We start from the raw sequence: 45,090 nt of genomic DNA, 5'->3' as shown, positions 1-45,090 counted from the left end.
CCATGGAACCTCTGAGGGCGACCATGGAACGTCTAAGGGCGACCATGGAACCTCTGAGGGCGACCATGGAACGTCTAAGGGCGACCATGGAACCTCTGAGGGCGACCATGGAACGTCTAAGGGCGACCATGGAACCTCTGAGGGCGACCATGGAACGTCTGAGGGCGACCATGGAACGTCTAAGGGCGACCATGGAACCTCTGAGGGCGAATGCCATTCGCCCCTACTAATGAAAAGCGCTGTAAATCTGCTTATTTTGAAGTATTGGCAAAAACTCCTAGTTTGGTAGGGGGTTTGGTGACCAAACCCCTACAAGATTTCAGCTACATTAAGTATGGCAACGAAAACGGTTCTAGAACAAAATAACCCTATCTATTCCAAATAAATCATCAATTGTTTGAATATTCTGAGTTAAGTTTAAATTAGCTCCATCCTCAATTATAGCAATAGTATCTCTCTCAATAGTATTATTCTCTATTGATATTGATTGGTGCTCAATCACTAAATTATTACCTAATGGGAAAAACTCAATGTTATCTCTGGAACTCTTAAATATCTCAATAGAATCACCCTCAAATTGGTTAAAGTCTACTATTGTTGCTTCACCTTCACCTAAATAGAAAGGTACCGCTCTTGGTATTAGAGCAGGAACTATAACTGTAGTAGTTCCTAATATAAACTCATTTACTCCAGGAGTACCAATAAGGCGATCAAACTCACCTATACCATCACTACGGAAATCTCTTTCAAAAAAATAATCTACTGCAACTCCTGTTATTTCCACAAAATTATTTTCTGCTCCCACAGGACTAACAATATCGCTGCCACTTGTTCCACTAAAAATAGCAGCACGATTTTCATTGATACCAAAGTTGAGATAATGTTCTAAACCAGAACCAATGAATCCGTTATTGACTGCTTCAGCAACACCAGGATTATTTGCTAAATATTCGCCTTCGACAAAAGATACTTCTAGAGGTAGAGGTTCATCAGTTGGAGGTTGTTGGGAACCAAAGCGGAAGTTACTACTATCCAAAAGTAGCTCGTTAGTAACAGGATCGACAGCATTCTCCACCACAGCTAATGTTGTTCCTGTAGTGCTACGAGCAATAATGGATGCTTCGGTTTGTCCTGGTACAAAACCAATGGAGTAATTTCTAATAAATGAATTATTCTCTTTACCCAATTGGATAATGTCAACATTGGGGTCAAAGTTGCTAATGCGAACCCTACTATCTATACCATTGTAGAAATCCTGACCAGATTCACCTAAGATAAAAATATCAGTAGTATTTCCTCCAAATAAGGTGTCAAAACCTCCGCCTCCATCACCTGTAGTACCTGTTTGATAAATACGATCGCCTTGAGCGTCTAAACTAACAGGTACTCCGATCAAGTCTATTTCTCCTCCTGCTACACCCACAGGAAATTCTGGGAGAAAGTCATTGCTAGTGCTACCAGTAAAAGTAGCAGAGCGCAGTTCAAACTGCCCAAACTGGAGATAATGATCAAAACCAGATGGGATAATACCACTATTAACTGCTGCTGCAACACCAGGGTTTTCTAGCAAGTATTCACTTTCAAAGAATGGCATGATTTTTTTTTAGTTAAACTAAGTTTCTCATCCTTGACCAAAAAATCAGGTCTTATATCAAATTAGTGATTGGTAGGGGTTTGGTTACCAAACCCCTACAGTATTGAATTGTACCGATACTACTAGATTTTGTAGTGGTCTACAAGTGATGATATCCTAAAAAAAGTCAAGTAGTCAACAGAATACTCTTTCTGGGAAACAAGGAATTTAAGTTACTTTCTATTCCCTATTCCCTATTCCCTGTTCCCTATTCCCTAATTTTAAATAAAACCGTTTTCTACCAAAAATTCTGGTGTAATATCTTTTAAATTATTAACAGTGGAATTTGCTGCTAAAGCAGGTGGCAAAACAGAATAATTATTAGATCCATGACGCAGAAATTTAGCTACATATTTACCCAGAATATCTGCTTCAATATTTACTAAACTACCTACTTTTAAATGGCTCAGGTTTGTTTCATTAAAACTATGGGGAATAACTGCTACTTGAAACCAGTTGCCATCCACATCACAATCAGCCACAGTTAAACTAATACCATTAACTGCTATACTCCCTTTTGGTACAATATAGGGTGCTATCTGACGTTCCCACTTTTCATCTGTTGTGTGTGGCGCTATAAATTTCATTTCCCAGGCATTAATAGTTTCAACAGAGCTTTGCAAGCGTCCAACCCCATCAATATGACCTGTTACAAAATGGCCTCCCAGCTTACTACCTGCTCTTAATGAAGTTTCAAGATTTACATATCTATCCGATAGTTGGCCTAGGGTACTACGTTGTAAGGTCTCAGGTGATACGATCGCTACAAATCCTTGAGTTAAAATATCTATTACTGTTAGACAAACACCGTCTACAGCTACACTATCACCAATGGCCAAATCTTTTAAGATGATTTGGCTATTAGTAGATGATTCCAGAGAGACTAAAATTTGGCTTTCTGCTAAAAGCTTAATTTTTCCTAAAGCTTGAATTAATCCTGTAAACACTGTTTTTCCTCTGATTAATAATTAAAATTTAGTTAAATTTTCTGAACATTTACAGCAATACTGGGCTTAAGATTAGGTTATCTATATCATCTGGTGAGCTATGAGTTAACGTAGACACCATACATGGGAAAAGATAGAACATAATCAATAAATGTAAAAATAATTAATATAGGTAAATATCAAGCCAGATTAAAATCCAGTTGTTCCTTACCTATAATCATTTATATCGTATACAGACTGTAAAAATAATTATAAAATGAGGCCGAGTCGATGATTGAAATGAAAGTCGCTGGAATAGCATTGGATGCAGCAACACGCAATCCGATTGTATTGTTAAGAGATAGTACAGAGCGACGTGCCTTGCCTATCTATATAGGTCAAGATCAGGCCAAGGCAATTATTAGCGCTTTGGAAAACCATCAACCACCACGTCCATTGACTCACGACCTTACGGTCAGTATTCTAGAATCACTTAATGGGGTTCTGGAAAAAGTGGTAATTCACTCATTGCAAGATAATACTTTCTATGCAGTGCTAATCGTGAAACAAGGGGAAGCTAAAAAAGAAATTGATGCCCGCCCTAGTGATGCTATCTCTATTGCCCTTCGCACAAATAGCCCTATATGGGTGATGGAAGAGGTAGTAGCAGATGCTTCTATCCCTGTAGATCGAGATGCAGATGAGGCTGAAAGGCAAGCATTTCGGGATTTTGTGTCAAAACTTCGCCCTGAAGATTTAATTAAACGTGGTGGAACTAGCACTGGTGAACTATCTTGATACTGTTTCGCACAAATAAAAATTCAAAAATAAAAATCCAAAAAAAAATTTATTTAGGTAAAAGGTTAAGCACCCTATTGGAAATACTTAGCCAAAGTTAGTATGCTCGTTGGCTATTAGTTTTCCTATTATCCCTTTCTATATTAGCCAGATTCTAGGTGGTTTTATGTACTAAAATTACGGGCAAACCACTATTATATTTGTTAATTATAGGTTTTCAGAGCGATCGCTATAGTGTTACCCGCAAGTCAGAAGGCGCAAAGTTCAGAAGTCAGAAGTATTTCCGTACATTGATGGTTCTCTAGAGGATGCTTTGCGCCGACAAAAACACAAATAGCATTTAGTCATATCCGCGCCCTTTGTTTTGATCGCTAATTAACTAAAAGTAAAAACTAAAAAGTAAAAAGTAAAAACTAAAATATACAAGTGCATTACCGCAGGTTTGGCAAAACCAACTTAAACCTCTCAGTTTTTTCCTTGGGTACTATGCGATACTTGGTATCTGAGGAAAATGCTGTGCAAACAATACGACAAGCTGTAGATATGGGTATTAACCATATTGAAACAGCTAGAGGTTATGGTAAAAGTGAAAAGTACCTGGGTTCAGCTTTGGTATCTGGGTTGGAGCGTGCCAAACTTTATATAACAACAAAAATTACACCGACAAAAGATGTTAATGCTATAGAAAGTTGTATAGATGAATCATTGGAAAATCTAAATATTGACTATTTAGACTGTCTAGCTATTCATGGCATTAATACTTGGGAACATTTAGAAATTACCCATCATAGCATTAGGGCGTTTCAGAAGCTGATAGATGATGGGCGAGTCAAAAATATTGGTTTCTCAACTCATGCTCCTTTAGAAGTAATCTTAGCAGCTATTAATACAGACTTTTTTCAATTTATTAATTTACATTACTACTACTTTTTCCAACGTCATGCTCCCGCAGTGGAGTTAGCCCACCAAAAAGATATGGGCATTTTTATTATTTCTCCAGCAGATAAAGGTGGACAGCTATACACACCACCTCCTACTCTTCAGGAGTTGTGTCAGCCTTTTTCTCCACTGGAATTAAATTATCGATTTTTATTAAGCGATCCTAGAATTACAACTTTGAGTGTGGGTGCCGCTAGGCCACAAGAATTAGAATGGCCTTTGACTATGAGCGATCGCACACAACCTCTAACTTCTCAGGAAACAGAAATATTTCAGCGTTTGGAAACTGAAGCTTTACAAAGGTTAGGAACGGATAAATGTAGCCAATGTTATGCTTGTTTACCTTGTCCAGAGGATATTAATATTCCAGAAGTCCTGAGATTAAGGAATTTGGGTATAGCTTATGATATGACAAGTTTCGGTAAATATAGATACGGAATGTTTGAAAATGCTGGTCATTGGTTTCCTGGTAAGAAAGGCAACCGATGTACTGAATGTGGGGAGTGTTTACCCAGATGTCCGGAAAAATTGGATATACCAAGTTTATTGAAAGATACCCATCAGAGATTTAAGGGTACATCTGGTCGTCGGTTGTGGGACTAAATTTTTGAGATATTGTGTTAGATTATAAAGATATATAGAGAATATCAGGTGTATCGCTACAATAATTTACGAAAATCAACAAGATAATTCATTAATTGATAATTGATAATTGATAATTGATAATTGATAATTGATAATTACCTCTCCCTTTTAGGGAGAGGATTGACGAATAAGGAAAAGATTTATTTTTTTCCCCTTGAAAGGGGAGGCTTCAAGGCGTGAATGATCTAATTATTTAATTGTTTAATTATTAATTATTTCGGTAAATTTAATGAATTTTTTTAATCAGATACTTTTGTAAATTTACTAATTATTCACCCAAATCTAAGATTAATTGTTTGTGAATCTATTAAGAAGTAAAAATTATCCTATATTGTAGGAAAAATTTTGCATCTAAAATGGATACACTTTCAGTTGATTTTTCTAGATTTAGATGATTAAGTATCGTAGTAGTAAAGACTGCTATAGCAATTTTTATCTGGTGAGGTACAAAGTTTTAGGCTTTAGGGAATAGTGAATAGGGAATAGGGAACAGTGAATAGGGAATAGGGAACAGTTAACAGAAAAAAAGAAAAACAACTGTACCTCACCAATGGATAATGGATAATTGATAATTAGAGAGAGTTTTCATTATCCATTGTTGGGGAGGTAATTATCCATCATCAATTAATGAAAAAGGGTGAGAAAAGTTATATAAGAAATCAGGAACTTATCAAATTAAGAGTGAAGAAATGTTTTGAATAGTATTTTTAACGTAGTTTTGAAAATTTTCTACCTTGCTTGAATTGATAGCAGCTTCTATCTCTATCACTTATTCCCTAACTTGCAGTGAATTTTAAACTAAGATTGATAATCACAATGTTGTTTCTATTAATCATTATATCAATTATATTTTTCCTACTAATAAATCATTTTCTCAGGAATTTTTTTTTGAGATTTATAAATCTGGAAAGAAAAATTAAAAAACTTAAAAAAAACAACCAAGAATTACAAGAAGAACTTAAAATTTACCAAGAGGAAAAGCTAGAATTAGAAAAAAAACAAGGAATCTTAGAAGCAATTATAGATAACTCTACAGCAATTATTCATATTCAAGATATAGAAGGAAAATATATTTTAATAAATCGTCATTTTCAAGAAACTTTTAATCTAGCAAAAGACCAAGTTATTGGCAAAACTAACTATGATTTTTTTTCCAGAGAAATTGCAGAAAATTCTAGTCACATAAATCAAATAGTTACAGAATCAAAAAAATGTTTAACAGTCGAAGAAATTTTACCTGATAAAAATGGATATAACTCTTATATTTCCACCAAATTTCCACTTTATAATTTAGATGGTTGTCTCTATGCAATTGGTAGTATATCTACAAATATCAATTACCGTAAAGAACTTCAAATATTGTTAGCTAACCTGAATGAAGAGCTGGAAAATAGAGTAGCAGAACGTACTATTTGTTTAAAACAACTAAATGAACAGCTCAAAATGGAAATGAGTGCCAAAACTCAGGCTAATAAAATGGCAGAGAAAATGGCTAATGAACTATCACAACACGCGAGAACAGTTGATAGTATTCTCAATGCTTCTGTAGATCCAATTTATCTTTTTGATTCCTCCGGAAAATATACTTATGTAAGTCTAACTGGAGCAGAATCTCTAGGCATGAAGCCTAATGATATGATTGGTAAAACAGCAACAGAACTAGGTTTTTCAAAAGAAATTATTCAAGAGTTCGATGAACAAATAAAAAAAGTTTTCACTACTGGTAAATCTGTCAAATCAGAAGGATGTTTTTCCACAAGAAAAGGGGAAATAGATTATGAATATATTATTAGTCCCGTAGTGGATAGAGAAGAAAATATAGAAGCAGTAGTTTCCACATTTCATGATATTACCGAACGCCGACATATACAATTAGAACTAGAGTTAGCAAAAGAAGCTGCAGAAGCTGCCAACCAAGCAAAAAGTAGATTTTTAGCTAATATTAGTCACGAATTAAAAACACCTTTAAATGCGATTATTGGCTATGGGGATTTATTGCATGAAGAAATTAATGATTTGGGCTACCAAGATTTAACTAATGACTTAAACAAAATTCGTTTTGAAAGTCAAAAGTTATTAAAAATGATTCAAGAAATTATTGATATTTCCAAAATAGAAGCTAATAAAATGAAGTTATATTTGGAAGATTTTAATTTATCATCTTTAATCAAAAATGTAGTCAAATCAGTGGAACCTTTAGTAGTTAAAAATGGCAATATTTTGAAAGTAGAAGGAGTAGAAGATATTGGTATTATGTATGCAGACCCAATTAAAGTGCAACAAATTATATCTAATCTACTCAGTAATTCTGCTAAGTTTACACATCAAGGTGAAATTAACTTAAGAGTAAGTCGTCAAAGAGATAAAATTGTAATTTGTGTGACTGATAATGGTGTCGGTATGAGTTTAGATCAGATTAAGTATTTGTTTAAACCCTTTACCCAATCTGATGAATCAACTACCCGTCAATATGAGGGAACTGGTTTAGGATTAGCAATTAGTCAACGTTTTTGTCAAATGATGGGTGGGAATATTACTGTTGATAGTAAAGTTTCTTTGGGTTCTACTTTTACTGTTTGTTTGCCTACAGAAGTTGCAGATAGTAAAAGTTAAGATTTATTACTAACGAAAATATTTCAATATTATTTGAGCGAAGCTTAAAAGATGTAATTTTTTTAGGCATAGCTTGCCTTATAATGTTCCAGTTAAATATTTCTGGAATTAAAGATATACTAACTCAAATTCCCCAGTCAAAAATTAAGATGAACAAGTTAATTTCTAAAGAGAAAAAGTTTTACTATTTTGCTTATGGTTCCTGTATGTGTCCTGTTGATTTAAAACGAACTTTAGGTGAAAATACTCATCCCTATGTTATTGGTCCAGCGAAACTTAAAGGATACAAACTTGGATTTTATCGTTATTCAGAAAAGCGTAATTGTGGAGCATTAGATGTGGTAAAAAGCCCAAATTCTACTGTGGAAGGAGTGCTTTATAATTTACCTTTGAGGTTGCGCGATCGCCTAGATGAAAGAGAGACTGTAAAGTTCGATTTTATTAAACAAATTCACTGCGGTGGTTATCGACCAGAAAAAATTGAAGTATCTTGTCAAGGTAAATTATATAGTGAAGTTAATACCTATGTAGTTGTAGATAAATTACCCCAGGAACTAGCTCCTAATGATTGGTATTTTAATGTTGTACTTCGAGGTGCAATAACTTGTGGACTTTCTGAAGAATACTGTTGGAAATTGTTTGAACATATGTACAGTTTACAGCATCAGAAAAGACCCAAAAAATTATTAGCTGCGGCGTAGATATACTATTATTTATTGGAGTTTGCTGAAAAAGTCTATTTGTTTATAGCGATAGTCCTTGACTACAACCGTTGTAGAGGCAATTTCCTAAGTCATGCTGCTCTTATACCATGGTGGTTACATACCGATACTTTCGAGATACTCTGCAATTACAGCCACTCCTTTATAGCGCTACGCGCAAGTCAAAATTCAAAATTCAAAATTCAAAAGTAATCCCTGACGCTCGTTTGAGCATTTATAAACGTCCTAACCTATTTGCGTAGTGCTATATTAGTATTTCCTTGTTGACCGCCTTCGGGACAATGGGCAATTACGGAAAAATAAGGGTTTAAAGCCTCTCCTTTCAAGGAGAAAAAAGAAAAAAATTTCCCTTTTAACCAATCCTCTTATTTTCAATAATTAATTATTAATTATTAATTATTGAAGATAGCTGTTTTGGATGCCTGAAGCGTAATTGCACCTTCGTATTTCTTTTTCCCAAACACTACTTTCCCATCTTCTTCTCTGAGAAATTGGTATTCCACACCTTCAGCAACAATACCACTAGCCATAAATTCAGAAAAATCTTTGGATTTAAAGCACCCAGCAATATTTACAGTTTCCCCAGTCGAAAGTTTCAGAGCATGAGGATGAGCATCTGTAGTCCACTTAGCACCGCCATCAAGACCAATAATACAAGCTTTGTCAGCATGAGTATTTCCTGAAGCATCTTTAGTTTGGCCAATTAAATTGTCGATATAGCTATCCCAGGACATAAAAACCCCCTTTTTCTTTTAGCGTGTAATTTTATGTAACTCAGGGCAAATTTTTTATTCATACTACCAATAAAGTTCTATATTTATTCAGTAAACCCTAATTAGTTATACAGTACAAAATTGATTACGGCCTCCTCTTTTAGCTTGATACAACGCCTTGTCGGCATAACTAATCATGTCCTCTAAATTTATTATTTCTTCACTGTAACTTGCTACGCCAATACTTGTGTAAACTTTAATTATCTCTGCTTCAAATGTAATTTCTATCTCTCTCATACCCAAGCATATCCTTTCTGCTACTTCTACTGCTTGCTTCTGATTAGTTTCTGGTAGGATAGCCATAAATTCATCTCCTCCCAAACGCCCCAAAATATCTACTTTACGGATATTTTTTAATACCGCTTTAACCATTTCAATAATCACTCGATCGCCTATTTGATGTCCGTAAGTATCATTAATTATTTTGAATTTATCAATATCCATCATTAATATAGAAAAAGGATGTTGATAACGAATAGATCGGTCAAACTCTTGTGCAGCTAATTTCATAATTTGACGACGGTTATAAATGTTTGTTAACCCATCTGTTGTCGCCTGTTTTTCTAATTCTTCAGATAATTCTTTTTGTTTAGTTAAAGCTACTTCTAATTCTTCCATAACTTTTTGGCGATCGCTAACATCTCTTAAGCAGATAATATCAACAGTTTCTCCCTGCCATTCTGTTTTTCCTACAGTTATTTCTGCTACCCCTAATTTACCATTGGGATGAATAAAGTCTAATAGTGCTTTGTCAGAAGTTAATATTGGTATGCCCAAACTATGGTTTAAAAGTGCTTCTAAAGGTTGACCAAATATTCTTGCTGCTGCTGGATTAGCAAATTTCACTACTCCATGTCGATCGATAATTAAAATACCATCATACAGATGAGTAATTATTGTATTTAATTTAGCTTCACTTTCCTTTAACTCATCAGATTTTTGTTTGATAATTAAATGAGTTTTTACCTTAGCTAAAACTTCTTCATAGTCAAACGGTTTTTGTAGATAATCAATTACTCCTAACTCAAAATTATAATTCAAATATTTTCGTTCTTTATTGACAGTCATAAAAATCATTGGGATATGTTGATGTTTTAAATCCTCTTGAAGTTGATGACATACCCCACATCCATTATCTTCTGCTACTTTCAAATCAAACAGAATTAGGTTTGGGTGTAAATGACTAATTTTCTGTCTAGCTTCTTGACAATTTGTAGCAAAATTTAGGTTATAGCCTGCCTTGACTAAAACATTTCCTAATAGTTTAAGATTTTCTGGATGATAGTCAACTATTAAAATTGAAAAATCACTGGCAACAAAGTTTTTCATATAGCTATACTTCCACGCCAGTTAAACAAGAAACAGATCTGATTTATACATTAGACATCTCCGGAAATTAAGTTTTTACCCAAGTCTTACAAAGGTTTGAAATTAATTATCGGAAAGGTCTATTATAAATTTAGGAATTTCATACCGTGTTTCAGCAACGCCTTTTTTGACGCCACCCGACCTTTTCAGGTTTTATTGAAAACTTGTATATACCTTTGTATACCTTATATATCTGCAATTTTCTGTAGCAAATTTTGCATAATATATTACCAATATAGCTTACGAGGACTGATGCAGTACAACGTATTTTACTCATTACGACCAACAGGTTTTGTGGAGCAGGATGTCAATGATGAAAGAACATACTAATTAAAGGTAAAAAATTCAACAATATCCAACTCCAAAACCAGTAATTATTTCGCTGTATAGAAAAATCTGGTTCTGCTAATAAGTAATCTATTCTTTCTGTCAAACGGTTCGGGGGAGTTGTACAACTAAATGCTGCATAAAAGTTATTTGTTTCAGTGAAGCGATCGCTCACCATTAATAACAAAGTCTCCGCCAACAATAACCCATCTACTTGTTTTTTTGCCCACTGGTCTGCACGAATTTCTCGTAGAGTCAAAAGTTCCTGCCATAGAACTTCCGTATTTGGTAAAAAAGGAACTATTTTTCCCAACCAACCTAACCAGAAAAACCAAAAAGTATCTCGATAATAATAGTGAGCTTGTTCGTGATTTAAAACTGCATAAAGTTGCTCGGAGTTTAATCTTTCTACAAGACCTTTACTAACAACTAACTTAGAATTCCAAAACCCTATTTGCGCACTAAATAAAATTGGATTATCAAGTAAAAATACAGACTTACCTTTAATATTTATTTGAGGATAATCATCAACCTTTTGTACAGACCGCCAGCCTTGATAACCTAAAATCAAACCCCAAATAACTGTCCATCCGCAAAAACCCCAGGCCAATACATAACTAACCCATCCAGTTGAGAATCCCAACATTTCTCCTTGAGGCCCCATACAAATCACTGCAATGGCCGTTGCGATTAAAAGTAAGGGCGGAGAAATAAATAATAGTAAAGAGCGCTGCCAACGGACTAACCAATGAGGAGAAATGAAAAAATCCACACATCTCAGACCATAAGCTAAACCTAGAGCCAAAAATATAATAATTAAGTGCATTATTTTTCCTCCTCCCTAGCTTTGCGTATAGCTTTTAGCTTCTCGGCGATCGCCTCTATTTGTTCTATACTAGCAGAGTCCAAACTATCGGCAAAAGCGGCCACCACATCAGGATTTCCTACTTCCAGAAATTGATTTAATTGTTTGTGCGCTCTCAACATTTGAGCTTCTCGACGAGAAATTAAAGGTCGCCACACAAAAGCACGGCCACTTTCATCACAAACCAACCAGCCTTTTTGAGTTAGGCGACGTAAAACAGTTGTGACTGAAGTATAAGCTAATTCCCGGTCAGGGTCAGCCAGAATATGTTCATGTACCTGTTTAACTGTGGCACAACCTAATTTCCAAACAATATTCAAAATTTCTGTTTCCAGAGGACCAAGGGACATTTGTTGGGGACGGTAATTTGGTAGAGGACTCATATTTTTTTAGTTTTTCAATTTTTTCTTTCCTTAGTTAGAGCTAAAGTTTGGAAGTCAGAAGTTAAATTCTCTTTGAGAGTTTGAGGACTTGCTAACCCAAGCAATTGCTATAAAAATTTCTTGTTCTTCTGGCAAATTATTTAAGTATAATAAAGGTTGTACATAAATATAGTCATATGGTCTCCAGAAATTTGGGTGACTGTTGAGATAATTTAATAATATCTGTGATTATAGAAAATCAAATAGCCTCAAGAGTCAATGATCTGACTTCAATAGGGTGAAATTCCTGGACTGACACGCTACCTCTAGATACATAAGAACCTATGTCCAAGCCTCTGTTTTATGACCAAGCAGAAATTGAATCAGGGAGATAATCACCCAAAGAGGTAAAAGAAAAGCAGTCTCAAATGTCTTTGACTATGAGATAGAGAAGCCAGTGCGTTGGGCGGGTCTCCCGACTTGAAGCAACTGGCGTGGTGTTGTAGTTCACCCAGTCAGGGTAACGCCTGCATACATAGAGATATGTCATATTTGACTATATTTTTATGAACTATGACAATCTGTCTTATTCATGTATAATTACTTCGTAGATAAAGAATAATCTAAAAAAAACAGGAGTTAAGGATGCGTTTTATCTCTTCACTTTCCAAGTCTGTAGCAGTGCTAGCTTGCGTAGTTAGTCTAGTTATCGGTAGTCTAGTATTCTCTAATCCAGCAGAAGCAGCAAACTACGAAGTAACAATGGGTGCTGGTGGACTACAATTTAGTCCCAAACAAGTAAATGTTAAACCAGGTGATACAGTTACATTTAAGAATGGTATGCTTGCACCTCATAATGTAATGTTCAATCCTGCTAATTCACCAGATTCAAATCTGTCAAAATCACTTTCCCACAACAAGTTGGCATATAAAGCTGGAGAGAGCTTTGATGTAAATATCCCAGCAGATGCTAAGGCTGGTGATTATGAGTTCTTCTGTACTCCTCACCGTGGTGCAGGTATGGTTGGCCATCTAATTGTTAAATAATAGCAAAACTTAACTAACACATCACACACTGAAACTAAGTTAGGTTGATCTTGGTTTATTGTTATTAGGGATGACAACAATATCTCTGTCTTCGCCTAATCATAAATATTTATTTGGAAAAAAACTTTAGGGACGTTCTATAGAACGTCCTTATAATTTTTGGAGATATTTCATAGTTAATGGAAACTGTAAAACCCTTAACTAATTAAAGTTGAAATTGAAGACTATTAAATATTCCTCTCTCTAAAAGTTAAGTATTTTAGGGGGAGGATAGTCATTTTAATTAAGTAACCTTAAAATCTTAGTACAAATAATATCAAATTCCGTAGTATTAGTATCAACACAGAAACCGGGTTTGTGCGGGTAAATGTTAGTTTTGTTGAATATCTAATATAAACCCGGTTTCTTATCAGTCTCCAAAAAAACTTTTTGATAATCATTAATTTAATTTTTATAATTTAATTTTTATGTTTGACAGCCTGTCGTTTGACGTAATGCCCGACTTAATTCAGAATAGGAAACGCAGATTTAATCATTATCTGTATTTGTGTTGAGAGAGGAGAACAAATGAAAAAATTACTATCCATTGTGCTATTAGCCATAGCGTTTGTTGTTGTTGCAGTACAACCTCCAGCTTTAGCTGCCGATCTAGCTCATGGAAAGCAGATATTTCAAGGTAATTGTAACGCTTGCCATTTAGGAGGCAAGAATACCATTAACCCAACAAAGACTCTAAGTAAAGCAGATTTAGAAAAATATGGTATGTATAGTGCAGATAAAATTATCTACCAGGTAACAAATGGTAAGAATGCTATGCCAAACTTCAAAAGGCTCGGAACAGCTTCTATTGAAGATGTTGCAGCTTATGTTCTAGCTCAAGCTGACAAAGGCTGGAAATAATTAATATCAAATTAGGAAAAGATAGGAGAGAAAAGTTTTCTACTTTACAAATGAAACCTTTCTCATCTTGATAATATATTCCTTGATAGTTGGGGTGAAAATTAGAGCTAGATACAATAAATCTATAGCTCTATGTATTCACCCCAATATTAGTATTTGAAGTAAATATATACGGTGACAAATGAATAGCTTTTATCGATTTCTACTCAGTATTAGTATAGTCGTTACAGTATTATTTTTCTCATTTTTGCCACCGATGAAAATTGCAACTGCTAACTCAGATATCGGCAATGCTAAAAAAGTCTTTACCAAAGGTATAGCTAATACTAAAAATCAAAACTATAAGCAAGCAGTTGAGAATTTTACCAAAGCAATAGAATTTAATTCTAACTTTGCCAGTGCTTATAGTAATAGATGTTTAGTTTATCTTCAATTGGGAAAATATGAGCAAGCGATCGCTGACTGCACCGAAGCAATAAAAATTAATCCAGAAAATATAGAAGCAAATCTCAATATAGGTTTAGCTTACTACGAAATCGGTAATTACCAACAGGCAATTGTAGAATATACTCAAGTGCTTAACCAAAACGATAATGATTTTCGTGCTTTATACAACCGAGGATTAGCTAATTTTGAACTGAATAATTATCAGGAAGCAATAGCAGACTATAACTTAATTTTAGCAAATACTCAACAAGATGCTAATTTTAATCAAGCAGATATTTATAATGAAAGAGGTCTAGCATATTTAATGTCAAAAAATATGCACAAAGCAAAAGCAGATTTTAGTTATGCTATTTCTATAGATGCTGGTAACTCCAGAGCTTATTATAACAGAGCTTGTGTTTGTAGCAAGATGGGAAACATTGAAGCAGCAATGGCAGATTTTAGTAAAACTCTAAAACTTAATCCCCATGAAGCTCAAGCATATTTAAACCGAGGGTTATTGCGTCAAGAGTCCGGACTTTATCAAGCAGCAATTCAAGATTTACAAGCTGCTGCCAAATGTTTTGGCGATCGAGGCAATATGGCAGCTTATCATCACACTCAAGCGTTGATTAATGGATTACAAAAATGGCTGTTATCATCTAATCAAATTGCTATTGGTTAAAAAGCTAAAGTCTTTGTTTGTAGTTGCGCTTTAGCGCTCCAAAAAATCTATCAGCATCAAAAAGCATAAAAACCGGGTTTGTACTAAATACCTCACCATACTAACATCTACCTCCCATAAACCCGGTTTCTTATAACACTCCACGCGCAAGGGGATTTGATTTGTGAAAAAAACTGTAGGGGTTTGGTCTCCAAACCCTATTTTTACTATTTTTACTTGGGGTTTGCTGAAAACAGCAGAGTGTGGGAAGTGTGGGGAGGTTTGGGAGATTGAATCTTGTCTGATCAAAGTGCTAACTTTTTACAGCTCTAAAGACCGAAAAGCTGGCAGTTTTTTCGTTCTAAAAAGGCTAAAAGCTTTATTTATAAATGCTTTGAGAGTTAATCAGCAACCCTAGGTGGGTTTGGAGACCAAACCCCTACAATCAAATATTATATCATGTCCGGTAGCATCGGTCTTGTATAGGGAAGGTAAGGAAGAAGGAAGAAGGAAGAAGGAAGAAGGAAGAAGGAAGAAGGAAGAAAGAAGAAGGAAAAACTTTACTAATGGTAGCTCTTTCCCCAACTTTTACACGCTCCGATACCAGCGGACATTATATTACAACCTATTTAGGATTGCTATATGTGAAAACTGCTATAAATAAAAAAGTTGGGGAATAATAATATTCCCCAACCCAAAAGGAGATGAACTGATATGCAAACAAAACAATTTTTTACAGATGCAATACGATCATGCTGTTGTCATCTCAACAGCGATCGCTACAAAAATTAGTAACAAGATTTCCAATTTTGAGATTTAGAGAAATCTTTTACAGTAAAATTTTTTCTTACCGAATAATTAAGGTTTAAAGCCTCTCCTTTAAAGGAGAAACAAGAAAAAATTTTCCTTTTATTCAATCCTCTTCCTTTGAGGAAGAGGTAATTATCAATTATCCATTATCAATTATCAATTATTGAACGTTGCTTTTTAGGTGCTACAAAACTTTCGCCATCTAAGCAGATACTAATACAGGAGCTTCTTCACCCAGAAAAATGGGGCGTAGCGTTTCCAACCACTGTGTAATTCTCTCTTCAGTTAGATCGCTCTGATTAACTTCATCCAGTGGTAATCCTACAAATTTACCATTACGCACTGCTGAAGAATGCTCAAAAGTGTAACCTTCAGTAGGAAATTCTCCCACTATAGTTGCACCAAGCTTCTCGAATTGGTCGCACATAAGTTGCAATGCACCAGCAAAGTGCTTTCCATGACCAACTTGATCTGCTGCACCAAACAAAGCAATAATCTTTCCAGTAAAATCAGGCTTTTCGATATCCATGTCAAAAAGTGGTTCGCGCCAAGCATTCTGCACTTCCCCAGCTCCCCAGGTCGAACAACCCAATAACAAATAATCGTATTCAAGAAGTTGACTGAATTCGTCGTAATCTTCTTCCATATCTATGATATCACAAAGTTCCTCGCCTAATTTTTCGTGGATTGTTTCAGCGATTTCTGCTGTTACGCCAGATGTGCTGCCATAAAATATGCCAATTTTTGCCATTATCGACACTCCTGATTATTTTGATGTCTAAATTAAAGTTGATTGAATCTACTGGGGAAAGCAAATCGCACTAGCTTGACCAAGATGTTTGAGCATATCTCAGTTATTTCTACAAATTAATTGTAGAATTTCTTAGTTACTTAATGCTATAAATTATTGATTTAGCTTACTTCAGATGCCAGACTTAAAATTCATGTATGGGTTAGCCTGGTTTTGATTTAATAAGAAGCAATATCAATAAGTTGTCAATTGTATCCCCAAACCCAAAAATAATAAAGGCCAATAGAGACAAGTCCTTCAGATGACCTTGGAATAGACATGGCTTTTTGTATCAACCCTATCTATATTTTGAATATATCGGGTAAATTAATAGAAATCTGTATCAATTGTAGTTGACAATTCTTTTGAAGAAATTTATAATTATTAGGGGATTTTTTACACCTTTCTTCATAGATACAGTTTTGGTGTTAATCCTAATTAATTAAAAAGAATGTCAATAAATTGAATTGGATGAGCAACAAGCTATTCCTGTGGGAGCGATCGTGTAATTGGTGCGGAAAACTATCGTAGTAGACTGACATAACTAATGGATGTGTATTACAGCGCTACATGATTAATAAACCACATCGTCACAACCAAAACCTTGTAGGGACTAACCATGGTTAGTCCCTACTGTGGTCTACTGAAATGAAAACCGCTGTAGGGCGGGTTTATGTAAATCTTAGAGTAAGCACGAAAATTCTAGCTAAAACCCGCCCCTACTATTGCAGCATTTTAGAGGTTTACAAACAAACCTCTACCGGACAAACTTCGGCATAACTTCAGCAGCAGTAAATAAACCATAAATACCTCTACGATATAAATCTACTCCCGCTTTCAAATAACCAAACGCCGGACCACAAACATTAGCTGCCATACTTGTTTCATCCCCTAATGTAAAAGTATGGGTAGAAATTTTCCCTTCAAAAGTACGACCAGTTACCTGAACATTTGTACTTAAAGGTTTTTTCGGGTTGCGAGTATCCACAATACCGCCTACTGTTACTCGATCGCGATCGCAAATTCCCGCCAACTCCAACATAATATCGTCAGCGTGTTCCATATTCTCCAACTTCAACAGACCATTTGTCTCTTCCAACAAAGCTTCCACTTCAGCATCAGTCATTGCCTTAGCTTTTTCCACATCATATCCGGGCAAATGGCCAATATCCTCACGAATTGTGGCGCGGTAAGCTTCCCAATTAGCAATACCCACTCCAAAAGTAATTTTCACACTATGAATTTCCGCATAACTCTGAGCTGCTACAGTAGCTGCTGCAGTTAATAAACCAGGAGTTGCACCACAACCTGTCATATAAGTAATACCCGCAGCTTGTAGTTCATCTTTGAGGGCCAATAATTGTTCGACGGCACTGGTACGCTTAATGGCATCTACTAATACCCCCCGCCAACCAGCAGCAATAAATTGTTTGGCAACATCTGCCATAAAAGTATTAGGCAAATTAGGAAGGGCCAGAAAATAACCATCCACAGTATCAGCTACTTTGATTAATTCCTCAATGCTCTGGTTACTTAAAACGCCACCAGGTTCTAAATAACCCAAAGACCCTTGGTTATTGTAAATGGCCATACATTGGTCAGGATTTAATCCTTGACGGTTGTAGGCATAACCTTTTTGGTCAGCAGCAGCAACTAAGGCCATTTCTTGTTTTGGTGTAAGTACCCTAGCTGCGGCTTGTCCTAGACCACCGAAGCCTAAAACACCTACATGGATTTGATTGTTGGAAGTATTGATTTGCATAGCACTCATAACACTTAATTTAACTGGACAGACTTTTGTCGAACTTGTACTTTTAGCTAAAGTTAAAAGTCAAAAGTCTTCAAGGATTTCAAAGGGAATAGGGACGAGGGAATTTAACCTAAAGTTCGTAGTTGGTAAATTTCCAAGTAGCGATTATATCCCTCGTTAGTATTTCCAATCAATTAATCTTATAAAAAATCTCTTTTCAATTATTATAAATTAACGGAAATTAAATAATTCAAAACCTAATTTTTACTAAGAAAACATAAAAATTATTTCAGATAAGATATTGAGCCTTTATTCTAAAGGAAGAGAGAAGAACAAAGAAGGCTTTAGTTATCTGGGAGATAAGATTAATTACTGATATTTTATTGGTTCTCCTAGGTTGTTCTACGCAAACAGCTATTCGATAAGTTCTAACAGTCATGGCAACTGCGATATATCAGCTTAACGTAGAAAATCATTTGTATTTTCAACGGATACTTGAGCGACCAATCCCAAAAACTCTATTGGATCAGAAATATTTTCTATAACAGCCTAAGTGATATTTGTCAAGAACTTTTAGTTTGAAGTTTTGTTACATGACTCACTAGGCTATCTTCTTGATCCCATATTTCCTCGTATCTTGGTCCATTATCTTGACGGTTAGAAAAATATACGCCAAACTTAACAAATAACTGATTTAATGTTTCGGATTATAATAACTTTTGTTAAGAAATGATTCTTTGTCTATCGATTAGTAAAAATTGATTTAGATTAAAAGCAAGTCATTTAAACAATCAAGAAGCAACTTCAGCAGATATCACTTTGAAAAAATTGGTATCTTTGTATATTTCGATAACTGTTCATTATTGATCTATGAACATGGAAACTTTAGAGTTCATCATTCATCCAGATGGTCGGGTACAGGAAAAAGTTACTGGTATTGTCGGTGCATCCTGTACAGAAGTAACTGCTGCAATTGAATCTGAGTTAGGTATTGTCTTAACTCAAGAGTCAACTTCTGAATACTTTGCCCAACAGCAGCATCAGTCTGATACTGCTACAACGCAGGTTTCTTCTTTTAGCAGTTACTAAAATTTTTTTTCTTGTTGAGTTCAGTTTATTTCTCTTAGAATTACTATGTCACACTTTAGTCAAATCAAAACTCAAATTCGTAATCTGAAGTCTTTGCAGTCTGCTCTCACAGATTTAGGTATTGACTGGAAATCAGGTCCAACAGAAGTCCGGGGTTATCGCGGACAAACTAGCACTGCTGAAGTGGTCATAGAACAAAATAATGGGTATGACTTAGGGTTTGCCTGGAATGGTAATCAATATGAGCTGGTTGCCGATCTACAATTCTGGCAACAAGCATCATCTGTAGATCGCTTTATTAATATGGTGACTCAGCGCTATGCTTTCCATACAGTAGTTAATGAAACTGCTAAACAAGGATTTCAGGTTACCGAACAGCAAAAAAATAAGGATGGATCTGTTCGTCTAGTTGTTCAACGTTGGAGTGCTTAAACAGCAGTCAGCAATTAGTCCAGTAGGGTGCGTTAGACAGCTAAAATTACTTACTGTCAGAGACATTAAACAAGATGTCGTAACGCACCATGTTAGATTTGTCAACTCCAGTAGGTTGGGTTTAGCGCCAGCGTAACCCAACATATCTAGATATTTGGGTAATTCTGCATAGTCATGGTAGAGGAGAAACTATACCGTTACCAAAATATTTACAAACACCACTAGCAGTGTTTGTTGGTTTTTCTCCTTGGGAGGCGCTCCGCAAATGTTCCTGAACCCAACTTACAAATTATAGATAATATTTACTACTTTTTAACAAAATGTTAGATTTTCCTCCATCCTCCCCTGAAGATAACACAGAACGTTCTGGTTTTGAACCCGAACTTGGTGGGATATTACGGGATGCTCCTGAACGTTCTGGTTTTGAACCCGAACTTGGTGGAGTGTTGCGACAAAAAGGGGTTTACGTTGATGAAATTACCTGTATCGGTTGTAAACACTGTGGTCATGTTGCTCATAATACTTTTTATATAGAACCAGACTATGGGCGAGCGCGTGTTTTTCAACAAGATGGTGACTCTGAAGAATTAATCCAAGAAGCGATCGACACTTGTCCTGTTAATTGTATTCACTGGGTTGATTATACAAAACTGAAAACTCTGGAAGAAGAGCGTAAGTATCAGGTTATTCCTATTGCTGGGGGTCCCATAGAGGGTGCAGCGCGTATTGCTAGTCACAGACGCAAGCAGAAAGCAAATAAAAAGAAGATGTGATAATAAATTCGGTTTATAGAGTATCCTTTTGGGGAGATGGGGAGATGGGGAGATGGTTATAGAGGATGAGTGAAAAAGGTACTTTTACAGCAATTTCGGAGTTAGTGAGGTACAAAATTTTTGGTAACACAAGCATCCTGCTTGTTACAGGCACCGAAGCCTGTGTTACAAATAGACATCTGGTGATAATCAAAAATAAAATCAATTATCGTACATAAATCATCAATTATTCTCCCCTACTCCCTACTCCCCTACTCCCTACTCCCCTACTCCCTACTCCCTACTCCCTACTCCCTACCACTATATCAATACTATTTAATACTTCTTGAAACTCTTCAACTAAGGTCATAGCTTTGGTAGATAACATTTCTAAATCAGGAGTTTTACCTCGTAGCTCCTTCTCTAGGGAGGCAGCAGATTTGTAGAGGGTTTCTGCCCCAATAGTACCTGCCAACCCTTTCAGGGAGTGAACAAGATGTAACCCCTTAGACAAATCTCCCTGATTTATGGCTGCCGGGATTTCATGTTTATAGTCTTCTTCACAGGTTTGAACAAGTCTCAGAATCTCCAGATAACTATTCCAGTCACCACCTATAAACTCTAAACCTAAATCGACATTCAAAACAGGTAGAGCTGCCAAAGTAGTCTCTGCAAGTTCAGCGTTTTCTGGAGAAACTGTGGGGAGATTATTTGTAGCTACAGAAGAACTACTAGCAGGAACAATCCATTTGCAGAGAGTTTCATATAACTTTTGGGGATTAACAGGTTTAGAGAGATGATCGTTCATCCCAACTTCCAAACTTTTGTTTCTATCTATATCCATAGCATTAGCTGTCATGGCAATAATTGGGACTGTGGCAAACCGTTTCATTTCACTGTTGTTCTCCCCTGCCAGACCACGGATCAGGCTGGTTGCCTCTAGGCCATCCATTTCTGGCATCCTAATATCCATCAAGATTAGGTCATAACTACGCTCATAAATTTTAGCGATCGCCTCTTTTCCATTGGTTGCAGAATCTACATTCAACCCCACCCTTTCCAATAATTCTATGGCAACTTGTTGGTTGATTAGATTGTCTTCTACCAGTAATATATTAGCTCCCTGAATTTCCTCCAGTGTTACCAAGTTAGACAATTCAGTTTCTCTGAGAACGGTGGATACAGGAATACCAGAAGTATCACTATGTTCCCTGGAATAGCCAAACTCTAGTTCAAAATGAAATGTACTACCTTTACCCAGCTCACTCTCAACCCCAATGCTGCCTCCCATAATCTCAACAAGACCTTTGCAAATTGCTAATCCAAGCCCTGTGCCACCGTATTTGCGAGTGGTAGAAGCATCAGCTTGTGTAAAGGATTCAAATAATGTTTCGATTTCAGAGTGATTAATACCTATCCCTGTATCTTTAATCTGATACTTCAGACGTACAGTTTCATCAGTAAAACTAAGCACTTCCACTGCAATAGTAACAAAACCAGTTTCAGTAAACTTTACAGCATTGCTTGCCAGATTCATCAACACCTCAGTTAAGCGCAGAGAGTCTCCAATTAAATATTGAGGAACATCATCCCCAACTTCAAAGACTAATTCTATTCCTTTTTCAGCAGCTTTGAGATTGAGAATATTGTCGATCTGATTTAAGACGCGATCTAATTCAAATGGAATAAATTCTAATTCCACTTTCCCAGCTTCGATTTTGGAAAAGTCAAGGATATCATTAATTATTTGCAGCAATGATTGGGCAGAACTTTGAATTTTGTTGAGGTAGTCTTCCTGATTAGGTTGAAGAGGGGTTTGTTGCGCTAAGTGGGTAAGCCCTAGAATACCATTCATTGGAGTCCGAATTTCGTGACTCATCAGGGCTAAAAATTCGCTCTTGGCAAGGTTTGCATATTCGGCAGTTTCTTTTGCCTCTCGCATTTTTTGATATGCTTTTGCTTGTTGGATAGCAATGGCAATGTGAACAGATAACCGTTGCACTAAATCAATCCCATCCCTTGTCCAGGTGTAGGTATGCCGATGACTCGCAATCATTAAACCCCATAGTTGCTTTTCTACAATAATAGGTACAACCAGGGCTGCACGAATATTAGAAAGCTTTTCTAGACTTAGCTGTGATTTATTTAGGTCATCTACTACCCGAATCTTACCCTGCCGATAATGCTCTATCCATTCTGGAGTAACCCAGACAGGATCGAGTTCTAAATCCAACAGCGATCGCTCACCTTCAGCAATTGACTCAGCAACCACAGCGTCAGAAGAATCAGGACAAAATTGGTAAATAATCGCCCGATGGCAGTGCAACAGTAAACGAAACTCTTGCACAGTTGTATCAAGAATGTTCTGCAAATCCCAGGATGAGCGGATCTGCTCCGTTACAGTCATCAATGATTTTTCCTGTTCTACTTTAGCCCTAAGCACAGCAGTCCGATCTTCCAGCAGACTCTCTAGCTCGGTAGTGCGATCTTCCAGCAATTTTATTCGCTCTGCCTCTAGCTGCATTACCCGTTGTTCCAAAACTTCCATTAACCGATCGACTTCCGGGCGATTTATAGCTTGCAATACATTGGTTTGAGTAACGATGCCTAGAAGCTCTCCTTGTTCACCTGTCACCACTAACCGACGGATATTTTGCTCCTCCATGAGCTGTTGAACAGCCCAAAGTGATTCATCTGACTTAATTGCTAGAATTGGCTTACTCATTAATGTCTCTGCGGTGCAATTTTCTAGATTTAAGCCCAATGCCTGAAATCTTACTAGGTCTTGCTCCGTTAGTATCCCTACTGGAATTTGCAGAGGTTGTGTGGTTTTGCCACCAGGTTCTACAATTACGACGGAACTAATACTGTGTTCTACCATAAGTTGGGCAATTACCAACACAGAAGTCTCCGATGTTGCACAAACTACCTCAGAGTTCATTACGTCCCTCACCAGAGGTAGTTTTAGCAAGTCATTTGGTTGGCATACTTGTCGCAAACTATCATAAGTCAATAACCCAACTAGCTGCTCCTGGTCATCTAAGATTGGTAAGTGACGAATTTGATGCTCCTGAAACAGGTTAATCATAGAAAACAAATCAGTAAAATCTGACTCACGCATGGTCATAACAAAACCTGTCATTATCTGATTCATTACCAACCGCTCTAGGGGTTGCCCCTCAGCACTAAGGCGCACCACGTCGCGCTCAGTCAGAATACCTATGACTTGATTTTCTTCAACTACTAACACGGAACTCGATCTTGCTCTTTGATGAGTATCTTTCTCTTGCCTTGCTTTTATTTTGCCAGAACTGCCTAGCGATCGCTCTTGACTCATCAGGGTCACAACTTCTTTTACTGTTGTATCTGAATTGACAACCAGGGGATTCGGAATTATTGCTGACTTCAGGTTTAGCTGAGTCACCTTGCTGCGAACAGACAGTTGACTAATACAGGCGCAGAGTAAGTTAGCCGTAATATCTCCCTTAACCAGATAGTCTGCTGCTCCTAGTTTCATTGCCCGTACTGCAACCCGCTCATCCCCCACACCAGTCAGCACAATTACAGGTAATTTATCTTGAGGGTAGTTAGTGGCAATTGCTTCTAAAAATTCCAATCCATCTCCATCGGGTAGGTTGACATCCACCATAGCTATATTTGCTTGCTCTGACTCCCACATTTCTATTCCTTCTTCTAAAGTTTCGGCTTCTATAATATGGTAGGTGTGGTGCGGATCTGATTTCAGATAGCGAATGTAGCTAAGGCGATCTACCTCAGAATCATCCAGGAGCAAAATAGTTATCCGAGGCAATAAAATTTCAGGTGTGCTAGCATTGCCTTTAGTATGGGAGTTTTGATTATGGGTTGGATTGGACATTTTTCTGCACTAGTAGTCGATACTCAGGAGTTAGAGAAAATATTTCAGGACTTACGCAAAAAATGAAATTACACACCATCTGTAGGAGAGAATGGTATTTATAGAGGGCTAATGCCATTCGCCCCTACGAGATATGGCGTTTCTGCGTAAGTCCTGTATTTGAGAAAGTATAACATAATCAGGATTACACATTTTTGAGTGCTAAACACTACATATAGCGCTACTTGAATCGGGAAAAGGGAACAGGGAACAGTAGACTGTTAAGGGGTTTTATAATTTATAAATTTCCTAACCTGAATGCGTAGTGCTATATATTGTAAATTATAGTTATGATTACCTATATACTCTATATATAGTTTTTTTTCTATACAGCGGTTTTCATTTCAGTAGACCACAGTAGGGACTAAACATGGTTAGTCCCTACTAGGTTTTGGTTGTGAAGATGTGGTTCATCAACTTGAAAAGCGCTGTATAATAATCAGGACTTACGCAAACTTGTAGATAATACCCTATCTGTAGAGGGCGAATGCCATTTATAGAAGGCGAATGCCATTTATAGAAGGCGAATGCCATTTATAGAGGGCGAATGCCATTTATAGAGGGCTAATGCCATTTATAGAGGGCGAATGCCATTTATAGAGGGCTAATGCCATTTATAGAGGGCTAATGCCATTTATAGAGGGCTAATGCCATTCGCCCCTACGAGATATGGCGTTTCTGCGTAAGTCCTGTTTATAAACTATCAGGCAAAATAACTGTTTTAAACCAATAGGATAAAAAACTTTCTATATACCTCTTTAAGTCTTGAATATTAACTGGTTTTTGCATATAACTGTTTGCTCCTTTTTCGTAACAAATATGAATATCTTGTGGACTTGATGAAGTTGAAAACACAACTACAGGAATTTTTTTAAGTTGTTGATTATTTTTAATCACTTCAATTACTTCTCGCCCATCGGTTCCCGGCAGGTTTAAATCTATTAAAATTATTGTAGGACGGGGAGCTATTTCAGGATTAGAATATTCTCCTGTCTGAAACAGAAAGTCTAGTGCTTCATCTCCGTCTAAACAGTGATATATAGGATATTGAAAATCTAGCTTCCTCATTATTCTGGTTAATGCAACATAATCTTCCTCATTATCTTCAACTACTAGCAAAGATAAGTTTTTTTTTGATTATTTTGTGATTCATTCATTATCATTTATCTTTTGGTTGTGAAAAAATATCTTTAAATTAGGGAATAGGATAATAATTTCATATCTTATTATCTATTATTGGATTTTTGACAAAATACTTATGATTCCTATAACAATCCTAAATAGGTTGTAATATTATCTATCTCCGGATAATCACTAATAAAAAAGTTTTTGTTTGTAGTTTTGCTCTAGTCCGAACTACAGATAGGGCTAGAGCAAAACTACGAACTTGATATAAGATTTTATCGTAGGGGTTTGGTCTCCAAACCCAAGCGAAAAATGGATTTGGTTTCCAAACCCCTACAATTTTTTTCACTAATCATTTAGGATTGCAATATTTATTCTTGCTTCCATAATTTTATATAAAATGTTGTTCCTTCTCCATATTTAGATTCCAGCCAAATTTTACCACCATGACGTTCAATAATTTTTTTAACTATTGTTAAGCCTACTCCTGTACCACCCCCAAATTTATTTTGACCATGTAATCGTTTAAAAATTTTAAATATTGTCTCTTGATGCTTTTCTCGAATACCTATACCATTATCTTTTACATATATGATACTAGCAGCTTCTTCAGTTTCTTCATAACCTATTTCTACAATCTTATCGTCTTTTTTATTATACTTAACTGCATTATTAATTAAATTGCTAAATACTTGTTCTAGAAGTATTTTGTCTCCATAAATCACTGGCAAATTATCCATCTTTCTGATTTCAAAAGATATATCGGGTTTACTAACTTTAACAACCTCAGACACATTTTCAATTAATTCATTCAGATTAATAGGAGATTTATGAAGTTCTTGACGACCTAAACGAGAGAAATATAACAAAGCATTAATTAAATCCTCCATCCGTTGAGTTAAACGCACCAAAGTCTCTAATTTTTCTCGACCATCTTGGTTAAGAATTTCCCCATAATCTTCCATCAAAAATGTAGAATAATTATGAATACCTCGCAATGGTTCTTTTAAATCATGGGAAGCAATATAAGTAAAAGAATCTAACTCACTATTACTTTGTTCTAGTTCCAGATTTATTTTTGCTAATTCAGAAATTCTGCGCATCACAATTCCCACAATTGCGGTTTTAAAATCTTGCGCTCCTTCTATTTCATAAGGTTGCCAAGGTAAGGAATGAAATTTAACTATTTCTTGCCATTGTTCAAAAGATGTTCGAGGACAAAGTGTCATTTTACCATCAGATTCAATCTCTATAGGATATTCTGGATTTCCAGCCCAATTAACTGTTTGACTTACTTCTGGTCGAAACCACAAAACATAAACTTCTTGTAACTTGGCAATTTCTAACACTAATAATCCACCAGAAATATCTTTAAATTCTTGAGCAGGTGGGTAAATTATTGGTAAAGAATCAGTTGAATAGATGTCAGTCTTCATCTGATTTTTTACCCAATTTAGTAGTTCTGTAATTTCTGCATCGTTTGGTGTTTTTCCTACTTTGTGATATTCTCCTTCTAAAAAAATTACAGACCCCGTTGCTCCAACTATTGTTAATAATTTATTGCCGATATTTTTGATAACATTTAATAAATCTTCTGACTCAGAAATAATCTTTATTACTTCAGCTTGGACGGACTTCAGAGCAACTTTATTATCTAAATTATCATTTTGTTCTCTCATGGGAATATGAATCGACATTATTTGACCTAAAAATTCACAAACCACTCGTTTATGGTAGGGAATATATTTAGTTGATTCGTGATGACAAGCAATTAAACCCCATAATTTTCCTTCTTTCACCAGAGAAACTGACATTGAACCCATAACACCCATATTATCAAGATATTTTACATGACAGCGAGAAACACCCCGCAGCACAGAAAAAGTTAAATCTAGAGGTTCGTTAGTTAAAGGATTAAATTGAGGTACTAACTCAACAATTTGAGAGTTGATATTTGGAATAGTTCGTACAAACTTAACAGAGAAAACAGCTCTTGCTACTTGAGGAACATCATAAGCAGGATAATATAAACCTAAAAATGCTTCTTGATCTTCTTGTTTATCTTCGGCAATTACTTCTCCAGAGTCATCAGCATGAAACTTGTAGATCATCACCCTGTCAAATCCAGTGATTTTGCGGATTTCTTTAACTACAATCTCACAAAGTTCATATAAATTGGCAGATTTCTGAATTTTATTAATTATGGGAAAAGTCAGTTGATAAAATTGGGAAAAGTCTGTAGCTGATTCATTTTCACAAGGTTCAAGTTCTAGAATTACAACTCCATTATTACGATGAATAATACCGTTAAATAATCTAACTTCATTTCCACATTTAATAGATAATTTGAGTGGGTTGATATATACAAAATTTCCTGCTAAATTCTGACGAATATTATCTATTTGTTCAGAATCTAAGAGACATTCGATGTTCTGTTCGAGTAGATTTTCTGGAGGAATATTGAGCCATTTTTCTGTATTACTACCAACTTGAATAATATCAAAGTCTGGCTCTTGCAAAACCAATAATAATCCATGATCTTGAATGAAGTTAGGAATATGAATTTGTTCGTTATAGTCAATATTTGAATTGACTCTTTGTTTGATGATTATTTTATCTTTATTATCCATTTTATCTGATTATAATGTTTGATTATAGATTCCGTATATTTACCGAAATGATTAATAATTAAACCATTAAATAATTAGATAATTCACGCCTTGAAGCCTCCCCTTTCAAGGAAAAAAAGCGGTCGTTTGCGAAACGCCATATCTAATCGACCAAGAGAAATAAATCTTTTCCTTATTCATCAATCCTCTCCCTAAAAGGGAGAGGTAATTATCAATTATCAATTAATGAACAATCCTAAATGATTTGTGAAAAAACTGTAGGGGTTTGGTCGTATCAGTCTAATTTTTGCTTGGGTTTGGAGACCAAACCCCTACGATAAAATGTTAAAACCTAATACCGTTTTGCCTAGAGGATCTCTGGGTATAATTGGGATTTAAAAATCTCCAAAATGGGAAAAACACAGTCAAGATTAGCTATCTATGATTTTGGGAAAAAAGTTTATTATGGCTCCTGGGTTTGGAGACCAAACCCCTACAATAAAATGTTAAAACCTATTTTAGGATTGCTATAAAATTCCTATCAAAATTTAACTTTCTAATTCCTCAACTGACTTAGGAACTCCCGCAGTTAATACCTCACATCCTTCCTCCGTAACCAAAACATCATCCTCAATTCTTACTCCAATTCCCCGCCAACGATCGTATACTTCTGGTTGACCTTTTACTGGTTTAATATTAGGACCAATATAAATACCAGGTTCCACAGTTAATACTTGTCCTGGTTGTAAATTTTGCGGTTCTTCTCCCCATTGATAAACACCTACATCATGCACATCTAAACCTAACCAATGTCCAGTTCTGTGCATATAAAAAGGCTTATATTTTTCCTTTTCAATTATTTCATCAATATTACCTTTTAACATTCCTAAATCTATCAATCCTTCTACTAAAACTCGGACTGCCGTATCGTGAATTTGCTTATAAGGATTTCCTGGTTTTACTTGTTCAATTGCTGCTAACTGCGACCTTAAAACTAACTCATAAATAACCTTTTGTTCTGGTGTAAATTTCCCACTAATTGGAAAAGTTCGAGTAATATCAGAATTATAATAATTGTAAGCAGCTCCAGCATCAATTAATAACAAATCATTTTCTCGCATTTTCCGATTATTTTCTATGTAATGAAGAATGCAAGAATTAGCACCAGAAGCAACAATAGAAGGATAAGCAGGAGTAGCTCCATGACGAGAAAATATATACTCCATTTCCGCTTGAATTTGATATTCAAACTTCCCCTCTTCAGCAAACTTCATCGCATGGTTATGAGCATCAACAGCAATATCAGCAGCTGTCTGCATTTGTGCTAATTCCACATCACTTTTAATCAGACGCATCGGATGTAAAATTGTACTTGAATCTTGAATAGCTGTTGGTCCAATGCCATGTCTGGGATAGACTCGCATCAAATTTTGCCAATGTTTAAACACTGTTTCATTGAAGTGGCGATCGCGTCCTAAACGATAATAAATTTTATCTGCCTTTTTCAAATATTCAGGCAATTTTTGATTTAATTCATTAATAGAAAAAGCTGCGTCCGCACCATACCTTTCCTTAGCAACTTCCACACCAGCACGATAACCAGTCCAAGTTTCTTTTTCTTGGTCTTTTGGTTGCACAAACAAAACAAACTTATGCTTTTCATGGTGAGGTGCAATAACCGCCACAGCTTCCGGTTCATTAAAACCTGTTAAATAAAAAAAGTCGCTATCTTGACGATAGGAATATTCTACATCATTGTGCATGACAGCCATTGGCGCACTTCTAAAAATAGCCGTACCATCGCCAATTTTTGCCATTAAATTTTCCCGTCGTTGTTTATATTCTGAGTAAGTTGTCATATTTTTAGAACTAAGAAGTAAGGAATAAGGAACAAAGGAAAATCATATCAAATTTTTTAGTATCTGTTCGGTTATCCTTTGGGAAGCAAGTTATATCATGTCCACTGGTATCGTTTGTGTAAACCGAAGCGTGAATATATACAATAAATTTAAGTTTTTTCAGGTTTTTAAGCCTTATTCCTTATTCCCTATTCCCTATTCCTTCTTCCTTATCTTTAACTTACAATACCAATGCTACCGGACTTGATACTAAATCTGGTTGAGAAAGAATCTTTATTATGAAGATAATGCAGAAGTCCAGTAGTGGACTGTTTCAACTACAACTGTGCAATAGATTTTTGTTTCTAGGTGTCTTTCTCTCCCCACCCTCCCCACACTCGCCATTTTAGCTGTGTCAGTCCAGTAGGGTGCGTTTCCGCTAAGAGCGGACATGAAAATACGGCTAAAATTCAGACGATGAAAGAGATTCAGCCGTCGTAACGCACCATTTTAGATATGGGGAAAAAAAGAAAATTTTTTCCTTGAGCGTCCATCCTCTCCCTAAAAGTGAGAGGTCATTTCAGTTATCAGTTATCAGTTATCAGTTATCAGTTATCAGTCAACCTCCGACTTTAGTCGGAGGCTTGAAATACTGAGTTAAATATTTTTTCATCCCCTTAAAAGGGGAGGCTTTGGACCTCATTTTTTGGTAATTATTAATTGTTAATTATTTAAAATAAGTCTAAATACTTACTCAAATTTTCCCACTTTCATGTACTACATTTTGTCGTGATGAATGTGGGTTAATTGTTTTTTTAGTCAGTAATTTGTTACAGTTCTTTGAAAGATCCAAAAACTTGAATTGCCTTGATTATTTACTAGATCTTATAATATTAAAACTGTTTATTTTTGTTCATTTGTTTAACTGTTGCCATCATTTCTCCTAAAAAGGGTAAACCAATAATCGCAGGAAGAAAATAACGAGAAGTGCATAATAAACCTAAAGCTGCTCCTGTAGCTTCTCCAAAATAAGGTTGATAAAATAAAATCAAAGCAGCATCACGAGTACCCACTCCAGCAAAAGTAAGTGGTAATAAACCAGCTAAAATTGCCAGAGGAGATAAGGCTAAATTAGTCAAGAAAGGAACATCTGCTTTAAGAGCTAAAATAAATAACCAGATTTGAAATAAATGTAAAAACCAAATAAAAATAGAAGTAGTAGAAACTTTAATTAATTGTCTTTTATCCTCCCAAAAATAATCGTGCATTTCTAACCATGATTCTTTTAAACTCTCTAACTTTTTACCTATTTTTTTAGGTAAAATCTTAATCCCAATGTCAAAAAAAACAATAGCAAATTTTCTAGAACCTAAGAGAATTAAACCTAATATTAAACCTACTCCTACTCCTATAGTCATCAACCAGAAAAGAGAATTTTTGTCAGGATAAACTATCAAGCCAAATACACACCATAAAAGTAGTGATAACATATCACAGGCTTTTTCAAAGACTACTAAAGAGAGAGATAGAGTACCACTTAAATGTCCTCTATCTTTCATAAAATAAGCCTTAGCAATATCACCCATTTTTGATGGTAAAACCATATTCAAAACACTAGCACCTAAAATCAAACGATTTGCTTCCAGAAAATCTAAACTGCTTCCTTTAGGCATTAATTGTTGTAATCGCCATGAGGTAAATAAAGTAATAGGAATTACCATTGCTAAGGATAAAAACATTATTAAACCATCACAATTAGCAAAAACTTTTGCTAAATTCTGTAGGTCAATTTTAGAGTAAATAATTAATAGGATAGCAACGCTTACGGCAATAGAAATATATTTTTTCATTGAATTTATTAGATGATTAATTCTTGCTATGTAAGCATTCAGCTATTAGCGGTCAGATCTCAGCAATAAAAATGAATGAAGCAAGCACTTGCTTAACTTCTACTACATTTTTAAACAAAGAATTGAAGCACAAGAACAACAAGCTTAAATTGTCCACTAAAGGTAATAAAGCTGATAGCTGATAGCTGAATGCTTATCTTATAATTTTCTTTCTAATGTTAAATTTTGCTTGGGTTCAAGTTGTTTTATTTGTGGAGTAAGATCGAACCAACGTTGTAGTTGTCCTTCTTGAAAAGTTCGACTCATAACTACATATATAGAAGTTTGATCGCAACCTATTCCCCCAGCAATAACAGAATCCCATGATTCTGCTGTTAATTGATCGTAAACAACCCAATTACCATTATCCCACTGTAAAGAACGATAGAAGCCAAAAGGAGCATTTTTCTTACCAGTAATCAGTATTTTTTGCAGAGTTTTACGGATTAAATTTGGGAAAAAACGTCCTAATGTAAACATAACTATTCTTAAAACAATTAAATTAAAGCTAGTCATTTGTTTTTGTTTTGCCCAACCTAAAGAACCTTGAATAATAATTTCATTTTCCCCTAGTTCAATTTTGTAACGAGAGCTAACTAAATGAGCTACTGCATTTTTGACTTTATTTCCTTCCTTGATTAAAACAGAAAATTGAGTATCAGAAACAATTAATTTATTGTCACGAAATAGTTTAAAAACTCCTCCTTTATTAAGAGCAATATAAAGTTCAGTATTTTCCCTCCTATCTATTAAAATACCTCCTTCTTTTAAATGAAATCTTCCCTGAGGGCGAGGGGATAAATCAGGTCTAACTTCAACAAAATCACGCCAAGCTAAGAGGTAATTCCAAGTATGATGTCCCACTATATGATCGTCCGCATAACAAGGATTTAATCCTTTTTCTAAACCCTGTAAAAAGCGGTCGTTAATATTCAATGCTTCTGGCATCCATTTGCCAACTAATTCAAATCCATAAGGAAAGAAATTATAAGTATTACGACTGGTATATTCTCCACCATAAGAGCCATCTGGATGAACAAAATGACTAGCAAGAGCCACAGCTTTCGCTAAAGCACCTTTTAGATCTATATTAGGATTAAGTTCATAAATCCATGCTAAACAAGAAATAGTTAAAGTATGATAACCTGGGTCACATCCTTCATACTCTTGAAACCAACCTTCATGGTTTTGCCATGATAAAACTTGTTCTAAACGCTCTTGTTTACTTTGATTCCATTTATCAGTTTTTAATAAATCAGAAAGCAACTCTAAACATAAAACAATTAATGCTTGATGATTTGTCAGTCTCCCACTTTCTTGATGATGTGCTAACCAATCAGCTCTTTTTTCAAAAAATCTTAAAGCATTTGGATTATCTAATTCCATTAACTTATAACTTTCAATACAAGCTAATAAAGAAAATGCTGCTGCTCCTCCTGCTCTTTCAAAAGGAAAATAATCATCACAAGAACCATCTTTATGAGCGCTTTTGGCAGCAAATAAAATTCCTGCTTCTACCCAATCTCTAATAATTTCTTGACCATAAAAATGATTTTCAGGAATGTTGGTTTTATAAGCCAATGCTAGAGGAAAAACAAATTCTTGGCTCATTCCACTGGGAAAATCTATAATTTTATACTGCCAAAAATTTCGATCAAAACAGCCATAATTATAGCTATGAACATTTCGATCCATTAAAGTTAATATTTTAGGTATTTGGGCGATCGCCTCTTGAGCAAATAAGTTACGATTCATAAATTTTTCTTCCTTTAAATTAGCTTATAAATCTAAATTTTTAACTTGATTATTAAATCTCTCAAGATTAGATCTACGCTTTTCTTCTGTTTCTTTAATCAATTGTTTTATCCCAGCAATTTCTTCTGGAAAATTTTTCTGATAATTTTTTGAATCATTACGGATTTTTGTTAAATGAGTCTCAATATTATCTTGATTAATTAAGACACCGAAATCTTGAGGATATTCATCTTCATCATCTTTTGGTAAATTTAAAATTTTTACCAAAACCTTGTCACCAACTATTTTCTTATAATGAGATGACTCTATGAAATATTTCATTTGATTTTCACTATCCAGAGGTGGAACAGTTTCCATGGTTATAGCATTATAGCCACTGAAATCCCATAAATTAATTGGTGGTTTATCCTGATTTTTTCTTGACTGTTCAGCAATAATTCTAACTAAGTCTCGCTTCCAGTCCTCAAATTGAGGATTTAATCCCATCAACCGAATTGTTTCTAGCTGTTTTGCATGAACAGGAGATATAAATAGATATAATTCAATATTATGTTTGTAGCAATACTCAATTAAATTATTAAAATCTTTTAATCTTTCATCACTTAATTCAAAACCAGCATATAATGATTGATAAATCATATACTGAGATAAAGTTCTCCTAAATAATTCTCGATGCTTGAGATTTGGTAATTCCTTATTTCTTGTTCCTAAGTTGTCATAATAATTAGCTTTATTTCCTCTATAATTAAATTTTAGAGTATCAATAGATGATTGTAAAGTTTCCAGATAAAGTAAGTCAGGAATACTGGCAATAAAAACATTTTTATTAGCGAATCTTGATTCCTTAAAGTCACCACTAACACTTATTTGATTATTAAAAGAGAAAAAATCTAACCCTAATATTACCATTTTCAAGCGGGAGTTTTTTCTGGTTTGAGCAAAATCTATAATTTGATGAAGTTCATAGATTCCTGCTAAAGGTAATCCTACATTATATGTTTTCTGAGAATCAAAAACTTGAGAACGAGGATTTAATCCATTCTGTACCCTTGATGTTCCTAATAAGAGAATTTCATAGTTACCTTGTTCAATATCAATACTCTTAACTTTACGCATTCCTTGTTTTTCAATCAAAGGTTTTTCTCGATTAAAATACTCAATGTTGATAATCCGATAAATTTTATAAGGATCTACTAATAGATTGATAGTAAATACGATTGTTAATTGAGAAATAACAACTACACCAAATATTTTTAGAAAACGAGCATAATCTTTCATCGGACTATCACCTTAAAACTATTAAGAAAACAATAATTTTTGGTAGTTCCTCTTCATTATTAATTATCTCAATTTTTTAATTGACTTCTATCTATATTAATAATACAATCATTACTTAAGTTTTGAAAATTAGAGTTAGAATCTTTCTTAACTAAGATTTGAGATTCATTTTCCACATTTATATGTTGAATTTGCTTAGGGTCATTTTCATTTAATAAAACTAATAAAGGATACTCAAAAGAAGAATTTTTAAAAGTCAACCCTATATTTTTACATTGATTTGATTCTACTCTCACAACTTCATCTAAATAAAATTGTTGATATTTTGGTTGAGTTTGAAAATACTGTTCTACTCTTGAACTTTGAAAAATATTGTTCTCCCCAATTAATGGTCTTACCGAATTAAATAGAACCCATTTGTAAGAAAGAAATAAAACAAGTATTGCCAAGAAATAGCTTACTTGTTTGGGGAAAGATTTAGAAAATACAATAGCTACCAAAGGAGAAAATAATATAAATAGAGGTAAATGTAATCGACAACGATAAGGAGACCATGTTAAAAGACTTGCGAATAAAATAAAACCTAAAACTAGAACTATCCCATATTTAATTAAAAGTTTATTTGTCCATATTTTTTTATTAAAAGTTAATACAAAAAATGACCCTATTATTAATAATAAATGCAAAGGATTACCTGCAACATCTTCATTAGTAGATAAGCCAGGAACATAAAATCTCCTTGCCTTAGGGCTAGTTAAAGCTGGATCTGATAAGTCTATTCCTAAGACGCCGTGAATAATTTCTAATACTTTACTTGTTAAACCTGTAGTAGGAGAAATTATTTTTTCTAATTGTAGATTTCTGACAATATCAGCATGCAATGATAAATGTTTTAATATTCCTGAAATAGAAATCAATACACCCAACTCTTTATTTGTTTCTCCCGTACCTGCCATTCCTAATACAGAGTCAAAAAGAGCATAATTCCTTAAATAATGTCCTAAATTAATGGCTAATACTATTAATAAAATAATAACTATAGGTTTAATAGCTTGCCATTTTAAATTCTTAATTCCCCACAACAATAACCAAATACAAAATGGGAAAGCATAAATATAAGCTGTACCTTTTGTTAAAATAGCTAAACCTAAACTACACCCTAAAAACAGAATATTACTTTTAGATATACCGTTTTCCAGGGTTAAAAATGTAAAATAAACAAAACAAATTAACCAAAAAGTAACTACAAGATCGTTATTAGTACCAGAAGCTTGTAGAATTCCCATAGGAATAGTTACAGCAAAAACACTAGCCAGAATTTGATCCCGAATATTACCACCTAACTGTTTAGCAAGAATAGAAACACCCAAGATACTCATTACCATGCTACCCCACTGGATCGTATTCACAAAGCGATCGCTTTTGTTAAGAATTTGAAAGTGAGCCATGGCAAATTCTGACCAAGGATTTTGATAGAGATGAAATAAATTATAGGTAGGATAATGAGCGACAGTATTATTTTGAATCCAATAATATATGCGGGGTAAATGATACTCCATTGAATCGGAGTGATTTGGTGCAGCGACTATTGCATTTATACCAATTAAGAATACAATAATTGTTATACAGGTGAGCAAAAGTATTAACATTGGTGATAATCCCAGTAAACTTTTGCTCCATCTTTTGAGATTATCTGTATGTTTTTCTAACGAAGATTTTGTTAATAAAAATACATATAAACAATCTATCAATAACCAAGCTGCTATTACCCAAAAATACTGAAATAAACCAAATAGACTAAGTAATTCAGTTATTATTGTTAAAATTAGTCCCCATAAAACAATTGCTTTAAAGAAACTATCACGCCAATCATTTTTTTGAGTTAATAGTTTAGCAAAAATTAAAACTAAGGATAAGATCGGAAGAATTATCATTTTTAATACTTCAATAATTCAATAATAAATATTTTGAAAAATACCAGCTTTTTTTTCTACCAAAACAAAGCTAGTCAAAATTAGAATTTTTAGGGTTATTTTCTAATGAGTTAGCCAAAAAATTACGACGTAATTTTAACTGAATATCTTCTAAAAGCTTACGATTAACTGACATCAAATCAGCAATTAGACCAAAAATAAATAACTGAAAGCCCATTAAAATTAAAATTGCAGCTAAGACTAAACTAGGGACATGAGCTTTAGTCGTCCCACTCCAGTATAGAATTAACCAACGTAAACATAATATCAAACCAAAACCAAAGGGAATCGTCCCTAAAATTGTGAAAAACTTTAGAGGCTTATAAGTCATAAAAATCCGAACGATCGTAAAAATCGATCTTTGGATATAAGCTGGAATGCTTTTAACTAATCTGGATGGTCGTAAATAACCATTAGTTCTAATGGGGACAGAAATAATTGTCATTCCTTTTTGTCCAGCTTGGATAATTGTTTCTAGTGTGTAAGTATATTCATTAAAAACATTTAATTGTAGTGCTGCATTGCGAGTAATAGCACGGAAACCACTAGGAGCATCAGCAATATTTGTTTCACTAGCAATACGGACGACTAAACTACCTATTTTTTGTAAAAATTTCTTGATTGGTGAAAAATGTTTAATCTCTTGAATTGGTCTAGCACCAATTACTATTTCTGCTCTTCCATCTAAAATTGGTTCAATTAGTTTAGGTATATCTGCTGCACAATATTGATTATCAGCATCCGTATTAACAATAATATCAGCTCCATGGTGCAAACAGGCTTCTATTCCTGCCATAAAACCTTTTGCTAATCCTTGATTATATTCAAAATTAACAATATGATCGACTCCTGATGCTTTGGCCACTTCTAAGGTTTTGTCAATACTACCATCATTAATAATCAACCATTCGATCTTATCTATACCAGGAAGTTCTCTAGGTAATTCAGTTAGAGTCATTCCTAAAGTAGCTTCTTCGTTATAACAGGGAATTTGTATAATTAGTTTAGTCATTAATCTTTTTTCTCTTTTTTCTTTTGGTAACTAGGGTAGTTTGTCCGCTTTCAGTAGTGCAGTGGCTGGACTTATCTATGGCAACCTGAACTTGACTTTCTTTTTTACTTTTGTCAACCTCTCTAACTCTGTAAAATTCATACTAAACCCGCTTTAGACAAAAGCTTTATGATGAAGGGAAGGCAGAAGCCAGAGGGCAAAAGGGTTAGAGAATAATTTAAAAAAGGTACTTTTGATAACCCATATTTGGTATCATATCCTCAATCAGAAAACTATAATTTTATTATCTAATGATTAGAGTTTTTTTGGGAATAGCTTTACACTTTGTAATAATATTTTTTCATCGGAATATTGTCGAGGCTGACCTCACCAAACTAACTACTATATTATAAACAAGATTTACTGTTAAACTAATTCCTCTTCAACTACTCCCTTAACATGAGCCTGTAAAAATACGCATTTTCTCTGGTTCAATTTGTTGGCGATAGTGTAGACTAGCATAGCTAAAAGTGTTGATTAATCTAGTGGACTGAAACAGCTAAAACTGTGCAGACCGCTTTTTTTGGTATAATTTCTGTTATAGCAAGGTTTGACTATTTTTTTGTAATGCACCATTTAAGGTGTCTCATTCTACTAGGATGTATTAGAAAGCTAAAATATAACGTTTGACAAAGATTGAAAAATATGTCATGACGCACCATTTTTTTTATATGTTTTACCCTACTACTAGCGCGTCTAGCTTGATCATGTAGGTAAGTTTTAGCAGATTTAGACCTTTACCCAACCCCCTCTCCTATAGCAGAAGTTAGGACATTTTTTCCCTCTACCCTCTTTTTCATAAGAGTAGTTTTTTTTCACCCACTTTAGTCTAGACCTATTATGACAAAGAGCAAGTTTTTTATCCTAACCATTTAATCAAATATGATCTAATATTAAACTTAATCAATATTTCCTACGAACCTCTGTTTTCTATTATCTATAAACCAGAGTCTTGTAAAATTATTTTTTCACCCTTAGTATAAGCTGTTGTGCATTTAAACGACTTATTGTTGTGTGCTTTGTTCAAGGGAAAACCATTATTAATTCTGAATTATGACTGGCTAAGATGCATTTTAAATCCGTCTTAGCTTAACATTATATTTAAGATAAAAAAGAACTAAAAGTTAAGCCCCAAAAAACTACTTAACTCTTAGTTCTTTTTTTAATATTTGGCACTCCAACTATTACTTAGGTAGAGTAATTTATCATCCTAAAATAACTAAGAAGGTACACAAAATTAATTACACATTTTCTCAGAATGAATCCCTTATACTGTATACCTCACATCAAATTAGGGTAGCTATACCGTTTCACCGAAGTCAGAAGTCAGGAGTCAGAAGTTAGATTTGATAGATTAAAAACTTTGACAATAACATAGTTTCAGGCAATTATTTGACATTTAAAGTTGGAAACTATTTGTGACATCCTTAAAGTGAATTGGTATAAACAATTTTGTTTGGATGCTTATATTCATAGGACTTAGGTAGAAACCGGGTGGATCGACAAAATTTTGTGATTTGAAAAACAATAATTAGGATAATAAACCCGGTTTCTTGTTTGAGTGTGTAACTCCTGTTCAATTGAAATGCAGAAACTAAATTAAATTACAGGAACATAACGTTCTTTTTCTGGAACATCAGTGTACTCAGCCACAATTTGTCGGAACTCGTCGCCATCAATAGTCTCTTTTTCAATCAACAGATCCACCAAACGATCGATAACAACCCGCTGATCTCGCATCATCTGACAAGCGTCTTCATAACAATGTTCTACAATAGTTCTAACTTGAGCATCAATACGAGAAGCAATTTCATCAGAATATTCTGAACGAGTCATTAAGTCACGACCCAAGAAGACCTCACTTTGTCCAGTTTCCAAAGACATCGGACCCAAATTCGACATACCATAACGAGTCACCATTTGACGCGCCATTCCTGTAACCTGTTGCAGGTCATTACCAGCACCAGTAGTCACCTCAGCATCACCAAAAATTACCTTCTCAGCAGCACGACCACCGAGAGCACCAGTAATGCGAGCTAGAATTTGCGATCTAGAGATTAAACCTTGCTCTTCATTAGGCATAAACCAGGTGAGACCACGAGCTTGACCGCGAGGTACCAAAGTCACTTTTTGCACGGGGTCATGTTCTTTAACTAGAGTACCAACAATGGCATGACCAACTTCGTGATAAGCAATAAGTCGCTTGCTCTTACCATCCATGAGTGGAGTACCTTCCATACCTGCAACCACTCTGTCTACAGCATCATCAATTTCTCGCATGGTAATTGCTTCTTTGCGACGACGAGCAGTCAGAATAGCAGCTTCATTCAATAGGTTAGCTAAATCTGCACCTGTAAAACCAGGAGTCCGACGAGCGATCGCGTCTAGAGATATTTCATTACTTAGCTTCTTATCGCGAGCATGAACATCTAGAATTGATAAACGACCCTTAATATCAGGAGCATCAACAGTAACTTGACGGTCAAAGCGACCAGGACGTAACAATGCAGAGTCTAAAACATCAGGGCGGTTAGTTGCAGCAATAATAATAATTCCACTGTTGCCTTCAAAACCATCCATTTCAGTTAGTAACTGGTTAAGAGTTTGTTCCCTTTCATCATTACCTCCACCGATACCAGCACCACGTTGTCTACCCACAGCGTCAATTTCATCAATAAAGATAATACAAGGGGCGTTTTCCTTAGCTTTTTTAAATAGGTCGCGTACACGGGAAGCACCCACACCTACAAACATTTCTACAAATTCCGAACCAGATATACTAAAGAATGGGACACCAGCTTCACCAGCGATCGCCTTAGCTAACAAAGTTTTACCAGTTCCAGGAGGACCAACCAATAGCACACCTTTAGGAATACGCGCTCCCACTGCAGTAAATCTTTCTGGTTTTTTCAAGAAAGTAACAACCTCTTGTAATTCTTCTTTGGCCTCATCAACCCCGGCCACATCATCAAATAGAACACCTGTTTTGGCCTCCATTGAGAAGCGAGCTTTAGACTTACCAAAGTTCATTGCTTGTCCAGGGCCACCAGGAACATTACTAGAGCGACGGAATAAGAAGAACAGACCAACAATCAATAAAATTGGGAAAATCAAATTTCCTAATAAACCCCATACTGCTCCTTCGCTGCGTGGAGGGTGACTGTCAAAATTAATATTTGCCTCTCGCAGACGAGAAATTAGGTCTGGGGAATTAACAGGTAAATCTACCCTTAATCTTTCGACTTGGTTGTTCAGCTCATCTACAGCTTCTACAATAGCTGTCCGACCACCATCATAGAGGTCTACGCTGGTAACTCGATCTGCTTGTAAGTAGTCCAAAAATCTGCCATAGCTCATACGGGTTCTCGCAGCGTTGTTACCCATATTTACTGCTGTTTGGGCAAATGCCCCTTGCCAGATAAAAAAACCAATGACCAAAGCTGGCAGACTCCACAGTACAATTGTTCTCCAAGAAATTTTCATCAAAAAATGGCCTTTTTTAGTAAAATTGCATTAAATAAGGAAGAAATGTAGTTTTCTACACTCATAATATTAACAATATTTAACATAACAAGAGAGATTAGGGCAACTGGTAGTGCATCAGCAAAGTGTGGGATAAGTCGCGTATTGCTGGCGAATAATCACTCAAAGCACTGATATATAAAGGTTAACCACATTTTTGTCGTGAAAAAAGTGCAAATTTTTCAGCCTTTAAGACTAAAAAGTTAAGACAGCTGGCAGACTTCCATAATAAAGATACAGCTACAATTATTTATTCCTCCAAATGTTCGGACGTCTTCCCACCCTCCCCAAACTTCCCACCCTCCCCAAACTTCCCACACTTCCTTGACGCACTACCGGGCAACTTTTATGCTTTTAACTATCCCATAGAGGTGTGAATACCTTGGACAGGTCTCCCGACTTGAAGCAAATGGCATGGTGTTATAGTGCCTCCTTTCCTGCGGAATGCTGGGCAAACTGAGGAGCTTTCCTTACGGAATGCTACGCAAATGCTAACAGTCAGTCGTGGTCAGACTGACAAAATAAAGACCTGTATTATGTGATTATGTTTTTATGAAGTATTATCGAGTTGACTGAAATTTGTGAAGGTACTTTCATTAACTGAATAATGAATAATGGATAATTACCTCTTTTACAATTGATAATGGATAATTATTTTGGTTTTCGGCTGTCGCCGACATGAAGCGCTTCCCGACATGAAAAGGGTTTGCGGAGCATGACAAAGGTCAAGCTTTGGGGAACGCTTTCCATAATTATCAATTATCCATTATTAGTATTAGGAGAGGCAATAAAGCCCGATTGATTAATTATCAATTATCAATTATCCATTGGTAACTCTATCTTGTATAATTATTAATTTTGTCAGGCGATTTGAGTCCCTTAGTGCCATTCGTCCCGTTGGTCTTAATTCCTTAATAGATATAGCGTTACGCATGAAGGTTAGGAGATTTATAAATCCTGAAACCCTTTGATAGTATACTATTCCCTATTCCCTATTCCCTATTCCCTATTCCCTAGCGGGTAGCGCTATATAAATAGAAATTTAGGACTTTCAATAACGGTAATATTTTGATTTAAGAGTTTAGTGAGGAATACAGCCTAATGGTAATTAAACAGCCAGCAGCAGCAGCAATGCTGACCCAGAAACCAGCCAATGTTAGTAAAAAAGCAATTCTTAGTGCCGATCTGGGGCGAACAGCTACCAAAGCTTGTGTGAGTCGTACCCCAAATGGTGTAGTTTTTATTCCAGCCAATGTCAAACAATTAAGTGTAGATCAAGTCAGAGCTGGTAATTTTGAGTCTAAAGCTACAGACCCTTTATTAGATATGTGGCTAGAATATCAGGGATCTGGATATGCTGTAGGTCAATTAGCTGCTGACTTTGGAGCTAATCTATTTGGTGATGAACGATCTTTTGCTAAGTCGAAAGTTGAAGATGCTTTAATTAAAATTTTGGCCTGTGCTGGCTATTTTCAGCTCAAAGGAGAATTTTCGGTTGTGATGGGTTTGCCTTTCTATTCTCAAGAGCAATTTGAAAAGGAAAAGGCACAAATTATTAGCCAACTGCAATGTCCTCATCAAATGTCTTATCGAGGCGGTGAACCTGTAGAAATTAGAATTAACAAGGTTTGGGTAATGCCAGAAGGATATGGCAGTTTGCTGTGGTCTGAAGCTAATCATGGTAAAGAATTTCAGCCAGAATTGCCCAAATTATCCCTTGCTATTGTTGATATTGGCCATCAAACCACCGATTTCTTGATGGTAGACCGTTTCCGGTTTGCTAGGGCAGCTTCTAAGAGTGAACCTTTTGCTATGAGCCAGTTTTATGAGGATGTGGCTACTAAGATTGAGGGAGCAGATCCTCAATCTCTGTATTTGTTGCAAGCTGTCCATAAACCTGAAGGTCAGCGTTCCTATCGTCCCAGGGGTGCAACAAAACCTATTAATCTAGACGGTATTGTACCTGAATTGCGTAAAGTTTTTGCCGCTAAACTTTGTGACCGTTTGATTAAGTGGATACCAGAAAGGGTTACTGATGTTGTTCTTGCTGGTGGTGGGGCAGATTTTTTCCGGGAAGATTTGCAAAGGCTACTCCAAGAGGCAGGTCTGAAAGCTCATTTGGCTCAACCACCTAGAGAAGCAAATGCTCTGGGACAATACATCTATGGGGAAGCTCAATTAGCAATATCTAAGTAAGTTGTTCCTTAGTGGGACATTAGATTCAAGATATTTGAAGCTATTAATTATAGTAGAATATGAATCACCTCAATGTCAAAGCCCAATCTAAAATTGAGTAGAGCAGTATATTCTTACTCTAGTTGTTTCTGTATCTGGAAGTAAAAAATAATGGGGACAGAGTAGAAAAGAAATTTTCTTTGTCCTCTAAAAACAGTAAAGTAAAGTTGAATATTGGATGACAAACTGGATTATTGTCTATAGTAGCTAAGATATTTCTTAAACAAAACAATATTTACCAATGGATAATTAATAATTAAATAGCAGTCAGCACTCGGCATGATTGACTTTTTTTGAAATTTAGGAGGATATCTCAACCCCGACTCAACCATCCAGTGCTTGGGGTGGCCTTTTATTTAACCCAAGGTCAAAAAGCTGTTAATGTTTCGCTTTTGCTGCGCGGCATGAAATGCTACATGAAAATAATTATCCATTATCCATTGTTCATTACCAATTGTTAAAGAGGTAATTATCCATTATTCATTATCCATTATCAATTAATGAGTAGAATACTTGATATTGTGCTTTGTCTAAGTTAATTAAAATATTAGCGGATGTTGTGGGAAAAAAATCAGAAAAAAGAAGTATTTTTTACAGAAGAGGCAGCAGATAAGCAGTTGTTGGCAGCTATTGAAAAAGAGTTGAATTCCCAAAAATACCAAACTTTTAGTAATCTCTGTAAGCAAGCTCTATGGCAATTTTTGTATGTATCTTCGTCTACAGAATTAGCTCAATCTGCATCAAATTTGCAACGTCTAGAACACAGAATTTATGAAAAGTTGACTCAACATTTTTCTGAGTTGGAAAAAAAATTTGCTGCTAGTGAATTGAATGAATCTAATAATATAAGTCAATTAAATGACCTGAAAAGAAACTTGAGTCAAATTAATCAACTCTTGACTCAAATGCAATTGAATTTTGATGATAAATTTCTTGAAGTTTTGCAGGCTTTTAAGGCAGAATTGCCAAAAATTGAAGCAGGTATTAATCAACTAGAAGCAGGTATTAATCAACTAGAAGTACCTATTGTTAAGACTACTCAGGACCAAGAATTAACTTCTACTAAACCCACAGAAGGAGAAGCAGAAGCAAATTTATCTGCTGAAGAATCAATAACAGAATCAGATCCTTTATTGCAGCGCTTAGGTTCTCTTATAGAAGATTTCTAATTATAGCAGTTTTCATTAATATAGAGTACAGATATTTGGGTTTAAAGGAAGAAGGAAGAAGGAAGAAGGAAGAAGGAAGAAGGAAGAAGGAAGAAGGAA

The 45,090-nt window shown here is 35.2% G+C and carries 33 protein-coding genes; 14 read left to right on the top strand and 19 right to left on the bottom strand.

Translation table 11 applies throughout. From position 1 onward, the window contains the following. The first annotated feature begins 210 nt into the window (after positions 1-210). Positions 211-366 carry a hypothetical protein gene (locus tag ACP6PK_RS23050; RefSeq protein ID WP_168186642.1) on the top strand — a complete coding sequence of 52 codons (156 nt, stop codon included), beginning with the start codon at positions 211-213 and terminating at the stop codon, positions 364-366. Here ACP6PK_RS23050 and ACP6PK_RS23045 read toward each other — a convergent pair. Together ACP6PK_RS23045 and ribE are read right to left on the bottom strand one after the other, a co-directional pair. Next, positions 353-1,594: a hypothetical protein gene (locus tag ACP6PK_RS23045; RefSeq protein WP_426563015.1), complete on the bottom strand. Its 1,242-nt coding sequence runs from the start codon at positions 1,592-1,594 to the stop codon at positions 353-355. The two genes, ACP6PK_RS23050 and ACP6PK_RS23045, sit on opposite strands and share 14 nt — an antisense overlap. A 260-nt stretch (positions 1,595-1,854) precedes the next feature. Then, positions 1,855-2,580 (bottom strand): riboflavin synthase, encoded by a 726-nt coding sequence (ribE, locus tag ACP6PK_RS23040; RefSeq protein WP_426563013.1) that lies wholly within the window; start codon positions 2,578-2,580, stop codon positions 1,855-1,857. A 270-nt stretch (positions 2,581-2,850) separates the two neighbouring features. Between ribE and ACP6PK_RS23035 the strand changes: the two genes are divergently transcribed. The 4 genes from ACP6PK_RS23035 to ACP6PK_RS23020 all read left to right on the top strand — a co-directional run bounded on the left by ACP6PK_RS23035 (position 2,851) and on the right by ACP6PK_RS23020 (position 8,255). Next, the gene (locus tag ACP6PK_RS23035) at positions 2,851-3,357 is read left to right on the top strand and encodes a bifunctional nuclease family protein (RefSeq protein ID WP_094675927.1); all 507 of its coding nucleotides are present in this window, start codon (positions 2,851-2,853) and stop codon (positions 3,355-3,357) included. 426 nt (positions 3,358-3,783) lie between these two features. Next, positions 3,784-4,899, top strand: a complete 1,116-nt coding sequence (locus ACP6PK_RS23030; protein WP_426563011.1) for an aldo/keto reductase — start codon at positions 3,784-3,786, stop codon at positions 4,897-4,899. Between the two features lie 930 nt (positions 4,900-5,829). Next, positions 5,830-7,554 carry a PAS domain-containing sensor histidine kinase gene (locus ACP6PK_RS23025; protein ID WP_426563009.1) on the top strand — a complete coding sequence of 575 codons (1,725 nt, stop codon included), beginning with the start codon at positions 5,830-5,832 and terminating at the stop codon, positions 7,552-7,554. Between the two features lie 149 nt (positions 7,555-7,703). Beyond that, positions 7,704-8,255 (top strand): gamma-glutamylcyclotransferase, encoded by a 552-nt coding sequence (locus tag ACP6PK_RS23020; protein WP_426563077.1) that lies wholly within the window; start codon positions 7,704-7,706, stop codon positions 8,253-8,255. 413 nt (positions 8,256-8,668) lie between these two features. On the opposite strand, the gene ACP6PK_RS23015 is transcribed toward ACP6PK_RS23020, so the two are convergent. The 4 genes from ACP6PK_RS23015 to ACP6PK_RS23000 all read right to left on the bottom strand — a co-directional run bounded on the left by ACP6PK_RS23015 (position 8,669) and on the right by ACP6PK_RS23000 (position 11,992). Next, a complete protein-coding gene (locus tag ACP6PK_RS23015) occupies positions 8,669-9,010 on the bottom strand; it encodes a profilin (RefSeq protein WP_094671805.1) in 342 nt (113 codons plus the stop codon). Between the two features lie 105 nt (positions 9,011-9,115). Beyond that, entirely contained in the window at positions 9,116-10,378 is a 1,263-nt protein-coding gene (locus tag ACP6PK_RS23010) for a GGDEF domain-containing response regulator (protein WP_426563006.1), read from the bottom strand. Positions 10,379-10,724: 346 nt separating this feature from the next. Beyond that, on the bottom strand, positions 10,725-11,570 hold the full coding sequence (locus ACP6PK_RS23005) for a M56 family metallopeptidase (protein WP_426563004.1): 846 nt from the start codon (positions 11,568-11,570) through the stop codon (positions 10,725-10,727). Beyond that, the gene (locus ACP6PK_RS23000) at positions 11,570-11,992 is read right to left on the bottom strand and encodes a BlaI/MecI/CopY family transcriptional regulator (RefSeq protein WP_426563002.1); all 423 of its coding nucleotides are present in this window, start codon (positions 11,990-11,992) and stop codon (positions 11,570-11,572) included. The genes ACP6PK_RS23005 and ACP6PK_RS23000 overlap by 1 nt, the downstream gene beginning before the upstream one ends. A 624-nt stretch (positions 11,993-12,616) precedes the next feature. Between ACP6PK_RS23000 and petE the strand changes: the two genes are divergently transcribed. The 4 genes from petE (at position 12,617) to ACP6PK_RS22980 (ending at position 15,426) form a co-directional block, all read left to right on the top strand. After that, entirely contained in the window at positions 12,617-13,018 is a 402-nt protein-coding gene (gene petE / locus ACP6PK_RS22995; RefSeq protein ID WP_426563000.1) for a plastocyanin, read from the top strand. A 567-nt stretch (positions 13,019-13,585) separates the two neighbouring features. Then, positions 13,586-13,918 (top strand): cytochrome c6 PetJ, encoded by a 333-nt coding sequence (gene petJ, locus ACP6PK_RS22990; protein WP_426562998.1) that lies wholly within the window; start codon positions 13,586-13,588, stop codon positions 13,916-13,918. 181 nt (positions 13,919-14,099) lie between these two features. Next, positions 14,100-15,029, top strand: coding sequence for a tetratricopeptide repeat protein (locus ACP6PK_RS22985; protein WP_426562996.1), 930 nt, complete (start codon positions 14,100-14,102; stop codon positions 15,027-15,029). 163 nt (positions 15,030-15,192) lie between these two features. Continuing rightward, complete coding sequence (locus ACP6PK_RS22980; RefSeq protein WP_094672988.1) at positions 15,193-15,426, top strand: hypothetical protein; 234 nt, start codon at positions 15,193-15,195, stop codon at positions 15,424-15,426. Between the two features lie 594 nt (positions 15,427-16,020). Here ACP6PK_RS22980 and ACP6PK_RS22975 read toward each other — a convergent pair. Both ACP6PK_RS22975 and bioU read right to left on the bottom strand, forming a co-directional pair. Beyond that, positions 16,021-16,569, bottom strand: a complete 549-nt coding sequence (locus ACP6PK_RS22975) for a flavodoxin (RefSeq protein WP_094672987.1) — start codon at positions 16,567-16,569, stop codon at positions 16,021-16,023. A gap of 796 nt (positions 16,570-17,365) precedes the next feature. After that, positions 17,366-18,379, bottom strand: a complete 1,014-nt coding sequence (gene bioU / locus ACP6PK_RS22970; protein ID WP_426562994.1) for a (S)-8-amino-7-oxononanoate synthase BioU — start codon at positions 18,377-18,379, stop codon at positions 17,366-17,368. Between the two features lie 855 nt (positions 18,380-19,234). On the opposite strand from bioU, the gene ACP6PK_RS22965 reads away from it, so the two are divergent. From ACP6PK_RS22965 to ACP6PK_RS22955, 3 genes are all read left to right on the top strand, one after another. Further along, complete coding sequence (locus tag ACP6PK_RS22965) at positions 19,235-19,447, top strand: DUF2997 domain-containing protein (RefSeq protein ID WP_094671143.1); 213 nt, start codon at positions 19,235-19,237, stop codon at positions 19,445-19,447. 45 nt (positions 19,448-19,492) lie between these two features. After that, positions 19,493-19,879, top strand: coding sequence for a DUF1257 domain-containing protein (locus ACP6PK_RS22960; protein WP_094671141.1), 387 nt, complete (start codon positions 19,493-19,495; stop codon positions 19,877-19,879). Positions 19,880-20,199: 320 nt separating this feature from the next. Then, positions 20,200-20,652 (top strand): ferredoxin, encoded by a 453-nt coding sequence (locus tag ACP6PK_RS22955; RefSeq protein ID WP_426562991.1) that lies wholly within the window; start codon positions 20,200-20,202, stop codon positions 20,650-20,652. Positions 20,653-20,932: 280 nt separating this feature from the next. On the opposite strand, the gene ACP6PK_RS22950 is transcribed toward ACP6PK_RS22955, so the two are convergent. From ACP6PK_RS22950 to ftsH2, 11 genes are all read right to left on the bottom strand, one after another. Continuing rightward, the gene (locus ACP6PK_RS22950; RefSeq protein WP_426562989.1) at positions 20,933-24,508 is read right to left on the bottom strand and encodes a response regulator; all 3,576 of its coding nucleotides are present in this window, start codon (positions 24,506-24,508) and stop codon (positions 20,933-20,935) included. Between the two features lie 732 nt (positions 24,509-25,240). Beyond that, positions 25,241-25,666, bottom strand: coding sequence for a response regulator (locus ACP6PK_RS22945; RefSeq protein WP_426562987.1), 426 nt, complete (start codon positions 25,664-25,666; stop codon positions 25,241-25,243). 178 nt (positions 25,667-25,844) lie between these two features. Continuing rightward, positions 25,845-26,021 carry a hypothetical protein gene (locus tag ACP6PK_RS22940; RefSeq protein ID WP_426562985.1) on the bottom strand — a complete coding sequence of 59 codons (177 nt, stop codon included), beginning with the start codon at positions 26,019-26,021 and terminating at the stop codon, positions 25,845-25,847. 22 nt (positions 26,022-26,043) lie between these two features. Further along, positions 26,044-28,302, bottom strand: coding sequence for an ATP-binding protein (locus ACP6PK_RS22935; protein ID WP_426562983.1), 2,259 nt, complete (start codon positions 28,300-28,302; stop codon positions 26,044-26,046). Between the two features lie 527 nt (positions 28,303-28,829). After that, positions 28,830-30,140 (bottom strand): aminopeptidase P N-terminal domain-containing protein, encoded by a 1,311-nt coding sequence (locus ACP6PK_RS22930; protein ID WP_426562981.1) that lies wholly within the window; start codon positions 30,138-30,140, stop codon positions 28,830-28,832. 872 nt (positions 30,141-31,012) lie between these two features. After that, complete coding sequence (locus tag ACP6PK_RS22925; RefSeq protein ID WP_426562979.1) at positions 31,013-31,969, bottom strand: lysylphosphatidylglycerol synthase transmembrane domain-containing protein; 957 nt, start codon at positions 31,967-31,969, stop codon at positions 31,013-31,015. A gap of 198 nt (positions 31,970-32,167) precedes the next feature. After that, positions 32,168-33,763 carry a hypothetical protein gene (locus ACP6PK_RS22920; protein WP_426562977.1) on the bottom strand — a complete coding sequence of 532 codons (1,596 nt, stop codon included), beginning with the start codon at positions 33,761-33,763 and terminating at the stop codon, positions 32,168-32,170. 24 nt (positions 33,764-33,787) lie between these two features. Further along, positions 33,788-35,041: a hypothetical protein gene (locus ACP6PK_RS22915; RefSeq protein WP_426562975.1), complete on the bottom strand. Its 1,254-nt coding sequence runs from the start codon at positions 35,039-35,041 to the stop codon at positions 33,788-33,790. Between the two features lie 68 nt (positions 35,042-35,109). Beyond that, on the bottom strand, positions 35,110-36,975 hold the full coding sequence (locus ACP6PK_RS22910; protein ID WP_426562973.1) for a glycosyltransferase family 39 protein: 1,866 nt from the start codon (positions 36,973-36,975) through the stop codon (positions 35,110-35,112). A 70-nt stretch (positions 36,976-37,045) separates the two neighbouring features. Beyond that, a complete protein-coding gene (locus ACP6PK_RS22905) occupies positions 37,046-38,026 on the bottom strand; it encodes a glycosyltransferase family 2 protein (protein WP_094673427.1) in 981 nt (326 codons plus the stop codon). Between the two features lie 1,638 nt (positions 38,027-39,664). Then, entirely contained in the window at positions 39,665-41,548 is a 1,884-nt protein-coding gene (gene ftsH2 / locus ACP6PK_RS22900) for an ATP-dependent zinc metalloprotease FtsH2 (protein WP_426562970.1), read from the bottom strand. 1,140 nt (positions 41,549-42,688) lie between these two features. On the opposite strand from ftsH2, the gene fcmB reads away from it, so the two are divergent. Further along, complete coding sequence (gene fcmB, locus ACP6PK_RS22895) at positions 42,689-43,783, top strand: filament morphology actin-like protein FcmB (RefSeq protein WP_426562968.1); 1,095 nt, start codon at positions 42,689-42,691, stop codon at positions 43,781-43,783. Positions 43,784-44,376: 593 nt separating this feature from the next. Next, entirely contained in the window at positions 44,377-44,991 is a 615-nt protein-coding gene (gene fcmC / locus ACP6PK_RS22890; protein WP_094672158.1) for a filament morphology membrane protein FcmC, read from the top strand. Positions 44,992-45,090 lie beyond the last annotated feature (99 nt).

Source organism: Dapis hubbardiae BLCC-M172 (assembly GCF_050016015.1).
Classification (GTDB): domain Bacteria; phylum Cyanobacteriota; class Cyanobacteriia; order Cyanobacteriales; family Microcoleaceae; genus Trichodesmium.
This window is presented reverse-complemented; position numbering and strand designations above follow the sequence as displayed.

Excerpts from the sequence above, each read along its gene's own strand:
- fcmB (WP_426562968.1), top strand. The coding sequence starts at position 42,689 with ATGGTAATTAAACAGCCAGCAGCAGCAGCAATGCTGACCCAGAAACCA.
- ACP6PK_RS23050 (WP_168186642.1), top strand. The coding sequence starts at position 211 with ATGCCATTCGCCCCTACTAATGAAAAGCGCTGTAAATCTGCTTATTTT.
- ACP6PK_RS23005 (WP_426563004.1), bottom strand. The coding sequence starts at position 11,570 with ATGCACTTAATTATTATATTTTTGGCTCTAGGTTTAGCTTATGGTCTG.
- ACP6PK_RS22975 (WP_094672987.1), bottom strand. The coding sequence starts at position 16,569 with ATGGCAAAAATTGGCATATTTTATGGCAGCACATCTGGCGTAACAGCA.
- ACP6PK_RS22950 (WP_426562989.1), bottom strand. The coding sequence starts at position 24,508 with ATGTCCAATCCAACCCATAATCAAAACTCCCATACTAAAGGCAATGCT.
- ACP6PK_RS23000 (WP_426563002.1), bottom strand. The coding sequence starts at position 11,992 with ATGAGTCCTCTACCAAATTACCGTCCCCAACAAATGTCCCTTGGTCCT.
- fcmC (WP_094672158.1), top strand. The coding sequence starts at position 44,377 with ATGTTGTGGGAAAAAAATCAGAAAAAAGAAGTATTTTTTACAGAAGAG.
- ACP6PK_RS22925 (WP_426562979.1), bottom strand. The coding sequence starts at position 31,969 with ATGAAAAAATATATTTCTATTGCCGTAAGCGTTGCTATCCTATTAATT.
- ACP6PK_RS22905 (WP_094673427.1), bottom strand. The coding sequence starts at position 38,026 with ATGACTAAACTAATTATACAAATTCCCTGTTATAACGAAGAAGCTACT.
- ACP6PK_RS22955 (WP_426562991.1), top strand. The coding sequence starts at position 20,200 with ATGTTAGATTTTCCTCCATCCTCCCCTGAAGATAACACAGAACGTTCT.
- ACP6PK_RS22915 (WP_426562975.1), bottom strand. The coding sequence starts at position 35,041 with ATGAAAGATTATGCTCGTTTTCTAAAAATATTTGGTGTAGTTGTTATT.
- ACP6PK_RS22930 (WP_426562981.1), bottom strand. The coding sequence starts at position 30,140 with ATGACAACTTACTCAGAATATAAACAACGACGGGAAAATTTAATGGCA.
- ACP6PK_RS22985 (WP_426562996.1), top strand. The coding sequence starts at position 14,100 with ATGAATAGCTTTTATCGATTTCTACTCAGTATTAGTATAGTCGTTACA.
- ACP6PK_RS22965 (WP_094671143.1), top strand. The coding sequence starts at position 19,235 with ATGGAAACTTTAGAGTTCATCATTCATCCAGATGGTCGGGTACAGGAA.
- ACP6PK_RS23020 (WP_426563077.1), top strand. The coding sequence starts at position 7,704 with ATGAACAAGTTAATTTCTAAAGAGAAAAAGTTTTACTATTTTGCTTAT.
- ACP6PK_RS22920 (WP_426562977.1), bottom strand. The coding sequence starts at position 33,763 with ATGAATCGTAACTTATTTGCTCAAGAGGCGATCGCCCAAATACCTAAA.
- ACP6PK_RS23010 (WP_426563006.1), bottom strand. The coding sequence starts at position 10,378 with ATGAAAAACTTTGTTGCCAGTGATTTTTCAATTTTAATAGTTGACTAT.
- ACP6PK_RS23035 (WP_094675927.1), top strand. The coding sequence starts at position 2,851 with ATGATTGAAATGAAAGTCGCTGGAATAGCATTGGATGCAGCAACACGC.
- ftsH2 (WP_426562970.1), bottom strand. The coding sequence starts at position 41,548 with ATGAAAATTTCTTGGAGAACAATTGTACTGTGGAGTCTGCCAGCTTTG.
- petE (WP_426563000.1), top strand. The coding sequence starts at position 12,617 with ATGCGTTTTATCTCTTCACTTTCCAAGTCTGTAGCAGTGCTAGCTTGC.
- bioU (WP_426562994.1), bottom strand. The coding sequence starts at position 18,379 with ATGAGTGCTATGCAAATCAATACTTCCAACAATCAAATCCATGTAGGT.
- ACP6PK_RS22910 (WP_426562973.1), bottom strand. The coding sequence starts at position 36,975 with ATGATAATTCTTCCGATCTTATCCTTAGTTTTAATTTTTGCTAAACTA.
- ACP6PK_RS22935 (WP_426562983.1), bottom strand. The coding sequence starts at position 28,302 with ATGGATAATAAAGATAAAATAATCATCAAACAAAGAGTCAATTCAAAT.
- ACP6PK_RS22960 (WP_094671141.1), top strand. The coding sequence starts at position 19,493 with ATGTCACACTTTAGTCAAATCAAAACTCAAATTCGTAATCTGAAGTCT.
- ACP6PK_RS23045 (WP_426563015.1), bottom strand. The coding sequence starts at position 1,594 with ATGCCATTCTTTGAAAGTGAATACTTGCTAGAAAACCCTGGTGTTGCA.
- petJ (WP_426562998.1), top strand. The coding sequence starts at position 13,586 with ATGAAAAAATTACTATCCATTGTGCTATTAGCCATAGCGTTTGTTGTT.
- ACP6PK_RS23015 (WP_094671805.1), bottom strand. The coding sequence starts at position 9,010 with ATGTCCTGGGATAGCTATATCGACAATTTAATTGGCCAAACTAAAGAT.